52 protein-coding genes and 1 riboswitch (2 of these 53 only partly in view) are annotated in these 56358 nt (G+C 70.6%); of the genes, 29 read left to right on the top strand and 23 right to left on the bottom strand.

Annotated elements, in window-relative coordinates; all coding sequences use genetic code 11:
* Positions 1–709 carry the final stretch of a PrsW family intramembrane metalloprotease gene (locus tag FNH24_RS01855; RefSeq protein WP_152360410.1) on the top strand. Its footprint begins 749 nt before the window's first position, so 709 of the gene's 1458 nt are visible here — the last part of the coding sequence; its start codon lies off the left edge, out of view; it ends in the stop codon at positions 707–709.
* 19 nt (positions 710–728) lie between these two features.
* Here FNH24_RS01855 and FNH24_RS01860 read toward each other — a convergent pair whose 3' ends face one another.
* Positions 729–1862 carry an NAD(P)/FAD-dependent oxidoreductase gene (locus FNH24_RS01860; protein WP_152360411.1) on the bottom strand — a complete coding sequence of 378 codons (1134 nt, stop codon included), beginning with the start codon at positions 1860–1862 and terminating at the stop codon, positions 729–731.
* Between the two features lie 30 nt (positions 1863–1892).
* Positions 1893–2489 (bottom strand): DM13 domain-containing protein, encoded by a 597-nt coding sequence (locus FNH24_RS01865; protein WP_152360412.1) that lies wholly within the window; start codon positions 2487–2489, stop codon positions 1893–1895.
* 216 nt (positions 2490–2705) lie between these two features.
* Here FNH24_RS01865 and FNH24_RS01870 point away from each other — a divergent pair, with 216 nt between their 5' ends.
* The 3 genes from FNH24_RS01870 to FNH24_RS01880 all read left to right on the top strand — a co-directional run bounded on the left by FNH24_RS01870 (position 2706) and on the right by FNH24_RS01880 (position 5521).
* Complete coding sequence (locus FNH24_RS01870; RefSeq protein WP_161605951.1) at positions 2706–3206, top strand: single-stranded DNA-binding protein; 501 nt, start codon at positions 2706–2708, stop codon at positions 3204–3206.
* A gap of 157 nt (positions 3207–3363) precedes the next feature.
* Positions 3364–5046 (top strand): energy-dependent translational throttle protein EttA, encoded by a 1683-nt coding sequence (gene ettA / locus FNH24_RS01875; protein WP_152360414.1) that lies wholly within the window; start codon positions 3364–3366, stop codon positions 5044–5046.
* A gap of 19 nt (positions 5047–5065) precedes the next feature.
* Positions 5066–5521: a hypothetical protein gene (locus tag FNH24_RS01880; RefSeq protein ID WP_152360415.1), complete on the top strand. Its 456-nt coding sequence runs from the start codon at positions 5066–5068 to the stop codon at positions 5519–5521.
* Between the two features lie 930 nt (positions 5522–6451).
* Here FNH24_RS01880 and FNH24_RS01885 read toward each other — a convergent pair.
* The 5 genes from FNH24_RS01885 to FNH24_RS01905 all read right to left on the bottom strand — a co-directional run bounded on the left by FNH24_RS01885 (position 6452) and on the right by FNH24_RS01905 (position 14331).
* The gene (locus tag FNH24_RS01885) at positions 6452–8248 is read right to left on the bottom strand and encodes a vWA domain-containing protein (protein ID WP_152360416.1); all 1797 of its coding nucleotides are present in this window, start codon (positions 8246–8248) and stop codon (positions 6452–6454) included.
* Complete coding sequence (locus FNH24_RS01890) at positions 8245–9684, bottom strand: sigma 54-interacting transcriptional regulator (RefSeq protein WP_152360417.1); 1440 nt, start codon at positions 9682–9684, stop codon at positions 8245–8247. Before FNH24_RS01890 ends, FNH24_RS01885 begins: the two co-directional genes overlap by 4 nt.
* 18 nt (positions 9685–9702) lie before the next feature.
* Positions 9703–10827: an alcohol dehydrogenase catalytic domain-containing protein gene (locus FNH24_RS01895; protein WP_152360418.1), complete on the bottom strand. Its 1125-nt coding sequence runs from the start codon at positions 10825–10827 to the stop codon at positions 9703–9705.
* A gap of 2 nt (positions 10828–10829) precedes the next feature.
* On the bottom strand, positions 10830–13742 hold the full coding sequence (locus FNH24_RS01900) for an FAD-binding and (Fe-S)-binding domain-containing protein (protein WP_425486869.1): 2913 nt from the start codon (positions 13740–13742) through the stop codon (positions 10830–10832).
* A 100-nt stretch (positions 13743–13842) separates the two neighbouring features.
* On the bottom strand, positions 13843–14331 hold the full coding sequence (locus FNH24_RS01905) for a MarR family winged helix-turn-helix transcriptional regulator (protein ID WP_152360419.1): 489 nt from the start codon (positions 14329–14331) through the stop codon (positions 13843–13845).
* 137 nt (positions 14332–14468) lie between these two features.
* Here FNH24_RS01905 and FNH24_RS01910 point away from each other — a divergent pair, with 137 nt between their 5' ends.
* Positions 14469–15020 carry a YceI family protein gene (locus FNH24_RS01910; RefSeq protein WP_152360420.1) on the top strand — a complete coding sequence of 184 codons (552 nt, stop codon included), beginning with the start codon at positions 14469–14471 and terminating at the stop codon, positions 15018–15020.
* Here FNH24_RS01910 and FNH24_RS01915 read toward each other — a convergent pair.
* Together FNH24_RS01915 and FNH24_RS01920 are read right to left on the bottom strand one after the other, a co-directional pair.
* Complete coding sequence (locus FNH24_RS01915) at positions 15010–15720, bottom strand: permease prefix domain 1-containing protein (RefSeq protein WP_152360421.1); 711 nt, start codon at positions 15718–15720, stop codon at positions 15010–15012. The genes FNH24_RS01910 and FNH24_RS01915 overlap by 11 nt on opposite strands.
* Positions 15717–16040 carry a PadR family transcriptional regulator gene (locus tag FNH24_RS01920; protein WP_152360422.1) on the bottom strand — a complete coding sequence of 108 codons (324 nt, stop codon included), beginning with the start codon at positions 16038–16040 and terminating at the stop codon, positions 15717–15719. The genes FNH24_RS01915 and FNH24_RS01920 overlap by 4 nt, the downstream gene beginning before the upstream one ends.
* A 258-nt stretch (positions 16041–16298) precedes the next feature.
* Between FNH24_RS01920 and FNH24_RS01925 the strand changes: the two genes are divergently transcribed.
* The 4 genes from FNH24_RS01925 to FNH24_RS01940 all read left to right on the top strand — a co-directional run bounded on the left by FNH24_RS01925 (position 16299) and on the right by FNH24_RS01940 (position 20899).
* Positions 16299–16793 (top strand): hypothetical protein, encoded by a 495-nt coding sequence (locus FNH24_RS01925; RefSeq protein WP_152360423.1) that lies wholly within the window; start codon positions 16299–16301, stop codon positions 16791–16793.
* On the top strand, positions 16790–18346 hold the full coding sequence (locus FNH24_RS01930; RefSeq protein WP_152360424.1) for a multicopper oxidase family protein: 1557 nt from the start codon (positions 16790–16792) through the stop codon (positions 18344–18346). Before FNH24_RS01925 ends, FNH24_RS01930 begins: the two co-directional genes overlap by 4 nt.
* A 93-nt stretch (positions 18347–18439) precedes the next feature.
* Positions 18440–20251 carry an AMP-dependent synthetase/ligase gene (locus FNH24_RS01935; RefSeq protein ID WP_246186701.1) on the top strand — a complete coding sequence of 604 codons (1812 nt, stop codon included), beginning with the start codon at positions 18440–18442 and terminating at the stop codon, positions 20249–20251.
* Between the two features lie 54 nt (positions 20252–20305).
* Positions 20306–20899: an SET domain-containing protein-lysine N-methyltransferase gene (locus FNH24_RS01940; RefSeq protein WP_343031700.1), complete on the top strand. Its 594-nt coding sequence runs from the start codon at positions 20306–20308 to the stop codon at positions 20897–20899.
* Between the two features lie 68 nt (positions 20900–20967).
* Here FNH24_RS01940 and FNH24_RS01945 read toward each other — a convergent pair whose 3' ends face one another.
* Both FNH24_RS01945 and FNH24_RS01950 read right to left on the bottom strand, forming a co-directional pair.
* Complete coding sequence (locus FNH24_RS01945) at positions 20968–21807, bottom strand: maleylpyruvate isomerase family mycothiol-dependent enzyme (RefSeq protein WP_152360426.1); 840 nt, start codon at positions 21805–21807, stop codon at positions 20968–20970.
* 23 nt (positions 21808–21830) lie between these two features.
* The gene (locus FNH24_RS01950) at positions 21831–22844 is read right to left on the bottom strand and encodes a LacI family DNA-binding transcriptional regulator (protein ID WP_246186702.1); all 1014 of its coding nucleotides are present in this window, start codon (positions 22842–22844) and stop codon (positions 21831–21833) included.
* Positions 22845–23081: 237 nt separating this feature from the next.
* On the opposite strand from FNH24_RS01950, the gene FNH24_RS01955 reads away from it, so the two are divergent.
* The 4 genes from FNH24_RS01955 to FNH24_RS01970 all read left to right on the top strand — a co-directional run bounded on the left by FNH24_RS01955 (position 23082) and on the right by FNH24_RS01970 (position 30442).
* Positions 23082–25670, top strand: a complete 2589-nt coding sequence (locus FNH24_RS01955; RefSeq protein WP_152360428.1) for a family 78 glycoside hydrolase catalytic domain — start codon at positions 23082–23084, stop codon at positions 25668–25670.
* A complete protein-coding gene (gene rhaI / locus FNH24_RS01960) occupies positions 25663–26829 on the top strand; it encodes an L-rhamnose isomerase (protein WP_152360429.1) in 1167 nt (388 codons plus the stop codon). The genes FNH24_RS01955 and rhaI overlap by 8 nt, the downstream gene beginning before the upstream one ends.
* Before the next feature lie 114 nt (positions 26830–26943).
* The gene (locus FNH24_RS01965) at positions 26944–29007 is read left to right on the top strand and encodes a bifunctional aldolase/short-chain dehydrogenase (protein ID WP_152360430.1); all 2064 of its coding nucleotides are present in this window, start codon (positions 26944–26946) and stop codon (positions 29005–29007) included.
* 10 nt (positions 29008–29017) lie between these two features.
* The gene (locus tag FNH24_RS01970; protein ID WP_152360431.1) at positions 29018–30442 is read left to right on the top strand and encodes a rhamnulokinase; all 1425 of its coding nucleotides are present in this window, start codon (positions 29018–29020) and stop codon (positions 30440–30442) included.
* Between the two features lie 88 nt (positions 30443–30530).
* Here the strand turns inward: FNH24_RS01970 and FNH24_RS01975 are convergent, their stop codons facing one another.
* A complete protein-coding gene (locus tag FNH24_RS01975; protein WP_152360432.1) occupies positions 30531–31163 on the bottom strand; it encodes a hypothetical protein in 633 nt (210 codons plus the stop codon).
* A gap of 110 nt (positions 31164–31273) precedes the next feature.
* Here FNH24_RS01975 and FNH24_RS01980 point away from each other — a divergent pair, with 110 nt between their 5' ends.
* The 8 genes from FNH24_RS01980 (at position 31274) to FNH24_RS02015 (ending at position 40026) form a co-directional block, all read left to right on the top strand.
* On the top strand, positions 31274–32020 hold the full coding sequence (locus FNH24_RS01980) for an SDR family NAD(P)-dependent oxidoreductase (protein ID WP_152360433.1): 747 nt from the start codon (positions 31274–31276) through the stop codon (positions 32018–32020).
* A gap of 69 nt (positions 32021–32089) precedes the next feature.
* Positions 32090–33319: a Gfo/Idh/MocA family protein gene (locus FNH24_RS01985; RefSeq protein ID WP_152360434.1), complete on the top strand. Its 1230-nt coding sequence runs from the start codon at positions 32090–32092 to the stop codon at positions 33317–33319.
* 60 nt (positions 33320–33379) lie between these two features.
* Positions 33380–34213 carry an acyl-CoA thioesterase gene (locus FNH24_RS01990; RefSeq protein WP_152360435.1) on the top strand — a complete coding sequence of 278 codons (834 nt, stop codon included), beginning with the start codon at positions 33380–33382 and terminating at the stop codon, positions 34211–34213.
* A gap of 788 nt (positions 34214–35001) precedes the next feature.
* The gene (locus FNH24_RS01995; RefSeq protein ID WP_152360436.1) at positions 35002–36186 is read left to right on the top strand and encodes a sensor histidine kinase; all 1185 of its coding nucleotides are present in this window, start codon (positions 35002–35004) and stop codon (positions 36184–36186) included.
* A complete protein-coding gene (locus tag FNH24_RS02000) occupies positions 36183–36788 on the top strand; it encodes a response regulator transcription factor (protein ID WP_152360437.1) in 606 nt (201 codons plus the stop codon). The genes FNH24_RS01995 and FNH24_RS02000 overlap by 4 nt, the downstream gene beginning before the upstream one ends.
* 55 nt (positions 36789–36843) lie before the next feature.
* The gene (locus FNH24_RS02005) at positions 36844–37881 is read left to right on the top strand and encodes an NAD(P)-dependent alcohol dehydrogenase (RefSeq protein ID WP_152360438.1); all 1038 of its coding nucleotides are present in this window, start codon (positions 36844–36846) and stop codon (positions 37879–37881) included.
* Positions 37882–38260: 379 nt separating this feature from the next.
* Entirely contained in the window at positions 38261–38896 is a 636-nt protein-coding gene (locus FNH24_RS02010) for a TetR/AcrR family transcriptional regulator (RefSeq protein ID WP_152360439.1), read from the top strand.
* Positions 38893–40026, top strand: a complete 1134-nt coding sequence (locus FNH24_RS02015; protein ID WP_152360440.1) for an acyltransferase family protein — start codon at positions 38893–38895, stop codon at positions 40024–40026. Before FNH24_RS02010 ends, FNH24_RS02015 begins: the two co-directional genes overlap by 4 nt.
* Before the next feature lie 7 nt (positions 40027–40033).
* Here the strand turns inward: FNH24_RS02015 and FNH24_RS02020 are convergent, their stop codons facing one another.
* Positions 40034–40474 carry a globin gene (locus FNH24_RS02020; RefSeq protein ID WP_152360441.1) on the bottom strand — a complete coding sequence of 147 codons (441 nt, stop codon included), beginning with the start codon at positions 40472–40474 and terminating at the stop codon, positions 40034–40036.
* A gap of 129 nt (positions 40475–40603) precedes the next feature.
* Between FNH24_RS02020 and FNH24_RS02025 the strand changes: the two genes are divergently transcribed.
* The gene (locus FNH24_RS02025) at positions 40604–41032 is read left to right on the top strand and encodes an OsmC family protein (RefSeq protein WP_152360442.1); all 429 of its coding nucleotides are present in this window, start codon (positions 40604–40606) and stop codon (positions 41030–41032) included.
* A gap of 105 nt (positions 41033–41137) precedes the next feature.
* On the top strand, positions 41138–42052 hold the full coding sequence (locus tag FNH24_RS02030) for an alpha/beta fold hydrolase (protein ID WP_152360443.1): 915 nt from the start codon (positions 41138–41140) through the stop codon (positions 42050–42052).
* Between the two features lie 95 nt (positions 42053–42147).
* On the opposite strand, the gene FNH24_RS02035 is transcribed toward FNH24_RS02030, so the two are convergent.
* A complete protein-coding gene (locus FNH24_RS02035; RefSeq protein WP_152360444.1) occupies positions 42148–42795 on the bottom strand; it encodes a mechanosensitive ion channel family protein in 648 nt (215 codons plus the stop codon).
* Positions 42796–43061: 266 nt separating this feature from the next.
* On the opposite strand from FNH24_RS02035, the gene FNH24_RS02040 reads away from it, so the two are divergent.
* Positions 43062–44024 carry an ABC transporter substrate-binding protein gene (locus FNH24_RS02040; protein ID WP_217427991.1) on the top strand — a complete coding sequence of 321 codons (963 nt, stop codon included), beginning with the start codon at positions 43062–43064 and terminating at the stop codon, positions 44022–44024.
* Here FNH24_RS02040 and FNH24_RS02045 read toward each other — a convergent pair.
* From FNH24_RS02045 to FNH24_RS02065, 5 genes are read right to left on the bottom strand one after another with little or no spacing between them, the layout of a single operon-like run.
* Positions 44021–44944 (bottom strand): ABC transporter substrate-binding protein, encoded by a 924-nt coding sequence (locus FNH24_RS02045; protein ID WP_152360446.1) that lies wholly within the window; start codon positions 44942–44944, stop codon positions 44021–44023. The genes FNH24_RS02040 and FNH24_RS02045 overlap by 4 nt on opposite strands.
* Before the next feature lie 39 nt (positions 44945–44983).
* Positions 44984–45745: a helix-turn-helix domain-containing protein gene (locus FNH24_RS02050; protein WP_152360447.1), complete on the bottom strand. Its 762-nt coding sequence runs from the start codon at positions 45743–45745 to the stop codon at positions 44984–44986.
* Between the two features lie 45 nt (positions 45746–45790).
* Complete coding sequence (locus FNH24_RS02055; protein WP_152360448.1) at positions 45791–46156, bottom strand: VOC family protein; 366 nt, start codon at positions 46154–46156, stop codon at positions 45791–45793.
* 1 nt (position 46157) lies between these two features.
* Complete coding sequence (locus FNH24_RS02060; RefSeq protein ID WP_152360449.1) at positions 46158–47069, bottom strand: LLM class flavin-dependent oxidoreductase; 912 nt, start codon at positions 47067–47069, stop codon at positions 46158–46160.
* Positions 47066–47971, bottom strand: a complete 906-nt coding sequence (locus FNH24_RS02065; protein ID WP_152360450.1) for a prenyltransferase/squalene oxidase repeat-containing protein — start codon at positions 47969–47971, stop codon at positions 47066–47068. The genes FNH24_RS02060 and FNH24_RS02065 overlap by 4 nt, the downstream gene beginning before the upstream one ends.
* 75 nt (positions 47972–48046) lie before the next feature.
* On the opposite strand from FNH24_RS02065, the gene FNH24_RS02070 reads away from it, so the two are divergent.
* Positions 48047–48610 (top strand): GNAT family N-acetyltransferase, encoded by a 564-nt coding sequence (locus FNH24_RS02070; RefSeq protein WP_152360451.1) that lies wholly within the window; start codon positions 48047–48049, stop codon positions 48608–48610.
* A gap of 213 nt (positions 48611–48823) precedes the next feature.
* On the opposite strand, the gene FNH24_RS02075 is transcribed toward FNH24_RS02070, so the two are convergent.
* The 3 genes from FNH24_RS02075 to pyrR are packed head-to-tail and all read right to left on the bottom strand — an operon-like array spanning position 48824 to position 51677.
* Positions 48824–50116 carry a dihydroorotase gene (locus tag FNH24_RS02075; protein WP_246186703.1) on the bottom strand — a complete coding sequence of 431 codons (1293 nt, stop codon included), beginning with the start codon at positions 50114–50116 and terminating at the stop codon, positions 48824–48826.
* The gene (locus tag FNH24_RS02080; protein ID WP_152360452.1) at positions 50113–51108 is read right to left on the bottom strand and encodes an aspartate carbamoyltransferase catalytic subunit; all 996 of its coding nucleotides are present in this window, start codon (positions 51106–51108) and stop codon (positions 50113–50115) included. The genes FNH24_RS02075 and FNH24_RS02080 overlap by 4 nt, the downstream gene beginning before the upstream one ends.
* Positions 51108–51677: a bifunctional pyr operon transcriptional regulator/uracil phosphoribosyltransferase PyrR gene (gene pyrR, locus FNH24_RS02085; protein ID WP_281350981.1), complete on the bottom strand. Its 570-nt coding sequence runs from the start codon at positions 51675–51677 to the stop codon at positions 51108–51110. The genes FNH24_RS02080 and pyrR overlap by 1 nt, the downstream gene beginning before the upstream one ends.
* A 131-nt stretch (positions 51678–51808) precedes the next feature.
* Here pyrR and FNH24_RS02090 point away from each other — a divergent pair, with 131 nt between their 5' ends.
* Both FNH24_RS02090 and FNH24_RS02095 read left to right on the top strand, forming a co-directional pair.
* Entirely contained in the window at positions 51809–52135 is a 327-nt protein-coding gene (locus FNH24_RS02090; RefSeq protein ID WP_152360453.1) for a hypothetical protein, read from the top strand.
* Positions 52122–52508, top strand: a complete 387-nt coding sequence (locus tag FNH24_RS02095) for a DUF5130 family protein (protein WP_152360454.1) — start codon at positions 52122–52124, stop codon at positions 52506–52508. Before FNH24_RS02090 ends, FNH24_RS02095 begins: the two co-directional genes overlap by 14 nt.
* A 694-nt stretch (positions 52509–53202) precedes the next feature.
* Here FNH24_RS02095 and FNH24_RS02100 read toward each other — a convergent pair.
* Positions 53203–54582 (bottom strand): aminotransferase class V-fold PLP-dependent enzyme, encoded by a 1380-nt coding sequence (locus FNH24_RS02100; RefSeq protein WP_152360455.1) that lies wholly within the window; start codon positions 54580–54582, stop codon positions 53203–53205.
* Positions 54583–54627: 45 nt separating this feature from the next.
* Positions 54628–54730: riboswitch (SAM riboswitch) on the bottom strand.
* 112 nt (positions 54731–54842) lie between these two features.
* On the opposite strand from FNH24_RS02100, the gene FNH24_RS02105 reads away from it, so the two are divergent.
* Together FNH24_RS02105 and leuA are read left to right on the top strand one after the other, a co-directional pair.
* Positions 54843–55745 carry a hypothetical protein gene (locus FNH24_RS02105; protein ID WP_152360456.1) on the top strand — a complete coding sequence of 301 codons (903 nt, stop codon included), beginning with the start codon at positions 54843–54845 and terminating at the stop codon, positions 55743–55745.
* Between the two features lie 176 nt (positions 55746–55921).
* Positions 55922–56358, top strand: partial view of a 2-isopropylmalate synthase gene (gene leuA / locus FNH24_RS02110; RefSeq protein ID WP_152360457.1) — the beginning only. The gene runs 1324 nt beyond the window's last position; only the first 437 of its 1761 coding nucleotides appear in the window; its start codon is at positions 55922–55924; the stop codon falls past the right edge of the window.

Consider the following 56358-nt stretch of genomic DNA (forward strand, 5'->3'; position numbering starts at 1 on the left):
GGCGATCGCGATCCGGAGCAAGAGCAAGGTGGTCCGGATCGTCGCGCCGCTGGCCGGCTTCTGCGCCGCGGCCTTCCTGCACATGGCGTTCAACGCGACCGCGACCCTGGTCTCCGGGCCGACCCTGATGTTCATGTACTTCGGCGTCGCGCTGCCGCTGGTGCTGGCCATGATCATCTTCGTGATCCGGCAGATCTTCCGCGAGGGCCGGCTGATCCGGGAGCGGCTGACCGACTACCACCGGCTGGGCTGGCTGCTGGACATCGAACCGATGGCGGCGTCGCGGCTGCGGACCCGGTTGCGCGCGTTGTGGCACGCGCTGTTCCTCGGCCCGTACCAGTTCATCGACACGGTCCGGGCCCAGCGGACCCTGACCGAGCTGGCCTACCTGCGCGATGCGATCACCCGCGGCATCATCGACGACGCCGGGTTGCGCCGGGAGAAGATCCTGCTGGCAAGGATGGGGGAGTTGCGCGGGTCGGCCGTGATCAAACCCGAGGGCCGCGCCGCCTACCCCAAGAATCCGTTCCGGCGGAAGCGGGAGACCGAGGATTACGCCGCGCCGAGCTATCCGGGGCCGGCCGGGATCGGCGGCTACTTCCCAGCGCCGACCGGGGCCCCGAACGGATCGCCCGGCTCCGTCCCGCTGGGGCAGACCGCGACCCAGTATTCCGAGGTCGATCCGAACTGGAAGCCGCCCAGCTCCTGATCTTGATCCCCGGCCGCGGTCACTGACTGCCGGTCTGTCGCGGCGCGGTCGCCGTCGGGCGCTGCTCACGGAAACGATCCGGTCGGTACGGTGCCAGCTCCGGCACCGGCTCGCCGAGGATCTCCCGGGCCGCCAACTCGCCGAGCAGCGGGGCCAGGGTGACGCCGCTGTGGCTGGCGAGCAGATAGAGCCGGTGGTCCGGATCGGCGAACCCGGCGATCGGCAGGCCGTCGGCGGGCAGTGAGCGTTGGCCGACCCGAACGGTGATCGCGACCTCGGCCGCCGGCAGCAGCTCGGCCAGCCGGCGGGCCAGTTCGGGCCGGATCCGGTCCGGGGCCGGCTGCGCGGGGTCGGCCGAGTCGTCCAGCTCGAGCGCCTGGAGCAGCAACCCGCCGCCCCGGGCCGGCCGCACGCTGATCGCCGAGGTCATGATCACTCTGTCCGGCCGCCGGGGCAGTGGTGCGGTCTCGGCCAGATAGCCGACCGCCGCGTTCCCCGCCGCGGGTTCGATCATGGGGATCGGGACGCCTGCGGTGGCGGCCAGCGCTCCGGTCCAGCGTCCGGCGCAGACCGCGACGACGTCGAAATCCTCCGTGCCGGTGTCGAGCCGGAGCCGCGGCCCGTCGATCCCGCGGACCCGCTCGCCGGACCGAAGCCGGGCACCTCGCTCGGCCGCGGCGGCCAGTTGGATCTTGATCAACCGGTCCGGCCAGCAGTGGCCCTCGGTCGGAAACCAGGCGACCGCGTCGATGTCGGCCGGGATCATGATCATCGGCTCCAGCGCCCGGGCCTGCTCCGGGCTGATCCACTCGGCCGGATAGTCGTCCGCGGTGAGCCGGTGCACCCGGGTGTCGAGTCGCTCGGCATGAGCCGGCTCGGTGGCGAACTCCAGCCGTCCGTTCGGTACGAACGCGTCGGCACCACGGGCCAACATCCGGTGGTGTGCGGCCAACCCGGCCGCGTTGAGCGCGTGGTAATCGGCCGGGTGCTTGTTGCTCGAGTTGACCCAGGCGAAGGACAGGCCCGAGGTGCCGCTGCCGGGTTCGCCGGACTCGAAGAGCGTCACGGCCGCGTCGCGGCCGGCCAGCTCGGCCGCGACGGCGGTGCCGATCACGCCGGCGCCGATCACCGCGACCCGTGGTCTCGCGGCCATGGATCCTCCTCGGATTCCGGTCAGTCAGGATCAGAGGTCGACCGGTGCGGTCCCGAACGCGACGTCGAACCGGTCGCACCAGATCACCACCGAGGTCAGCCCGTCCAGCTCCGCGTCCTCGGGGATCACGTAGTTCTGGTTGCCACGGTTGGCCTTGAGCGCGCCCAGCTTCACATACCGGCCGTCGTCGTAGGAACCCCACTCGCCACCGCTGGGCTGGTCGGTGATCCAGACGTGCAGGTCCGGCCCGTCGGAGGTGTCCAGGTCTTCCAGCCGCAGCACCCGCCGCCCGTCGGCCAGCTGCCGCAGCACGGCCGAGCCGGAGGTGCCGTGCTCGGCGTCCTCGAACGTGCCCCGCGCCAGCACCCGGTCCCGCTGCTTCGGGCTCGGGGTCGGCCGCGCCGACGGGCTGCGGTCCGGGTCGGGCTTCGGGGTCGGCGTACGGTCGTCGCCCGGAGTCGGCTCAGGGCTCGCCGGATCGGCCGCCGGCGCTGACGGCACCGTGCCCGGGTCCGCCTCGTCGACGGTGCTCGAAGTGAACAGCCGCCACGGCTGAAACAGCCACAACCCCGCGACCAGGGCCAGCACCACGACCACGGCCGCCACGGGAAGGAGAATGCGTCGCATCGTCCCAGCATGGCTGGCCGCGGCGGCCGCCGGGCCGCTCGCCGGGCCCGGCCGGCCTTACCGATCGGTGACGTTTCTCGGGTTCGGGCGTTGTCCACAGCTAGGCTCGGGCGAATCCGCTTGTCCACAGATTTTCGACGAGGCGAACGATTCCGGGCGGCCTCGCCATCCTCCTTCGTGAGATGTCCGAACGGACCAGGAGAGAGGGAAGAGCAGATGGATACCTATGTCAGCATGACCGGGTGGGTCGGCGGCGCCGTCGAATATCGGTGCCTGACCTCGCCCGATCGCAGCTACACCACGCACCATGCGTCGTTCCGGCTGGCCGCGACCCCGCGGGTCAGGCGGGGCGGCGTCTGGATCGACGGCGTGACCAACTGGATCACCGTGGTCTGCTTCCGCGCACTGGCCCAGAACGTCGGATCGAGCGTCAGCAAGGGCGACCCCGTGCACGTCTGGGGCAAGCTGCGCCGAGAGACCTGGGAGCGGGACGGCGAGACCAACGAGCGCACGGTGATCGAAGCGGTGACGGTCGGCCACGACCTGGCCCGAGGCACCAGCATGTTCAAGAAGACCGAGCGCAACCAGCCGTACGAGGAGGCCGACATGGGCGACCTGATCGAGACGGTGGAGCGATCCGACGGAGCTGAGGACGACCTCGACGGCGCCGAGCCGGCATCGGCCGAGGCGTCGGCGGATCGGCTGGCCATGGCTTGATCGCTTCGGGGCGCGAGGGTCGCGGTGCGGTTTCATCGTGACCCTCGAGCCGATGGTGGCGGGTCCGGGTCGGGCGGGATCACGGTTGTGGCGGCCGCTGGCATACTTGGCGGTTGCACACCCACAGAAGTCCCAATCGTGAAGGCATGCGCATTCCATGGCTGAGTACGTTTACTCGTTGCACAACGTCCGCAAGACCCTCGGTGAGAAGCTCATCCTGGACAACGTCACCCTCGACTTCCTGCCGGCCGCGAAGATCGGCGTCGTCGGCCCGAACGGTGCCGGCAAGTCGACCCTGCTGAAGGTGATGGCGGGGCTGGAGCACACCAACAACGGTGAGGCGCGGCTGGCCAAGGAGGCCACCGTCGGCATCCTGCTGCAGGAGCCGCCGCTGACCGAGGGCAAGACCGTCCTGGAAAACATCGAGGAAGCGGTCGCCGAGACCAAGGCGCTGTCTCGCCGGTACAACGAGGTGGCCGAGGCGATGGCCGACCCGGATGCCGACTACGACGCGCTGCTGGCCGAGATGGGTGAGCTGCAGACGGAGCTGGATCGCCGCGACGCGTGGGAGGTGGACTCGCAGCTCGAGCAGGCGATGGACGCACTGCGCTGCCCGCCCGGTGACGCCGACGTCAGCATCCTGTCCGGTGGCGAGCGGCGCCGGGTGGCGTTGTGCAAGCTGCTGCTGCAACAGCCCGACCTGCTGTTGCTGGACGAGCCGACCAACCACCTGGACGCCGAGTCGGTGCACTGGCTGGAGGGCCACCTGAAGACCTATCCGGGCGCCGTCCTCGCGGTGACCCACGATCGGTACTTCCTGGACAACGTCGCGGAGTGGATCCTCGAGATCGACCGGGGCAAGACGCACCCGTACGAGGGCAACTACTCGACCTACCTGGAGACCAAGCGGTCCCGGCTGCAGTTGGAGGGTCGCAAGGACGCCAAGCGGGCCAAGATCCTGGAGCGCGAGCTGGAGTGGGTCCGGTCCAACCCGAAGGCTCGGCAGGCCAAGAACCGGGCCCGACTGGCCCGTTACGAGGAGCTCGCGTCCGAGGCGGAGCGCACCCGCAAGCTCGACTTCGAGGAGATCAACGTCCCGCCGGGCCCGCGGCTGGGCAACGTGGTGCTCGAGGTCGACAAGCTGGTCAAGGGGTATGGTGACCGGCAGCTCTTCGACGGGTTGTCCTTCTCGCTGCCCCGGGCCGGCATCGTCGGTGTCGTCGGGCCCAACGGCGTCGGCAAGTCGACGCTGTTCCGGATGATCGTCGGCGAGGAGACTCCGGAGGGCGGCTCGCTGAAGCTGGGCGAGACGGTCAAGGTGTCCTACGTCGACCAGAGCCGGTCCGGCCTGGACCCGAAGCGGAACGTCTGGGAGGTCGTCTCCGACGGTCTTGATCACATCAAGGTCGCCAGCTTCGAGATGCCGTCCCGGGCCTATGTCGCCTCGTTCGGCTTCAAGGGCCCGGATCAGCAGAAGCCGTCCGGGGTGTTGTCCGGCGGTGAGCGGAACCGGCTGAACCTGGCGCTGACGCTCAAGATCGGCGGCAACCTGCTGCTGCTCGACGAGCCGACCAACGACCTGGACGTGGAGACCCTGCAGTCGCTGGAGGACGCGCTGCTGGAGTTCCCCGGCTGCGCCGTGGTGATCTCCCACGACCGGTGGTTCCTGGACCGGGTGGCGACGCACATCCTGGCCTGGGAGGGGACCGAGGAGCAGGAGGCCTCCTGGTTCTGGTTCGAGGGCAACTTCGCCGACTACGAGGCCAACAAGATCGAGCGCCTCGGCGCCGAGGCCGCCCGGCCGCACCGGACCACCCACCGGCGACTGACCCGGTCCTGATCCGGGTACGGGGCCGGTCATGGTTGACGCCAAGGACAAGGAGCTGCCGTCGCCGGCCCATCAAGCGCCCGAGGGTGTCGATGATCAGACGGTGACGGCGGTCGGCAAGCTCACCGAGGCCCTGGAGACCTGCGAGCGCGCCCGCGGTCAGCTGTACGCGTTCCACCAGCTCACCGGCTCGGCCGACATCAAGCTCGGCGAGGCCCTGACCGAGTTGCGCGAGGCCGGTCACGCCGACCTGGCGGACCGGATCGAGTCCGACCTGTGGGGCCGCAACGTGCTGCCCGGCCGCTGGACCTTCCAGATCGTCGAGGAGTACGACGACGGCTACTGGTCGGTCTTCCGCGCCTACGAGCAGGAGGCGCGCGATCAGCTGCTGGCCGGCCGGCGCCACGTCTACGAAGCCCGACTGAAGCAGCAGGAGCGGACCATCGGCCGCCCGGGCCACGAGGCGACCCCGGACGAACTCACCTGAGCCCTCGGTCCGCGGAGCGGATCCCGATCTGGCCGGGGATCTGTTTGTTCGTTCCCTGAGCTTGTCGAAGGGCGTGGGGCGGTGATCGGGCCCGGCTCTTCGACAGGCTCCTTCTCAGGTGGGAGCGTCCGTTCCCTGAGCCCGTCGAAGCATGTCCTGAGCTTGTCGAAGGGGGCAAGCCAGGAGATACCTCCCCCCGGGATCGCGGCCTACCGGCCGAAAGACGCACCAAGAGCGGATGGGTTTGGACTGTCGGCGGGGCTTACGGCCGACCGCCGGTTCGGCCCGAGTGTTCGATGCTTTTCGTCGAGCGGTCACTTCGGGCACGGACTTCCCTCGGATCCACCAATCGGCGCGGTCACCCGGCTTCGCGCCCCTTACTCGCGCTTCGCAACCGTTATAGGTGGGGCGAAGCCGCACAAAGTGGCGCGAAGCCGTCTACGAGGCCCGACTGAAGCAGGACGAGCGGCCCATCGGCCGCCCGGGCCACCAGGCCACCCAGACGAACTCACCTGATCCCCTCCGCCCTTCCTCGCCGACGCGACTGTTCTCGGCCGGCGCGAAGGCTGTGGGAGTCGTGGGGACCGATAGCGGTCGCGGCCGCGGTGCGGATGCCGAGCTGGCCGGCGTCTGTTGGTCCGTTCCCTGGGCCTGTCGAAGCATGTCCTGAGCCTGTCGAAGGGGGCAAGCCAGGAGATACCTCCCCCCGGGATTGCGGCCTACCGGCCGAAAGACGCACCAAGAGCGGATGGGTTTGGACTGTCGGCGGGGCTTACGGCCTACCGCCGGTTCGGCCCGAGTGTTCGATGCTTTCGTCGAGTGGTCACTTCGGGCACGGACTTCCCTCGACGCGACTGTTCTCGGCCGGCGCGAAGGCTGTGGGGGTCGCGGGGACCGATAGCGGTCGCGGCGCGGAGCGGATGCCGGATCTCAGTCGCCGGCCAGGTGGTTGATCAGCGCCTCGGCGGTCCGGCGGGTCGCGAGGGTGATCCGATCGCCGGGGCGTGCGCTCGGCGGAGGCGGCGGGATCGCGGCTACGGTCCAGCCCGTTTGTCGGGCCAGGCGGTCCAGCGGGCGTCGGTCCAGGGTGCGGTCACCGGTGAGGATCATGATCGCGGCTCGCTCGGCGCCGGTGCGGGCCACGGCGCGGCGGATCGCGGCGACCCAGGGACCGGGATCGAGCGCAGATCCGGCTGGGGAGTTGGCGGACGCCTCGGGTCGGAGCTCGTCCGGCCTGGGCGACGGGGCGCGGCTACCGGGTCGGCCGGTGGGGGCGACGGATCGCGGGCCCCGGTGGAGGTTCGCCAGGTCGGTGGGGCTCAGGACTCTGGGGCTGCCGTGCTCGTCGATGATCAGGACCTCCGTCCGGATGGTGCGACCCAGCCGGTGCAGGAGACCGTGAACAGTGAGAGCGACAGCCTGCCCGGCGACGCCGGTGATCGGATCGGCCGAGGCGCCGTCGATGATCAGCACGATCGCCTCGGGGTCGTCCTGATCATGCTCGCCGGCCGCCGCGAGTCGCCGCCGGAGCTCCGGGGTGAGGGCCCGGCGGAGGGCGGCGGCGGGGAGCCGGCGGCGGGCGCGCAGCGCGGTGCCGCGGTCGCCGAGGAGGGGACGGGCGATCCGACGGAGGCGCGCGAGGTCGGTCTCGGCCCGGTGGCCGAGGAGGCGGGCGACGGCGTCCTCGTCGAGGTCATCGAGGCCGGCGCCGGGGTAGTCCTGAGCCAGCCCGTGCTCGAGTTGATCAAGGTCGGCGATCTCGGCGATCGGGTCGATCAGATCGGCACCCAGATAGCCGGCCGTTACGTGGCGGTCGGCGAGCCGCTTGTCGGGGTGGTGCGGATCATCGTGGTGGGGCAGGTCGTCGCGGTGGTGCAGGGCGTCGGGGTGGTGCAGGGCGTCGGGGTGGGGCAGGTGGTCCGGGCGGTGCAGGCCGTCGAGTTGCCGGTGGAGCAGGTCGATCAGGCCGGTCAGCCGCGGCTCGGATTCGATCAAGGTCCGCCAGGCGGCCGACAGTCGATCCCGGTCCCGCTCGTCGAGGGTGGACAGCAACCGATGGTGCGCCGATCGCCGCCAGGCGAGCTCGTCGACCATCCGGTCGAAGGTCCGCTCGGCCGGCGGGTGGTTCGTGATCATGGTCAGCAGTGGCCCGAGCAACGGCTCGCCGTCCTCGGACAGCGGCACGTCGGAGTCCGGCCGGTCGCGCCATCCCGGGGCGATCAGCGCGGCACACCGTTCGATCGCGGCGACCATGGCGGTTAACGCGGCCCGACCGAGCCGGCTCCAGCGCGCGATGGCGCGATCGACGAGGACCTGGTGGACGGAGGCGGTGATCACGGCGCGGGCTCCGGCGAAGATCTCCGCCGCCGCGGCCGAACGCCAGCGACGATGGGCCAACAGTTGGTACGCCAGCGCCGCCGAACCGGGCCGGTGACGCAGCTCGGCCTCCTCGAACCGGGCCAGATCATCGGGATCGGCGAACAGCACCCGCTGCTCCAGCCGTGCCGCCTCCTCAACCGTTGCCGCCACGCGCTCCAGCACCGGATCCACCGCCAGCACCTGATCGATCACGGCCCGCCGCCGGGCGGCGACCGGCTGGAGACCGCGCAGGCCGACGACGCCGGCCGGTTCGTGGCCGTCCATGATCAGCGTGGCGACGGCGTCGTCGGCCGGGACGCCGTCCAGGATCAGCTCGGCGACCAGATCGAGCGGGGCCGGCGAGCTCACGGGCCGGCTTCGCTCGCCGACCGGTAGGTGATCGTCGTCTGCTCCCGGTGCCGGGTGACCTGACCCTCCGTGATCAACCCCTCCAGGACGAACTCGACCGCGCCCGCGGCCAGCCCCGGTGTCTCCGCGCCGTCGCCGATGCCGAGTTGCTGCAACAACTGCGAGAACTGCGGCACGGTGCCGAGTTGATCAAGGACCTCGCGGGAGGACCGGTCGGGTCCGGTGGCCAGGCTGACTCCGTGGCCGAACCGGGCCGCGATGATCGAGGTCTCCTGTTCGGTCAGCCGGGTCCGGCAGGTCTGGGCGATCGCCTCGTCGAGCAACCCGGCCAGCAGCCGCCGCTCGTGCTCCGGATCCCCTTCGGCTGAACGGATCCGGGCAAGGCCGGCCGAGATCAGGGTGCTCAGGTCAGCCGGCCGGACGATCGCGTCCTCGCGATGCAGCGAGGCCCGGCGGGCCGCCGAACCGCCCAGCGTCTCCAGCGCGCCGATCCCGTACCGCACGCTCGCCGCGGCCTCGGGTTCGAAGTCCGGCGTCGCCCGGACCGCCCGGGCGAACCGGGCCACGATCTCGATCAGATAGCCGGGCACCTGCGGGATGAACAGGTTGGAGTCGCGCGGGCCGAGCACGGCGCTGCGGCGCAGGATCTCGATCTCGTCGGCGAGGGTCGGCGGATAGTGGGTCGTGATCACCCCGGCGAACCGATCCCGCAACGGCGCGACCACCCGGCCGTACTCCTGATAGTCGCGCCGGTCCGCGGCCGCGACGACGAGGGTGTCCAGCGGCAACAGGGTGGCTCCGCCACGGGCCGTGATCTCGCCGTCGGACAGCACCCGCGCCAGCACCGCCTGCGCCCGGGGCGGCAGGGCCGCCAGATCGTCGAGGACGACGATGCCGCGGTTCATCGCCGGCAGCAGGCCGTGGCCGAGCTGCGGTTCATGATCACCGATCAGATCGGCCGCGGTGATGTCCGCGGTGCAACTGAGCTCGGCCAGCCGGACGTCCCGGTTGATCCAGTCCACCGGGGTCTCGTCGCCGTGCTCGGCGATCAGTGAGTGCGCCCAGGCGCTCTGCGGCCGCATCGGGTGCTCGTGCAGGACGCTGCCGTCGATCACCGGAGTCCAGACATCGAGCAGTTCCCGCAGCCCCCGCAGCAGGGTCGATTTACCCTGGCCCCGATCTCCGAGCGCGACCACGTGGTGCAGCGCGAACAGCGTCCGCTCCAGGTCGGGCAGCACGGTGTCGTCGAAGCCGACCACCGTCGAGACGCTGGGCCGGCCCATGCTCAGCCTGGCGACGAGGTTTTCCCGGATCTCGGTCCGGACACTGTGGTAGCGGTAGCCGGCGCCGCGCAGCGCGCCGAGCGTGGTCCGCCCCGGCGGAACCTCATGACCCCCGGGCGTCCCGTACTCGTCCACCCCATAGGACTCGTCCATGCCCCGAACGCTACTGGGTCAGGCCGGATCGAACATGATCACCTGACGGATGGCGTGGCCGTCGGCGAGCTCGTCCAGGGCCGTGTTGATGTCGGCGAGCTCGATCCGGGAGGAGATCAGCGACTCGACCGGCAGCCGCCCGTCCCGCCAGAGCTGGGCGTAGCGCGGGATGTCGCGGGCCGGGACGGCCGAGCCGAGATAGCTGCCGGTGATGGTCCGGGCCTCGGCGGTGAGCCCGAGCGGGGTGATCGTCGCCTGCGCCGTCGGGGCCGGCAGCCCGACGGTCACGGTGGTGCCGCCGGCGCCGGTCAGCGCGACGGCGGTCTCGAAGGCGCGGGCGTTGCCGGCGGCCTCGATCACCACCGGCGCCTTCAGCCCGAGTTCGAGGGCCTGGTCGGGCGGATGGACGGCGTCGGCGCCGAGCCGGCTCGCGTACTCCAGCTTGTCCGGTACGGCATCGACGCCGATCACCTGGCCCAGTCCGAGCGACTTGGCGGTGATCAAGGCGGCCATCCCGACCCCGCCGAGCCCGACCACGATCACCGAGTCGCCCGCTCGGGGCCGGCCGGCGTTGATCACCGCGCCGCCGCCGGTGATCATGGCGCAGCCGAGCACGGCGGCGACATCCGGCGGGACGTCGTCATCGACCGGCACCATCGAACGCCGGTTGATCACCGCATGGGTGGCGAAGCCGGACACCCCCAGATGGTGGTTGACCGCGGTGCCGGCCCGGCGCAGCCGGAGTCCGCCGCCGAGCAGCGTCCCGGCGTTGTTGGCCGCCGAGCCGGTCGTGCACGGCAGCCGGCCGTCGGTAGCGCAGCCGGCGCAGTCCTCGCAGCGTGGCAGGAACGCCATCACCACGCGTTGCCCCGGCTGGAGATCATCGACCCCGGGCCCGCACTCGACGACCCGGCCAGCAGCCTCGTGGCCGAGGAGCATCGGCGTCGGCCGGGGCCGGTTGCCGTCGACCACGGAGAGATCGGAGTGGCAGAGCCCGGCGGCCTCGATCCGGACCAGGACCTCGCCCGGCCCGGGCGGATCGAGCTCCAGCTCGACGATCGCCAGCGGAGCGGAATCCCGGTACGGCCGGGGTAGGCCGCTCTGCTGCAGCACCGCACCCTGGATGATCAGTGGCTTCGGCATGATCAAGTTCTCCTCGGGACGTCCTCGTGCGGGACCGGTTTGGGGGCGTCGGCGGCCAGCGGGTCGGTCCGGCCGGTGCTGTCCGGGGTGATCGCCGCGCGGCCGACCGGTGCCGGCGGGTTGATCAACAGCTCGGCCAGGGTGATCGCGGTCCGGTCGGCGAGCTCGGCCAGCTGGGTGCGGCAGGAGAAGCCGTCGGCCAGCACCAGGGCGTCCGGGTGGGCGGCGACAGCGGGCAGCAGGTCGTGCTCGGCCACGGCGACCGACACCTCGTAATGCCCTTGTTCGACGCCGAAGTTGCCGGCCAGACCGCAGCAGCCGCCGACCGTGGTGATGCCGGCGCCGGTCGAGGCGAGCAGCGCGGCGTCGGCCTGCCAGCCGATGATCGACGCGTGGTGGCAGTGCGGCTGCGCCACCAACTCGACGCCGGTCAGATCGGGCGGGGTCCAACCATCGGTGCGCCGCAGCAGCTCGGCCAGGGTCAGCACCCCGGCCGCCACCTCCGGCACCCGTGGATCGTCCGGCAGCAACTCCGGCGCGTCGCTGCGCCAGACCGCGAGGCAGGACGGCTCCATCCCGACCACCGGCACCCCGGCGGCGATCTCCGGATGCAGCACGTCGAGGGCCTGCCGGAGTTGGCGGCGCGCGCCGTCGAGCTGACCGGTGCTGATCCAGGTCAACCCGCAACAGGCGTTCCGGGCCAGCAGCCGCGGTGCGTAGCCGGCGGCGCGCAGCACTTCCACCATGGCGTCGGCGCCGCCGCCGGTGAAGCAGTCGGAGAACGAGTCGACCCAGACGATCACCGGCTTGCCGGTGCCGCCGACAGTGCGCCGGATCCGCTTCCGGGCCGACCGGCCGGCGAACCGCGGCAGTTGCCGGCGCTGGTCGACCCCGGCGCTCCACTTGATCACCGAGCGCAGTCCCGGCAGCGACATCGCGGCGTTGATCACGCCGGCCAGCGCGCCGAGCCTGGTGATCAACCGGCCCCAGCGGGGCAGCCAGCCCAGTGCGTAGTGGCTGCGCGGTCGCAGCCGACCGCGGTAGCTGTGATCAAGGACCTGGGCCTTGTACGCCGCCATGTCGATCCCGGTCGGGCAGTCCCGGGCACAGCCCTTGCAGGACAGGCACAGGTCGAGCGCCTCGTGCACCTCCGGCGACCGCCAGCCCCCGTCGACCAGGTCGCCGTTGATCATCTCCTGCAGCACCCGGGCCCGGCCGCGGGTGGAGTCCTTCTCGTCCCGGGTCGCCTGGTAGGACGGGCACATCACGCCGAGCCCGGGGGTGCCGTCGGCCAGGCACTTGCCGACGCCGGTGCAGTGGTGCACCGCTTCGGTGAAGTGATCATTCCGGCCGACGATCGCCAGTGTCCGCAGATCGGCGTCGACCGGCCGCGGATCGACCAGCACGCCCGGGTTGAGCCGGTTGTCCGGGTCGAAGATCGACTTCACCCGGCCGAACAGCTTGATCGCCTGCGGGGAATACATCGCCGGCAGCAAGGCCGACCGGGCCCGGCCGTCGCCGTGCTCGCCGGACATCGACCCGCCATAGCCGGCAACCAGGTCGGCCGCGGCCTCGACGAAGGCCCGGTACGTTGCCGCCCCGCCGGTATCGGTCAGCGGGAAGTCGATGCGGATGTGCACGCAGCCGTCGCCGAAGTGCCCGTACGGCAGACCGTCGAGGTGATGATCACGGAGCAGGGCGTCGAAGTCGCGCAGGTAGCTGCCGAGCTTCTCCGGCGGCACCGCGGCGTCCTCCCAGCCGGCGTAGGCCGGCCGGCTCAGGCTGACCCCGGCCAGCCCGGCGCCGTCCTCGCGGATCTTCCACAGTGTCGTCGCCCGGGCCGGATCGTCGACGACGAAGCCGTCCAAGGCAGCGGCGGCGGCCAGGGCGGCGTCGGCCCGGGACCGCAGCTCGGCCGGGTCATCGCCGACCAGCTCGACCAGCATCCAGCCGTCGCCGCGGGGCAACGGCGGCACTGCGGCGTCGCCCTTGGCCCGGCGGACCACGTCCACGATCCGCCGATCCAGGCCCTCACAGGCCGTCGGCCGATGCTCCAAGATCAGCGGGGTGGCGTCGGCGGCGTCGGCCATGCTCGGATAGCCGAGCGCGATCATGATCTTGTGCGGGGCGTCGGCGACCAGCCGTACGGTCGCGCCGAGGATGATCGCCAACGTGCCCTCGGTGCCGGCCAGGAAGCGCGGCACGTCGAACTTACGTTCCGGCAGCAGGTGCTCCAGGCTGTAGCCCGACACCTGCCGGCCGAACCGGCCGAACTCGGTCCGGATCGCGCCGAGGTGATCACCGACCAGACCGCGCAGCGCGGTCAGCGTGGGGGAGGAACCGGAATCGAGGCCCGGCCCCACCTGAAGCCGCTCGCCGGATCCGGTGATCAGATCCAGCCCGATCACGTTGTCGGCCGTCTTGCCGTAGCCCAGCGCCCGCGGACCGCAGGCGTTGTTGCCGATCATGCCGCCGATCGTGCACCGGGTGTGGGTCGACGGATCAGGCCCGAACCGCAGCCCGTGCGGCGCCGCGGCGGCCTGCAGCGAGGCCTGGACCACCCCCGGCTCGACGGTCGCCGTCCGGGCCTCCGGGTCGATCGCGGTGATCTTGGTGAGATGCCGGGCGGTGTCCATGATCAGGCCCGGGCCGACCGCGTTGCCGGCGCAGGACGTCCCCGCCCCCCGGGTGGTCACCGGCACCCCGGCGGTCCGCGCCGCCGCGACCGCCGCCAGCGCCTCCTCGATCGACCGCGGCCGCGCGACGGCCTGCGGCACGACCCGATAGAGCGAGGCATCGGAGGAGTACAGCGCCCGGGTCAGCGAACTGTCGTCGTAGCTCTCGGCGATGCCGAGCCGGCGGAACTGCTCGGCCAGCTCACGATGCGCTGCCACCAGGTCGGTCGGCGTACTCACCCGTCGATGGTAGTGAGCGCCGCGCCGGCCCCGACCTCCGGGCGGAATCCCGAGACCGGCACCGAGCTTCACCAACCTGTGGCCAGAGTGACCAGTGGGGTCAGGGGGTGGCGGGGGCGGTGTGGCTGGCGACGGCGGCGAAGGCGCGGCCGAGGGCGGCGTAGTCGGCGGGGCCGATGACCTCGACGAAGTTGGCGCGGACGGCTCGGACGTGGTCCTTGGCCGCCTCGTCCAGCAGGGTCAGGCCCGACTCGGTCAGGACGGCCCAGACGCCGCGGCGGTCGGTCGGGCAGGAGGTGCGGCGGACCAGGCCTGCCCGCTCGAGCCGGGCGATGGTGTGGGTCAGCCGGGACTTGGACTGGTGCACGGCCCGGGCCAGGTCGGACATCCGGACATGCTCCTCGTCGGACTCCGACAGGACGACCAGGATCTCGTATTCGGCGAGGTCGAGCCCGAACCGGCGCAGGCCGGCGTCGAGCAACTCGTTCAGCCGGGCGCTGCCGAGCAGGTACGCCCGCCAGGTCCGCTGCTGATCCTCGGTCAGCCAGATCACGTCCTCGGTCCGGGGCTGGTCATCGGTCTGTGTCATGGGGGCTCCTCTCCGAGGTGTCACCAGCACGTTCTCACACGGTAACCCGAGAAAGTTGACCATTCAACTTCCTTGGAGCTATGCTGAAGTGGTTGAAACATCAACCAATCACCCCCCATCCTCTGCGAGGAGAGTTCATGAGCCACGACATTCAGACCGGCAACCTGGCCGCCGGCAACTGGTCCATCGATGCGTCCCACTCCGAGATCGGCTTCACGGTCCGGCACCTGATGTCGAAGGTGCGCGGCACGTTCGCCGACTTCTCCGGCGAGATCATCACCAAGTCCGACGACCCGACCGACGCTTCGGTCAACGTCGCGATCAAGGTCCCGTCGATCGGCACCAACAACGAGCAGCGCGACACCCACCTCAAGTCGACCGACTTCTTCGACGCCGAGCGGGGCCAGGAGATCACCTTCGTCAGCACCGCGATCACGGCCGACGGCGACGACTACACGATCACCGGTGACCTGTCGATCAACGGCGTGACCAAGTCCGTCGACCTGGCGGCCGAGTTCCTCGGTGTCGCCGGCGACGCGTTCGGCGCGGTCCGGCTCGGAGCCGAGGCCCGGACCACGATCAGCCGGGCCGACTACAAGGTCGACTTCAACATCCCGCTGGACGGCGACCGGCTGCTGATCGGCGACAAGGTCGACATCACGCTGACCATCGAGGCCGTCAAGTCCTGATCATCCGGGCGTCGCGCCCGCCGGTCAGCGTGGCGCGACGCAACCGAAGGGCGGCCAGCAAGCAGGCCAGTGCCGCCAGCAGGATGATCACCTGCACGGCGCCGGACAGCGTCTCGGTGTAGTCGAGCAGAGTCCACCGGTGACCCGGGACCCACCGATTCGGGTCGAACGGTGACACCAGGTAGGCCGAGATCAGGGTCACGGCGCAGAAGACCACGTTGGTGCAGATCATGAGCGGAACGGTCGCCAGGGCGGGTCGGTGGCATCGAGCCCCGGCCCGCAGGTGACGAGACAGCAGCACCGCGGAGACCAGGGCCGCCAGCGCCAGGCCGCCGAACCAGAACGTCACCGGCCCCGGCCCGTGGTTCATTCCGGCCGGCCCGCCGGGATCGGCCACGCCGAGCACCAGCCAGCCGATCATGGTGACCAGATAACCAAGGCCCAAGGTGTACGCGGCCGCCCGGCAGAACCCGGCGACCGCCGTATCCCCGGACTCGGCGACGATCTCGTCGATCGGCCCGAAGTCCGCCACCGCCCGGTCGGCGGCCTCGGCCGGCGACAGTCCGGCTCGGCGATAGGCCGCCGCCGCGTCGTCCAGCCCGTCTCGGATCTCGGCCAGCAGTCCCGCAGGCCGCAGCGGTGCCGGCAGGCGGCGGCCGAGCTCGGCCACGGTCGCGCCGATCGGGTCGAGTGTCCTCATCGGACCCCTCCGAGGACCTTCTCGATCGCCCCCGAGAACTCGCTCCATTCGGCCCGCTCGGCACCGAGTGCCCGCCGGCCGGCGGCGGTCAGTCGATAGGTGCGACGGCGTCGACCGTCGACGGTCGACCAGCGACCGCTGATCCATCCCGACTCCTCGAGTCGCCGCAGGGCCGGATACACCGTGCCCGTCGGCAGCGCCAGGGTGCCGCCGGAACGGAGCTGCAGTGCCTCGATCACGGCATACCCGTGCAGTGGTCCGTGCTCGATCACCGCCAGCAGCAGGCCGTCCAGGTGGCCCTTGACCCGATCGCTCGCCATGCCGCCCAGCGTAGTGCCGGATGACCGGCCGGCCGATCCGATCCGGGGTTGCGCGCGTCCGCGGCGGCCGATTGGGGGTGATCACCCAGGGATCAGTAGGTGATCTACCTATCGTCGAGTGTCGACAGTCCCGCGTACCTTGCTGGAAAGCGGTCCCGCCGGATCCGCCAGGGACCCCGGAGGTCACGGGAGGCGCCGGCGCAGATTGGGGGCGATCACCGATGGATATGTAGACAGCCTACTTATATGGTCAGCGTCGTGTCAGCGACCACTCCTCCGCAGCCCACCCCGGCCGCCCCGGCCACGCCGCCACGGCCCCGACGCCGCCGGTTCTTCCGGGTCTGCCTCGCCCTACTCCGGATCCTCACCCTGGTGCACGCCGCGTTGTGCATCGCTCAGCCGATCACGATGGGGCAATATCTGGCCGGCAATCTCGACATCATCACCTGGCACGGCGTGGGCGGCGACGGGATCGTCTTCATCGCCCTGCTGATGATCTTCGTCGCTGTGCTGTACGCGATCGCCGGCGGCCGGGTCTGGATCGCCGTCGTCGTCCCGATCCTGTTCCTGGTCGAGGGATTCCAGGTCGGCATGGGCTGGTCCCGCCAGCTCGGCATCCACGTCCCGCTCGGGGTCGGCGTCGTCGTCGCCTCGATCCTGCTCGCGATCATCGTCTGGTTGCCCCGGGCGAGCCGGGATCGCCGGTCCGCAGTCGCCGCCGGCTCGCCGGCAGACTCCGGGGCCCGATCATGATCGTCAGCCGCCGCACCCTGCTGATCGGAGCCGCCGGCGGGCTCGGTGCCGGACTCGTCGGCTGTGCCGGCACGGCCGGTTCGCCGGAGCAGACCGCCCGGTTGCTGCCCAGCGCGGCGCCGCTGCCCGATCGGTTCACCCGGCCGTTCCAGGCACCGCCGGTCAAGCCGCCGGCGTCCACCTCGGGCGGCACGACGCGCTACGAGATCACCCAGCGAACGGCGCGGCTGGAGATCCTGCCCGGGCTGAGCACCGAGATCATGGGGTACGACGGGCTGCTGCCCGGCCCGACGATCCGGGCCCGGCGCGGTGAGAGGGTCGTCGTCCGGCACACCAACGCGCTGACCGTACCGACGGTGACCCATCTGCACGGCGGACACACCCCCAGCGCCAGCGACGGCTACCCGATCGACCTGGTGCTGCCGCAGGGCGGGATCGTCGGCCCGGGCCACGTCGATCACGGCGGAGCCACCGCCGACATCTCCCGGGGCTCGCGGGACTACGAGTATCCGCATGATCAACGGGCGGCGACGCTGTGGTACCACGATCACCGGATGGACTTCACCGGCGCCCAGGTCTGGCGGGGGCTGGCCGGTCTGCACCTGATCACCGACGACGAGGAGGAGCAGTTGCCGCTGCCCACCGGTGATCGTGATCTGCCCCTGATGATCATGGACCGGTCGTTCGCCGCCGACGGGTCGCTGAGCTATCCGTCGCTGGATCCCAACCTGGCCCGGATCGGCGGCGTGATCGGGGAGTACGCGGCCGGCGTGCTCGGTGATGTGATGCTGGTGAACGGTGTCCCGTGGCCCGAGCTCGAGGTGGACGCGGTGCGATATCGGTTCCGGATCGTCAACGCCTGCAACGCCCGCCGGATCCGGCTGGAGCTGGATCCGCCGCCGCCGAGCGGCGACTCGTTCGTCCAGATCGGCAGCGACGGCGGCCTGCTGGAGCGGCCGGTCGGCCATTCCGCCCTCGTCGCCGCGCCGGCCGAGCGGTTCGACGTGGTGATCGACTTCTCCGGCTATCCGGTCGGCACCGAGGTCACCATGATCAACCCGCTCGGCTCGGGCAGCACCGCCACCGTGATGCGGTTCCGGGTGGCGCGCCGGTCCACCGACGACAGCGCGATCCCGGAGCGGCTGAGCACGATCGAGCCGTTGCGCCCGGCCCCGGACGCGCCGGTCCGGGAGTGGAAGTTCCTGCGCGGCCCGAGCGACGGCCGCAATCACTGGCAGATCAACGGCCAGGACTTCGACCCGGCCCGGATGGATGCCGCGCCGCGGCTCGGCGAGGTCGAGGTGTGGCGGTTCTACTCCGACCTGCATCATCCGGTCCATCTGCATCTGGACCCGTTCCAGGTCCTCACCCGCCAGGGCCGCGGTCCGGGCGACTACGACGGGGGCTGGAAGGACACGATCGACCTGCGGCCCTGGGAGACGGTCGAGGTCGCGGTCCGGTTCACCGACCACGTCGGCCGGTACGTGTTGCACTGCCACAATCTGGAGCACGAGGACATGATGATGATGGCGGCCTTCGAAACGGTCCACTGACACCGGGACGGATAACGAGTAGGGGTCTTCGCCGGTCCGCGCGGCGATCTTTGGTTACCCTCTGCATAAGCCCGAGCAGATGAGGTGGAAAGAGTGTCCGAGACCGCTAAGGCAGAGCTGACCCGACCGGCGTCGGTCGGAGCGATGCTGTTGGAACGGGTCGAGAAGTCGGGTCCGCAGGAGGCCTTCCGCTATCTGGAAGGCGAACGCTGGGTCTCGCTCACCTGGCGGGAGACCAAGGACCGGGCGTACGTGCTGGCCGCCGGCCTGCTGGATCTGGGGATCGAGCCGGAGGACCGGGTCGCGATCGCCTCCGGCACCCGGATCGAGTGGATCCTGGCCGACCTCGGCGTGATGTGCGCGGGCGCGGCGACGACGACGGTCTATCCGACCACCCAGCATGCCGATGTCGCCTACATCCTGTCCGACTCCGAGTCGAAGGTGATCATCGCCGAGAACGCGGATCAGGCGCAGAAGGTGCTCGATCACCTCGCGGAGCTGACCCAGGTCGCCGCGATCGTGCTGATCGACGGCTCCCTGGATCACGAGAAGGTGATCACCTGGTCGGAGCTGGAGCGCCGCGGCCGGGAGTATCTGGCCGCGCATCCGGACTCGATCGATCAGACGATCGACGGGATCCGCCCCGAGCACCTGGCGACGCTGATCTACACCTCGGGCACCACCGGTCGGCCGAAGGGGGTCCGGCTGATCCAGGACTGCTGGACGTACGAGGGCGTGGCCGTCGAGTTGTACGACCTGATCGGGCCCGACGACCTGCAGTACCTGTGGCTGCCCCTGTCGCACGTCTTCGGCAAGGCCTTGATCACGATCCAGCTCCGGGTCGGCTTCGCCACCGCCGTGGAGGGCGCGATCGACAAGATCGTGGACAACCTCGGGGTCGTGCAGCCGACGATGATGGCCGGCGCGCCGCGGATCTTCGAGAAGGTCCGGGCCCGGGTGATGATGGGGGCCTCGCACGGGCTGAAGGGCAAGATCTTCAACTGGGCCTTCGATGTGGGCTACAAGACGGTGCCGATCCGGCTGGCCGGGAAGCAGCCGACCGGTCTGCTCGCCCTGCAGTACCAACTCGCCGACAAGCTCGTCTTCAGCAAGCTCAAGGCGCGGATGGGCGGCAAGATCAGGTTCTTCGTCTCCGGCTCGGCGGCGCTGAGCCGGGAGGTGCAGGAGTGGTTCTACGCCGCCGGCCTGCTGATCCTCGAAGGGTACGGGCTGACCGAGACGAGTGCCGCGTCGTTCGTCAACCATCGCCGGGCGCCGCGCTTCGGCACCGTCGGCCCGCCGATGCCGGGGACCGAGGTCAAGATCGCCGACGACGGCGAGATCCTGATCAAGGGCCCGGGCGTGATGACCGGCTACCACAATCAGCCGGAAGCGACGGCCGAGGTGCTCACCGACGGGTGGTTCGCCACCGGTGACCTGGGCGAGCTCGATGATCATGGTTATCTGCGGATCACCGACCGCAAGAAGGACCTGATCAAGACCTCCGGCGGCAAGTACGTGGCGCCGCAGAAGGTCGAGGGCGTGCTGGTGGCCGCCTGCCCGTACATCAGCCAGATCGTGGTGCACGGCGACGGCCGGAAGTACATCAGCGCGCTGATCACCCTCGACCCGGACGCGATCACCACCTGGGCCAAGGAGAACGACCTTCAGGTCGACGACGTCGCCACCCTGGTCGAGCAGCCGGCGGTCCGGCAGTTGATCGACGGCTACGTCACCGAGGCCAACGGCAAGCTGGAACGTTGGGAGACGATCAAGCGCTTCGTCATCCTGCCGGGCGAGCTGAGTGTGGAGTCCGGTGAGGTGACGCCGAGCCTGAAGGTCCGGCGCAAGGCCGTGGAACGCAAGTATTCCGATCTGCTCGACGGTCTCTACGATCGGGACTGACCCGGCACCGATGGATGGGGTGACCCCGGTGCCGGTGATCTTGCCGGCACCGGGGTGTATGCCGCGCGGGATTTCGCCGCCGGCGAGACGGTGATGAGCTTCCGACTGCGCCCGATCGACGAGCGCGAGTATCGGGAACTGCCGGCCGGGGAGGACCTGTTCGTCCACAGCTACGGCGGCCACCGGTATCTCTATCCGGAGCCGGCCAGGTTCGTGAACCACGCCGACGACCCGTCCTGTGCCCAGGACTTCGACCGGCAGCGGCACCTCGCGCTGCGGCCCATCGCCGCCGGCGAGCCGATCACGATCGACGCCCGGCTGGAGACCGCGCGCGAGCTCGACACGTACCTGGAGGCCTTCCGACGGGCCGCGGCCGACCGTTCCGCGACCTCGCTGCTGGCCCTGGTCGACAGCGACGCGACCCTCTGGCGAGCCGGCCGGCCGCACCGCGGCCGGGAGTCGATCGTCGAGGCCCTGCTGGCGGGAGAACCGCTGCAGCCGACCGCCCTCGACTGGCAGGTCGGCACCGGACGCTGGGAAGCCCTCTGCTCCGCCGCGATCGAAACGCCGACCGGCCCCGGCCACCTCACCCTGCTGCTCAAGATCATCGCCGGCAACTGGCAACTCCGCTACCTCCACCACGACTGACCCCAACCCCCGAGTTGTCAGACTCTCACCACACCCTGGCGTGGTGAGAGTCTGACAACTCGGGGGGTTCAGCGGATGATGGAGAGGATGTGGGTGGCGGCGGTGGCCAGCGGCTCGTCACCGGTGACGGTGATCAACTCGCGGGCCTGGTCGGGCTCGAGCATCCGGACGCAGAGTCGCCACCAGGTGTCCGGGTCGGTGTCGATCACCGCGGCTCCCGTCAGGGCGGGGTCGGCCGGGGTGTCGTCCGGGTCCCAGCCGGCGGGCGTACGGCGCCAGGTCCAGCTGCCGAGCTCGCCGACCCGGACCGTCACGGCGGCGCCCTCGGCCACGGGCCCGGCGTGCTGCCGCAGGGTGAGCGGCATGGCGTGCAGGAAGGTGTCGATCACCGCGTGCAGGGCCTCGGCGTCCTCGAGCCCGGGCCGGCCGACGGCGTCGCGGATCTGCTGCTGGTGCACCCAGTCCTCGGTGAAGTCGCGCGCGCAGTCGAGCCAGACCGGCGCCGGGTCCGGCCCGGCCCAGCTGACCGGCTCGCCCAGGGCGGCCAGGTCGCAGGCCTGCCAGTAGGCGTGGACCAGGTCCGAGGTGGTGCCGAGCAGGTCCCGCAGCACCGCCGGGCTGACCGCGGCGACGGCCCGGACCCACTCGTCGTTGATGCGGGCCAGGAAGACCGGCAGCGTCTCGCCGGCGGCCGGACCGGGGCCGTCATGATCATCACGGGACCGGGACAACCGGCTGACGTCATCGCCGAGCAGATGGGCGACGAGATCGCGGACCAGCCACGGCGCTGCGACGGTCGGCGCCTGCCAGTCGGCGGGGGACAGGTCCGCGAGCAACTCCAGCAGCGCGGCCCGGGTCCGCCGGAACAGCGGCCGGGCATCGAGTCGCACCCCGACATCGGCGTCCATGGCGATCTCCTCGAGGGGCCGGGTCAGCGGCGTTGGCTGGATTCGCGGACGACCAGCTCCGGCGGGAAGACGATCTGCTGCCGTTCGAACGTACGGCCCGCCGCCAGCGCCTCGGTCTCGGCCAGCAGCAGCTCGACGGCCGTCTTGCCGATCAACGCCGACGGCTGCCGGATCGAGGTGAGCGGCACCACCGTCGAGCCGGCGAAGTCGATGTCGTCGTAGCCGACCAACGCGACGTCCTTCGGTACGGCCAGCGGCCCGAGCAGCGCGAACGCCTGCAGCACCCCGACGGCGATCAGGTCGTTGGCGGCGAACACGCCGGTCGGCCGGTCTGCCGGATCGCGCTCGACGATCTCCTGCCCGGCGTCCCGGCCGGCCCGTACCGTCAACTCCGGTTGGGACAGCACCTCGAGCTGAACCCCGCGGTGCTCCGCCGCCGCCTTGGTCGCCCCCTGCAGCCGGTCGGCGACCTGGAGGATGTTCAACGGGCCGCCGACGAACGCGATCCGCCGGCAGCCCTGCTCGATCAGATGTTGCACGGCCAGGTAACCGCCGCCGACGTCGTCGACCGAGACCGAGGAGAAGTGCCGGCCCAATGACAGCCGGTCCACCAGCACCGTCGGCATCCCGCGATCGCGCAGCCGGCCCAGCCGCTCGTCGACGTCGCCGACAGGGGAGATCAGCACGCCCTGCACCCGCTGTTGCTCGAACAGGTCGATGAACGCGGACTCCCGGTCGGTCCGCTGATCACTGCTGCCGAGCAGCACCGACAGCGACGCCTCGGCTGCGCGGTCGCCGGCACCGCGGGCGACGTCGGTGAAGAACGGGTTTCCGACGTCGAGGACGATCAGCCCGATGGTGCGGCTCTTGCCGGCCCGGAGCTGCCGGGCGGCGTCGTTCCGGACGAACCCGAGGTCCTCGATCGCCTGCAACACCCGTTCTCGGGTCGCCTCAGCGACCTTGTCGGGACGATTCAACACGTTGGACACGGTGCCCAGCGCCACCCCGGCCCGTTCCGCGACGTCGCGGATGCTCACCTGCGGCTTAGGGCCACGCCGCCCCGCACGATCCTCACCTGGCATGCGAGCAACCTAGTGTCCATGGGAGAACCCCGCCACCCACCGACTTGAACCGGCTCTCCTCGGACCAGATAGCGCCCAGCCGCTACAAGTCGGCGAGAGTGTGTTGACAGGGGTGTCACACGGCGAATAGATTCTGTGTCTGAAACGATTCAAGCCCGCGCGTCCCACCCCACAATGACGAAGGATGGCTCCATGACGGTGACGGCTCCGACGGAACTCCGGATCTCCCGGGTGCTGCTGGAACACAACGACGACTCGAGCACCCTCGGTACGCCGACGCCGCGGCTGACCTGGTCGATCGAGACCGACGATCCGGACTGGCGCCAGCAGGCGTACGAGATCGGCTACACCCCGGCAGGCGGTGCGGAGCAGCGGATCCGGGTCGAGTCGGCCGAGCAGGTGCTGGTCGCCTGGCCGCACCCGCCGCTGAACTCTCGGGCCCACGGCTCGGTGACCGTCCGCGCGTTCGGAGCCGACGGGGCGGTGGCGGAGAGCGAGCCGGTGGCGATCGGGGTCGGGCTGCTGGAGCCGGGTGACTGGCAGGCGCGCTTCATCGCCGCCGCCGGGCACGGACTGGACGATCCGGCACCGATCCTGTTCAGCACGGCCGACGTCGCCGGCGAGGTCGTCTCGGCCCGGCTCTACGTGACCGCGCTCGGTTGGTATCGGTTTTCGATCAACGGCCGCCGGGTCGGCGACGAGGAACTGGCGCCGGGCTGGACGTCCTACAGCAACCGGCTGCGCTACCAGAGCTTCGACGTCACCGGGCTGCTGACCGGTGGCGAGAACCGGCTGCAGGCGGTGCTCGGCAACGGCTGGTATCGCGGCCAGATGACCTGGGACCTGCATCGTGATCACTACGGCGACCGGCTCGCCCTGCTGGCTCAGCTGGAGATCACCAAGGCCGACGGCTCGACCCAGGTGATCAAGACCGACGAGTCCTGGCAGTCGGCCGCCAGCGGGATCCTCGCCGACGACTTCTACGACGGCCAGCGGACCGACCTGCGGATCTCGCTCGATCCCGGGGGCAAGGAGGCCGGTGGCGTCGCACTCGTCGAGCGTGACCTGTCCACCCTGATCGCCCCGTACGGACCGCCGATCCGGATCGTGGAAACCCTGCCGGCGTTGGAGATCATCACCTCCCCGTCGGGCAAGACGATCATCGACTTCGGCCAGAACCTGGTCGGCTGGGTCCGGCTGAAGACCCGCGGCGCGGCCGGGGCGGAGGTGATCATCCGGCACGCGGAGGTGTTGGAGCACGGCGAGCTCGGGGTGCGGCCGCTGCGCAAGGCCAAGGCGACCGACGGCTATCTACTCACCGGAGGCGACGACGTCTGCGAGCCGATCTTCACCTTCCACGGCTTCCGCTACGCCGAGGTGACCGGCGTCGATGATCTCCAGCTGAGCCAGCTCGAGGGGGTCGCGATCAGTTCTGACCTGCGCCGCACCGGCACCTGGGCCAGCTCTCATGATCAGCTCAACCAGCTGCACGAGAACGTGGTCTGGGGGATGCGCGGCAACTTCCTCGACGTGCCGACCGACTGCCCGCAGCGCGACGAGCGGCTGGGCTGGACCGGTGACATCCAGGTGTTCTCGCCGACCGCGAGTTTCCTCTTCCACACCGGGGGATTCCTGTCCAACTGGCTGGCCGACCTCGCCGCCGATCAACTGCCGGACGGTTCGGTGCCGAGCGTCATTCCCGACGTGCTGAGCGGCGGCCACAACGGCTCGGCCGCGGCGGCCTGGGGCGACGCGGCGACCGTGGTGCCGACGGTGCTGTGGCAGCGGTTCGCCGACCGGGAGCTGGTGGCCCGGCAGTTCGCCAGCATGAAGGCCTGGGTGGACAAGTTGATCAGCCTGGCGACCGACAACGGTCTCTGGCTCGGCGGCTTCCAGTACGGCGACTGGCTGGATCCGACCGCGCCACCGGAGAACGCGTTCAAGGCGCAGGTCGACCCGGACGTGGTCGCCACGGCGCATCTGATCACGTCGGCGAAACGGGTCGCCGACGCGGCCGAGCTGCTCGGCCGGGACGACGAGGCCAAGCACTACCGCGAGGTGTCGGAGCGCAGCCTGGCGGCGTTCAACGCCGAGTTCGTCACCGGCTCCGGCCGGGTGCTCGGTGACTGTCAGACTGCGTACGCGATGGCGCTGGTCTGGTCGCTGCTGCCGGACGACGAGCGCCGGGTGAACGCCGGGAAGCGGCTGGCCGAGCTGGTCGAGAAGGCCGAGTTCAAGGTGAGCACCGGCTTCGTCGGCACGCCGTTGATCTTGGACGCACTGGAGCTGGCCGGCCGGCCCGACCTGGCCTGGAAGATGATCACCGAGACCGGGAATCCGTCCTGGCTCTATCCGGTCAGCATGGGCGCGACGACAATCTGGGAACGCTGGGACTCGATGCTGCCGGACGGCACGATCAACCCGGGCCAGATGACCTCGTTCAACCACTACGCGTTCGGCTCGGTGGCGGACTGGATGCATCGCCGACTGGCCGGGCTGGCACCGGCCGAGCCGGGTTATCGTCGGGTGACGATCGCGCCGCTGGTGGTGGACGGGCTGGACTGGTGTGAGGCGAGCTACGACAGTGCGTACGGGCCGATCTCGGTGCGCTGGGAGCGGTCCGGGGCGGAGGTCATCGTCCGGGCCACGGTGCCGCCGGGCGTGACGGCCGACGTCCGGTTGCCCGGTGACGAGGCCGGGACCGAGGCGGTGGCCGTCGGTCACGGTGATCATGAATGGCGGCGCACCGTTGAGCAGAGAGAAGGGAAAGCTGATGCGTAACTTTGCGGACATCACCGCATCACTGGCCGATCAGGCGATCGAGCTCCCGTCCTGGGCGTTCGGCAACTCGGGCACCCGGTTTCGGGTGTTCGGGCAGCCCGGGGTGCCGCGGACGCCGGAGGAGAAGATCGCCGACGCCGCCAAGGTGCACGAATACACCGGGCTGGCGCCGACGGTCGCGCTGCACATCCCGTGGGACAAGGTCGACGACTACGGGAAGCTGGCCGCCTACGCCGGTGATCATGGAGTCGCGTTGGGCACGATCAACTCCAACACGTTTCAGGATGACGACTACAAGTTCGGCAGCCTGACCCACGTCGATCCCCGGGTGCGCCAAAAGGCGATCGCGCACATGCACGAGTGCATCGAGATCATGACCGCCACCGGCTCCCGGGACCTGAAGATCTGGCTCGCGGACGGCACCAACTATCCCGGCCAGGGTGATCTTCGCGGCCGGCAGGACAGGTTGGCCGAGTCGCTGGCCGAGGTCTATGCCCAGCTCGGTGATGATCAACGACTGGTGCTGGAATACAAGTTCTTCGAGCCGGCGTTCTATGCCACCGACGTGCCGGACTGGGGCACCTCCTATGCGCACTGCGTCGCGCTGGGGGAGAAGGCCTTCGTCTGCCTGGACACCGGGCATCACGCGCCGGGCACCAACATCGAGTTCATCGTCGCCCAGCTGCTCCGGCTCGGCCGGCTCGGCTCGTTCGACTTCAACTCGCGGTTCTACGCCGACGACGACCTGATCGTCGGCGCGGCCGACCCGTTCCAACTGTTCCGGATCCTGTACGAGGTCGTTCGCGGCGGCGGCTACGGTCAGGCCAGCGGGGTGGCCTTCATGCTCGACCAGTGCCACAACGTCGAGGCCAAGATCCCCGGCCAGATCCGCTCCGTGCTGAATGTGCAGGAGATGACCGCCCGGGCCCTGCTGGTCGACAGCGACGAACTGCTGGCGGCCGAGCAGGCCGGCGACGTCCTCGGCGCGAACCAGCTCATGATGGACGCGTTCTACACCGACGTCCGGCCCGACCTGGCCGAATGGCGCAGCGGCCGCGGCCTGCCCGCCGACCCGATGAAGGAATTCCTGGCCAGCGGCTACCTTGATCAGATCGCCGTCGACCGTGTCGGCGGCGACCAGGCCGGCTGGGGCGCCTGATTCCGTACGCGCGCTGAGCCTGTCGAAGCGCTGGCATCAGGCTTGCCCCCTTCGACAGGCTTCGACAGGCTCAGGGAACGAACAGAACCTTCGACACCGAGGAAGTAGTAGGACGTGACGCAGCAGAACGAGAACAGCACCGTGGCCGAGTTGATCAACCGGTCCAACCGACTGGGGGGCGATCCGCGGAACACCAACTACGCCGGCGGCAACACCTCGGCCAAGGGGACGGCGACCGATCCGGTGACCGGCGGCGACGTGGAGTTGCTGTGGGTCAAGGGCAGCGGTGGTGATCTCGGCACGTTGCAGGCGTCGGGGCTGGCGGTGTTGCGGCTGGACCGGATGCGGTCGCTGGTCGACGTGTACGGGTCCTGGGGCGACGGGGCGATCGAGCGCGAGGACGAGCTGGTCGCCGCGTTCGACTACTGCCTGCATGGCAAGGGCGGGGCGGCGCCGTCGATCGACACGGCGATGCACGGCCTGGTCGACGCGCCGCATGTCGATCACCTGCACCCCGACTCGGGGATCGCGATCGCGACCGCCGTGGACGGGGAGAGGCTGACCGGCGAGATCTTCGGTGACAAGGTGGTCTGGGTGCCGTGGCGGCGGCCGGGATTCCAACTGGGGTTGGACATCGCCAAGATCAAGTCCGACAACCCGCAGGCGATCGGCACGGTCCTGGGCGGCCACGGGATCACGGCCTGGGGTGCGACCAGCGACGAGGCCGAGGCCAACTCGCTGTGGATCATCAAGACGGCGCAGGACTATCTTGATCAACACGGGAGGCCCGATCCGTTCGGCGCCGAGCTGGATGGGTACGGAGCGTTGCCGGAGGCGGAGCGCCGGGCCAGGGCGGCCGCGCTGGCGCCGCATATCCGGGGCCTGGCCTCGACCGACAAGCCGATGGTCGGCCACTTCACCGACAGCCCCGAGGTGCTCGAGTTCCTGGCCCGGGCCGAGCATCCCCGGCTGGGAGAGCTGGGCACCTCGTGCCCCGATCACTTCCTCCGGACCAAGGTGAAGCCGCTGATCCTCGACCTGCCCGCCGCGGCGAGCCTCGAGGATTCGATCAGCCGGCTGCAGCAGCTCCATGATCAATACCGGGCCGACTACCGGGCCTACTACGAGCGGCACGCCGACGCCGATTCGCCGGCGATGCGCGGCGCCGACCCGGCGATCGTGCTGGTGCCGGGCGTCGGCATGTTTTCCTTCGGGGCCAACAAGCAGACCGCCCGGGTGGCCGGCGAGTTCTACGTCAACGCGATCAACGTGATGCGCGGTGCAGAGTCGATCTCGACCTACGCGCCGATCGACGAGTCGGAGAAGTTCCGGATCGAGTACTGGGCGCTGGAGGAGGCCAAGCTGCAGCGGCTGCCGAAGCCGCGGTCGCACGCCGGCCGGATCGCCCTGGTCACCGGCGCCGCCAGCGGCATCGGCAGGGCGATCGCCACCCGGTTGGCGGCCGAGGGTGCCTGCGTCGTGATCGCCGATCTTGATCAGGCAGGAGCCGAGGAGGCCGCGGCCGAGCTCGGCAACGCCGATGTGGCGATCGGGATCCGGGCCGACGTCACCGACGCCGCGCAGGTGCAGGCGGCGATCGACGCCGCGGTGCTCGCGTACGGCGGACTTGATCTTGTGGTCAACAACGCCGGCCTGTCGATCTCCAAGCCGCTGACCGAGACCACCGAGGCGGACTGGGACCTGCAGCACAACGTGATGGCGCGGGGCTCGTTCCTGATCTCCCGGGCCGCCGCCAAGGCCCTGATCGCGCAGCGGATGGGCGGCGACATCGTCTACATCTCCAGCAAGAACTCGGTCTTCGCCGGCCCGAGCAACATCGCCTACTCCGCGGCCAAGGCCGACCAGGCGCACCAGGTCCGGCTGCTCGCTGCCGAGCTGGGTGAGCACGGGGTCAAGGTGAACGGGATCAACCCGGACGGCGTGGTCCGCGGCAGCGGGATCTTCGCCGGCGGCTGGGGTGCCAAGCGGGCCGCGGTCTACGGGGTGAAGGAGGAGGAGCTCGGCGCCTACTATGCCGGCCGGACCCTGCTCAAGCGGGAGGTGTTGCCCGACCACGTGGCCAACGCGGTCGCGGTGATCACCTCCGACGAGCTGAGCCACACCACCGGACTGCACATCCCGGTCGACTCGGGCGTCGCGGCGGCGTTCCTGCGCTGAGTAGCTGATCATGGGAAACCAAGCGGTCTTCGGTGCGGTCGACATCGGTGCGTCCGGCGGGCGGGTGATGGCCGGCTGGATCGCCGACGGCCGGATCGAGCTCGAGCTGGTGCACCGGTTCGGCAACCAGATGGACCAGCGGGATGGCCGGCTGTACTGGGACTTCGGGCGGCTCTGCAGCGACGTGATCGACGGGCTGACCCGGCTCGCGGCCCGCTTCGACCACGTGATCAGCATCGGCATCGACACCTGGGCGGTCGACTACGGTCTGCTCGATCGCACCGGTGAGTTGATCGGCGACCCGGTGGCCTACCGGGACGACCGGACCGCGGCGGTGATCGGTGACGTGCACGCCAAGATCGACTTCGCCGAGCTGTACGCCATCGCCGGGCTGCAGTTCCTGCCGTTCAACACGATCTATCAGGTGGCGGCGGAGCAGCGGGAGGACCGCTGGTCGCGGGCCGAGACGCTGCTGATGCTGCCCGACCTGCTGGCGTACGGGCTGACCGGGCAGCGGCAGACCGAGGCGACCAACGCCTCGACCACCGGGTTGTTCGATGCGACCGCCCGGGAGTGGTCGCCGGTGATCATGGACCGGCTCGGCGTGCCGGCCTCGTTGCTGCCGCCGGTGCGGCCCTCCGGCACGGTGATCGGAAAGCTGCTGCCGGACCTGGCCCGCAAGACCGGCCTGCCGGCGACCACGGTGATCACCTCGGTCGGCTCGCACGACACCGCGTCGGCGATCGTCGGCACCCCGCTGGAGTCCCCGGCGGCCGCCTACATCTCCTCCGGCACCTGGTCCCTGGTCGGCGTCGAACTCGATCAGCCGATCCTCTCCGCGGAGAGCCGGCTGGCCAACTTCACCAACGAGGGCGGCGTCGACGGCACCGTCCGCTATCTGCGCAACGCCGGTGGACTGTGGCTGCTGTCGGAGTGCGTCCGGAGTTGGGAGTCCGACGGCCAGCCGGTTGATCTTGATCGGCTGCTGGCCGAGGCGGCCGCGGTGACCGGGCCGGTCGGCATCATCGACGCCGACGCCGAGGAGTTCATCGCGCCGGACCACATGCCGGAGCGGATCGCCGTCGCCTGCGAGCGGACCGGCCAGCCGGTGCCGCGGACCCGGGCCGAGTTCACCCGGACGATCTGTGAGTCACTGGCCGCCGCGTACGCCTCGATCGTGCGCACCGCCGGCGAACTGTCCGGCCGGACGATCGACTCGGTGCACGTGGTCGGCGGCGGCTCGCAGAACGAATTGCTCTGCCGGCTCACCGCCGACCGCTGCGGTCTGCCGGTGATCGCCGGCCCGACCGAGGCGACCGCGATCGGCAACGTGCTGGTCCAGGCCCGCGCCCACGGCGCCCTCTCCGGCACCCTCGCCGACCTCCGCCAGGTGGTCCGCGCCAGCACCAACCCCCGCCGCTACACCCCCTCCTGACCCCTGCCGACCCGTCACTTCCGCTGCGACAGGCCGCAAAAACGGCCGCGGATGTGACGGCTCACCGGGTTTTTGGGGGGCCTTCAAGTCAGCTCCAGACGACGTAGTCGAAGATCACCGACGGCTGGCCGGGGCCGGCCGGCTGGGCGAGCTCCATCCCGGCGAGATGGCCTTCCTTGGTCTGGATGCAGACCCATTGGTCGTCGCCGACCTTGGACAGGTAGACCTTGTGGTCGATCCGGTCGGTCAGCGCGGCCTGGCACGTCGCCTTGCTGATCGGGCCGGTCGCCACCGTGATCCCGTACGGACCGAGCAACTCCTCGGTGCCGCCCAGATAGAGATCGTCGTTGGGTGGGGGACTGCCCAGCCGCCCGGTCTCCAGGTCGGCGAAGTCGGCGTTTCTCAGTTCCAGCCGATCCCGATGCAGCACGCCGGGCTCGGCCGGTGGGCCGCTCGTGGCGGCTGGCGGTGCCGTGCTGGCGGGGGCGGGCGACGCCGCGTCGGTGGGGGCGGGCGCCGGATCCTCGGCGGTCGCCGCCACGGATGTTTCGGCCGTGACGCCGGGCGGGGGCGACGCCGACACCGGGCCCGGCCCGCCGAAGACCTGGACCAGGACGACCAGGAAGCCGCCGACCGCCGTCAGCAGACCCGCGACTGCGGTGAGGACCCCGGGCAAGGTCTTCCAGAACGACGTCGAGCCGTCCTTTTCCGCATCTGACATGCAGAAATGGTAAATCCGGCGGCGGCTTCCGGGGTCGGTTCCGGCCGAGTCGACTTCCCGCCGTCCGGGGCCGCGTGCGATGGGCGGAACGGGCACGGGAGGCTGTCAGCATGACCCTCTTCACCGGCCGGACCGCGGTCGTCACCGGAGCCAGTCGAGGCCTGGGCCGGGCCGTGGCCGGTGCGCTCGCCGCGGCGGGCGCCGACCTGGTGCTGGTGGCCCGAGATGCCGAGGCGTTGCTCCGGGTGGCCGCCGAGTTGCAAGATCACGGTGTCGGAGTCCGTACGGTGCCGGCCGATCTCTCGCTCCCCGGCGCCCCGGACGCGGTCGCCGATGCCGTCGGCGCGGCCGATCTCTTGATCAACAATGCCGCGGTCGTGACGCCGATCGACGCCAGCCGCCGGCTCCCGTCGGCGGCGGTGGCCGAGGCCGTCGCGATCAACCTCACGGCACCGATGATCCTCGGCTTCCGGATGCTCGGCTCCATGATCGACAACGGCTGGGGCCGGATCGTCGGCATCTCCAGCGGCGTCGCCGCGCGTCCCGACGCCATGATCGGCGGCAACGTGTACGGCACCGGCAAGGCCGCGCTCGAGGCCCACCTGGCCAACCTTGCCGCGGAGCTGGCCGGCACCGGCGTGACGGCCAACACCTATCGGCCCGGCATGATCGACACCGGCATGCAGGCCTGGATCCGTGACCAGGGCGGCACCGCGGTGCAGCGCTCGCTGCGGGAGCGCTTCGTCGCCGCCCACCGCGACGGCCGACTGCGCCCACCGGAGGAGGTGGCGGCCGTCCTGGTCCGGCGGCTGGCGACGGCGGACAACGGCGCCGTCTGGGACGTCGCCGACGGCTGAGCCTTCCCGCCGTCCAATTGTGGACAAGCATTATTGCCTATTAGTGCGCGTAACTTTTAGGATGAATGAGTGGCTCGCGCGACGATGATCAACGTGCCGTTCGAGGGTCGGGACCGGGTCCGGATCGGGCTGGTCGGGGCCGGCAACCGCGGCAGTTCGCTGCTCGGCAACCTGCTGGCCATCGACGGCGCCCAGGTGGTCGCGGTCGCCGACGCGTCCTCGGGGCGGGCGGGGGAGGCGGCCGATCGGATCGCCGCCGCGGGGTGGCCCCGGGCCGCGGCCGGCACCGACGCGACCGCGTTGATCGAGCGCGACGACGTCGACCTGGTGATCATCGCCAGCCCGTGGGAGCTGCATACGCCGCTGGCGGTGGCCGCGATGCGGGCCGGCAAACACGCCGCCGTCGAGGTGCCGGCGGCACTCACGCTGGACGACTGCTGGGCGCTGGTCGACGCCAGCGAGCAGACCCGGCGGCACTGCGTGATGTTGGAGAACTGCAACTACGGCTACAACGAGCTGCTGGTGCTGAACCTGGTCCGCGACGGTGTGCTCGGCGAGTTGCTGCACGCAGAAGCGGCCTATCTGCATGATCTTCGGCGACCACTGATGACCGACAAGGCGTGGCGGCGCAAGGCGCATGTCGACTACGACGCCAACCTCTATCCGACCCACGGGCTGGGCCCGGTGGCCGCCTACCTCGACGTCAATCGCGGCGACCGGTTCGTCCGGATGACCTCGATGAGCTCGGCCTCCCGCGGCCTCGATGCCTGGCGGAATGATCATCCCGACGAGCTCGACCCGAGCACGGCCGGCGAGGTCTATCGCTGCGGCGACATCAACACCTCGATCGTCGCCACCCAACGGGGCCGGACGATCTTGCTGCAGCACCAGGTGGTGGGGCCGCGACCGTACAGCCGGCGGAACGAGATCGTCGGCACCAAAGGGATCTTCACCGACTTCCCGCCGCGGATCTTCGTCGAGGATCCCGACGATCCCGAGCAGCCGGAGGAGTACGCCGAGCTCGACGCGTTCCGGCAGTACGAGCACGCGTTATGGACCGAGGAGGGCGCGCGGGCGCGGGAGTCGGGTGGGCACGGCGGGATGGACTACCTGATGCTGTTGCGGCTGATCACCGCGATGCGATCCGGTGCCGTGCCCGAGATGGATGTCTACGACGCCGCGGCCTGGAGCGCGCCGGCGCCGCTGAGTGTCGCGTCGGTCGCGGCCGGCGGCGCTCCGGTCGACTTCCCGGATTTCACCTGCGGCCGCTGGGCCGAGTCCCGTCCCGGCATCCGCTGATTCCGGCCGGCCGGGGACCCGGTCGTCGCCGGATGATCGACGGCTTGGCAGGATGCTGCGGTGACGCATTCGTACCGCTGCCCGGTCCGGTGGGGCGACATGGACGCCCAGGGCCACGTCAACAACGCCGCGTTCGTCGACTATCTGCAGGAGGCCCGGGTCGACTTCCTGCACGCCGGCCCGCCGGTGATGCGGGAGCTGCTGGACAGCGGCGTGATCGTCGCCGGCCACCAGGTCGAATACCTGGCGCCGGTGGTCTACACCGGCCGGCCGCTGACGATCGATCTCTGGCTGGAAGCGGTCGGCGGCAGCCGGTTCAAGATCGGCTACGAGATCAGGGACGGAGCAGAGGTAGCGGTCCGGGCCCGGACGACGGCGACCCCGTTCGACCTGACGAACAACGCGTTGCGCCGGCTCACCGCGGCCGAACGGGAGTATCTGACCGCGCATCTCGAGCCGGCCGAGCCGCTGCGGCCGGTGGACTCGACCAAGATCAAGTTCGACGGCTCCGGCCGGCTCCATCGGGTCCGGGTGCGCTGGTCCGATCTCGACTCCTACGGCCACGTCAACAACGTCCGCTACTACGACTACGTCCAGGAGGCGCGGGTCGAGTTCGTGGCCGACCTGATCGGCGGCGATGACGGCGGTCAGTGGGTCGTCGTCCGGCAGGACCTGGACTATCTGAAGCCGGTCGACTTCGCCATCGAGCCCTATCTGGTGGAGACCGTCGTGACCAAGATCGGCACCCGCTCGGTCTCGCTGGCGGCCGAGCTCCGGGACGATGCCGGTACGCGCTACGCGACCGCGCGGACCGTCCTGGTCGGCGATCGGCCGATCACCGAGGACTGGCGCGCCTTCTTCGAGCGGCGCTCGGGCAGGGTGATCGTTCCCTGAGACGCCTGGATCCACCGATGATCTTGGATCGGGCGGCGTCGGACGGGCCCAGTCGGCCAGAGTGTTCGTTCCCTGAGCCGTGGCGTGTTCGTTCCCTGAGCCTGTCGAAGGGCAAGCCAGGGCAAGCGCTGTCGCGGGACCTGAGCACCCATCGAGTTGACCCGGGAACGACAGACTTCGCCCGCTCGAGGTCGACCGGACAAGACCGCTCGGTGCACGCCGAGGCTTGAAGACGCGCCAGGGACGGGCGGGTTACGGCGTTCCCTGGGGAACTTCCGGCCGGGGCGCCGGTTGCGCGGCCGCCGGGATTATCCACTGTGACGTTTCCCGGCTTGATCGGCGCCGGAGGGCCGGGAAACGTCACAGTCGATGCCCGGCCGGCGACTTTCGCCGCAAACACCGGCGCCCGGCCGCCTTACGTGGCGGACCGCCGTGACCTGCCCGCTTCTTGGCGCGTCTTTTCCGGCCGTCAGGCCGAAACCGAAAGGGCACGGCGTCTGGCCTGCCCTTCGACAGGCTCAGGGAACGAACAAGCGGCGGCAGGGCTCAGGGAACGAACAAGCCGCGACAGGCTCAGGGAACGAACCCCCTCGGTCGTACCTGCGGGGCTCGGCTTCGGGCCGCGTAGGCCGACCTGGATCGCAACCCCACGGATCCACGAACATCGGTGGATCCAGGCTTCAAGGACCGGACTTCGCACCGACCTCGACAAGTCGGTCAACAGCCTCCCTTGCATACCCAGGCGGGGTATGGTGGGCGGGTTCCGGACGCGAGGAGGTGACCGACGGATGGGGCTGGACGAGGCCGACCGGCCGGTTCGCCGGGCTCGCACGGTCGCGCTGCTGGCCATGACCCCGGCGCCCTTGACCACCGCGATCATGCCGGGGATCGGGCTCGGCCGGGAGAGTGACCCGACGCGGATGATCTTGGCCGCGGTCGGGATCGCCGCGGTCGTGATCATGCAGTGCCTGGCGCACTATCGGAGCGTGTCCGGCCCGTTCGCGCGGGACGGCGACGCGGTCCGGACGGGGCATCGTCCACCCTGGATCGACCTCGCCTTCGGGCTGACCGTGATCATCTCGATCCCGCTGGTCGCGCCGCTCGCCGGCGACCGCTGGGACAGCTGGGCCTGGCTCGGCGGCTCGGTCGCCGGCGCGCTGCCGCTGCTGTTTCGCCGCGCCCCGGTGTTGATCGCCGGCTGGATCGGGCTGCTGGTGGCGGTGCTGGTGATCGGCAACCGGGTCGGCGATCCACTCGGGTACGGCCTGACCGCGATCTCGATCGGGCTGACGGTCGCGTTCATGTGCGGGCTGCCGCTCGCCTTGTGGCGGGTGGTCGGTGATCTCCGCGCCGGCCGCGAGGCCAGGGCCCGGCTCGCGGTGGCCGAGGAGCGGTTGCGGTTCGCCCGCGACATCCACGACGTGGTCGGCCACACCCTCTCGGTGATCGCGCTGAAGGCCGAGCTGGTGGAGCGACTGCAGCCGGTCGATCCGGAACGATCGAGCACCGAGGCCGGCGAACTCCGCCGGCTCACCGCCGACGCGCTGGTGCAGCTCCGGTCGACCGTCGACGGCTATCGCGGGATGGACCTGGAACAACAACTCGCCGCGGTCCGGGACGCCCTGGACACCGCCGGCATCGGCTGCCGGGTCGAACTCGCCGCCCGACCACCGAACCCGGCCGTCTCCCGGCTGTTGGCGATCGCGCTGCGCGAGGCGACCACCAACGTGCTCCGGCACGGCGGCGCCACGGACTGTTCGATCGCCCTGGAACGGGCCGGCGACGCACTTCACCTCCGGGTGATCAACGACGTGACGCCGCGGCCCGAGCCGAGCGCCCGGGCGGGCACCGGGCTGGCCGGTCTGCGGGAGCGGTTCGCGGAGCTCGGCGGCGAGATCCGGGCCGGTCGGGAAGAAGGTCGCTTCGTGTTCGAGGCGCGGCTGCCGGCTCCCGTAGGCTCGGCGGGATCATGATCAAGGTGCTGCTGGCCGACGACGAGGCGCTGATCCGGGACGCCGTCGCCACCCTGCTCGACCTGGAGCCGGACCTGACCGTCGTCGCCCGCGCCGGTGGCGGCCGGGCGGCGATCCAGGCCGCGCTCGATCATCGGCCGGACGTCGCCGTCGTCGATCTCGACATGCCCGATCTGGACGGCATGGCGGTCAGCGCCGAACTGGTCCGCGCCCTGCCGTCCTGCCGGGTGATCATCCTGACCGGTCGCGGCCGGCCGGCCCATCTCCGCCGGGCCCTGCGGGCCGGTGCCGCCGGGTTCGTCACCAAGGGCGCTCCGGCCGGCGCGCTGGCGCAGGCGATCCGGCGGGTGCACGAGGGGGCCCGGTACGTCGACCCGGAGCTGGCCGCCGAGCTGCTGATCGCCCCGGACTGCCCGTTGACCGAGCGCGAGCTGGAGGTGCTCGCCGCCCTGGCCCAGGGTGGCACCCCGGCCGCAATCGCCCGGCGGGTCGGCTTGTCCGCCGGCACGGTCCGCAACTACGCCGCCGCGATCATGACCAAGCTGGAGGTGTCCGAGCGGGCCGAGGCGATCCGGCTGGCCCAGCACCAGGGCTGGATCTGAGCCCAGGAACGGGATCCCCGGCCGACCCCGTACCGCCGGTCGTATCGTTGCGATCATGAACACCGACGTCGCGACCGATCAGCCCAGATCCCTGCTGGTACGCCCCGGGGAGGTGGTGATCGAACGATCACCGATCCCGGCTCCCGGCCCCGGACAGGTCTTGGTCGAGATCGCCGCGGTCGGAGTCTGCGGCTCCGACGTGCACTACTTTGATCATGGCCGGATCGCCGACTTCGTGGTCGAGCAACCGCTGGTGCTGGGTCACGAGGCATCCGGCGTGATCCGTGCCCTCGGCCCCGGCGTCACCGACCGTACGGTCGGCCAGCGGGTCGCGCTGGAGCCGCAGGAAACCTGCGGCCGGTGCAAGGAGTGCCAGTCGGGCCGCTACAACCTCTGCCCGGACGTCGAATTCTTCGCCACGCCGCCGATCCACGGCGCCTTCGCCGGGCAGGTGGTGCTCGCGTCCCACCGGGCGCACCCGGTGCCGGACACGCTGTCTGACGAGGCCGCCGCGCTGATCGAGCCGCTGTCGGTCGGCATCTGGGCGTCCCGCAAGGCCGGCGTCGAGCCCGGCGACCGGGTCCTGATCACCGGCGCCGGCCCGGTCGGCCTGCTCTGCGCCGACGTGGCCCGGGCCCGGGGCGCGGCCTCGGTCGCGGTGAGCGACACCAACGACTACCGACTCGGCGTGGCCCGTGATCGCGGCGCGAGCCAGGTGATCAACGCGGCCGCCGGTCCGCTGGCCGAGCAACTCGAGCCGGTCGACGTGATCATCGAATGCAGCGGCGCCGAGCCGGCGGTTCGGGCGGCGTTCACGGTCGCCGCTCCGGCCGCCCGGATCGTCCTGGTGGGGATGGGATCGCCGACGATGGAGCTGCCGGTCGCCGACATCCAGATCAAGGAACTGATGATCACCGGCACCTTCCGCTACGCCAACTGCTATCCGGCCGCGATTGCCCTCGCGGCCTCCGGCGCCGTTGACCTGGACTCGCTGGTGACCGGCCGGTTCGGTCTGGACCAGGTGGCCGACGCGTTGCGTGCCTCCAAGACCGACCCGCACTGCCTCAAGCCGGTGGTCTATCCCTCCCGCTGACGCAGACCGCATGTTTGGGCCGCCCAGGAGTCGGGTACGAACGCGCCGCTGCAGCGGGGATGCAAGGCGAAGCTCCTAAGTCCACCCATCGATCCAGCACGTGGCCGAGCTACCCGTCCGTCCATCCCCGCCCCGACGTCGCCGGGCGGAGTCGTGGTCTCCGCCCGGCGGCCCGGTTCCCCCACCCCTTACCGAGTTGTCAGAACTGAGTTGTGCCATAGGGCAACTCAGTTCTGACAACTCGGTCGGGGTGCCGCGATGTCTGTGGACAACGTCGACCACCTCCGCCGACTTGTCAGAACTGAGTTGCCCCAGGGCACAACTCACTTCTGACAACTCGGCGTTTGGGGTGGCTAGACGATCGTACTAATATTTGGTCATGCGTACTAATAGGGACTCGGCAGAGACCTTCACGGAGACGGCCCGGCGGGCTCAGATCGTGGACTGTGCGATCCGGGTGGTCAGCCGGCACGGGTATGCGGGCGCGTCGCTGAGCCGGGTGGCCGAGTTGGCGGGGATCAGCAAGGGGGTGATCACGTACCACTTCGCGAGCAAGGCGGAGATCCTCGAGGCGGCCGTGGCCGAGGTGTTCGCCCGCGGTGCCGAGTATGCGCGGACCCATTGGGCGGATGTTCTCGCCGATGAGGCGGAGCCGCGGCAGTTGCTGCGGGGCTATCTGGAGAGCAACCTCGGCTACATCGCCGCACATCCGGAGCAGATCAACGCCGTGGTGGAGATCATCCGCGGCCACCGGAGCGCCGACGGCAGCCCGGTCTTCGGTTCCGATTGGGAGGAGCGGGAGACGTTCGGGCTGCTGGAGCAGATCTTCCGGGCCGGGCAGGAGGCCGGGCAGTTCCGCGAGTTCTCGCCGCGGGTGATGGCGATCGCGGTCCGCCGGGTGATCGACGGCTTCAGCTTCCAGGTGCTCGCGCATCCGCAGCTCGACGTCGCCGCCTTCACCGCGGAAGTGGTCGAGCTGTTCGACCGGGCGACCCGGCGGGAGGGGTCGGCATGACCAGCGCGACCGAGGAGGTCCGGGCGCGGCCGGCCACGCGGCTGGCCTTCGTCGACAACCTGCGGGTCTGGCTGACCGTCCTGGTGGTGGCCCACCATGTCGCCCTGGTCTACGGAAACCTGCCGGTCTGGCCCAACTGGGAGCCGCCGCCGTCCCCGCCGGAGGGGCTGCCGCTGGACGGCCTGGTGCTGCTGAACCAGGCCTACTTCATGGGCTTCTTCTTCCTGTTGTCCGGCTTCGTCACCCCCGGATCCCTTGACCGCAAGGGATCGACCGCCTTCGCCGTCGACCGGCTGCGGCGGCTCGGCATCCCGTTCCTGATCTTCGTCGTGGCCCTGCGGCCGCTCTACACGCTGCCGACCTACCTGGCGCTGCCGGCCGCCGACCGGCCGCCGTACTGGAGTTTCTATCTCACCGAGGCCGACCTCGGGCCGATGTGGTTCCTCGAGGTGTTGTTGATCTTCGCGCTCGGGTACGTGCTGCTGCGGCGGATCCGACCGGCCCGGCCGCGGCCGGTGATCAAGCTCCGGGCGTGGCACGTGATCATGTTCGCGCTGGCTCTCGGAGTCGTCTCCTGGGTCTGGCGGATGGTGGTGCCGGTGGGCACGTACGTCCCGATCGTCGGGTTGCCGAGCGCGGCCTATCTGCCGCAATACCTGTCGCTCTATGTCGTCGGCGTGCTCGCGTACCGCAACGACTGGCTGCGGAACCTGCCGCGACGGGCCGGGCTGCTCGGGCTGGGCCTGATCATCGCCTCAGTGCTGCCGATGATCATGCTCGGCGGCTATCTGACCCTCGACCTGGTCGACCCGCCGCCGCCGAGCTCCGTGGCACACCTGGGCTTCGCGCTCTGGGACTCGTTGTTCGCGCTCGGAATGATCACCGTGCTGCTCGTCCTCTTTCAGCGCTTCGTGACCGGCCAGGGCCCGGCGGCCCGGTGGCTCGCCGGCAACGCGTACGCGGTCTATCTGGTGCACGCACCGATCATCGTCGGCGTTGCCGCCGCGCTGCACCCGGTCGCGCTGACGCCGGTGCTGAAGTTCCTGATCGCCCTACCGGTGGCGCTGCTGCTCAGCTGGCTGGCCGGCTCGCTGCTGCGACGCCTGCCCGGGCTCCGCTCCGTCCTCTGACGAGGAATCACTGCGGCCGGGGCTGGATGATCAACCCCGGCGTGGTCGGGGCCGCGTCGTCGCCGGCGTTGACCATGAAGTGCGCCGCCCGTTCCAGGTACGACCACAGGGTGACGTCCTGGTCCGGGGTCAGGGCGAGCGAGTCGACCGCGTCCCGCATGTGCTTCAGCCAACGGTCCCGGGCGTCCGGGGTGACCTGGAACGGGGCGTGCCGCATCCGCAGCCGCGGGTGGCCGCGCTGCTCGCCGTAGGTGGTCGGGCCGCCCCAGTACTGCTCCAGGAACAGCCGCAGCCGGTCCTCGGCCGGACCGAGGTCCGCCTCGGGATACATCTCGCGCAGCGGCGGGTCGTTCGCCACTCCCTCGTAGAACCGTTTCACCAGGGCGACGAAGGTCTCGTGTCCGCCGATCTCGTCATAGAACGACTGGCGGTCGGCTGTGTGCGTCATCGGCTCCCATTGTTCCTCATCGCCCGCGGCGATCCCCAGCGCCACCACCGGGCGGGGCCGCGGCCGGTGCCTGGCAGGATGTGCGGCGTACCACCACGACCGCAGACCCGCGCCGACAAGGAGATCGCCATGGCAACCGTACGCACGGCCAACGCCCACTGGGAGGGCTCGCTGATGGAGGGGTCCGGGACCGTCGAGCTCGCCTCGTCGGGGATCGGCACCTACGACGTCAGCTGGCCTTCGCGGGCCGAGCAGGCCAACGGCAAGACCAGCCCCGAGGAGCTCATCGCCGCGGCGCACTCGACCTGCTTCTCGATGGCGCTGTCGCACGGCCTGGCCGGCGCCGGCACGCCGCCCACGACCGTCGACACCTCGGCGGACGTCACCTTCGTCCCGGGCACCGGGATCACCGGCATCAAGCTCACGGTGAAGGCGGCCGTCCCCGGCCTCACCGCCGAGCAGTTCCAGGAGGCGGCCGAGGGCGCCAAGGCGAACTGCCCGGTGTCGCAGGCGCTGAAGGGCACCGAGATCACCCTCGAGGCCACGCTCGTCGAGTGACGCCGGGGTAGCGGGCGTGGGGGCCGCCCTTACGCCCGCTGCCGTAGCACGATTTACGCCCGGCGGCGGATGTGCCGGCCGGGTTGCGCGGGCAGGATCACGCTCATGGACCTGCCGCACTCGACGAGTTGGCCGGCGCTGCGCGGACGTGCCGGCCGGGACGACCCGTACCGCCGTTTCCTCTACCACTACCAGCTGATGCTGGCCCGCTGGCCGCGGCCGGTGACCACCGACCACGTGATCACCCGGCACGGCCGGACCGCCGTCACCGTCGCCGGCCGGCCGGATTCGCCGCCGCTGGTGCTGCTCTGCGGCGGCGGCGCCACCTCCACCGTCTGGTACGCGACCGCCGCCCGGCTCGCCGAGCACTACCGGATCCTTGCCGTCGACCGGCCCGGCGATGCCGGGCTCAGCGCCGCCGAGGTGCCGCTGCGCACCACCGACGACCTGGTCGACTGGCTGGCCGCGGTGCTGACCGAGCTCGGTGTGCACCGCGCCGCCCTGGCCGGGCATTCCAACGGTGCCTGGCTGGCGCTGCGGTACGCGCTCGCGGCGCCGGACCGGGTGGCGTCGCTGACCCTGCTCGACCCGACCGACTGCTTCGGCCGGCCGCGCACCGGCTACGTCGCCCGGGCCGTGCCGCTGCTGGCCGCGCCGACCCCGGAGCGGGCCCGGGCCCTGATCCGGTGGGAGTCGACCGGGGTGCCGCTGGACGGCGACTGGGTCGATCTGTATGCCGCCGGCAGCCGGGTCACCCGCGAGCTGCCGCCCCGGCCGGCTCGGCCCGGACCGGTCGCGCTGCGCCGGCTGGACGTGCCGACGATGATCATGTTGGCCGGCATGTCCCGGGTCAACGACGCCCGGCGGACCAGGCTGGCGGTGCTGGACCGGATGCCGCAGGCCGAGATCACCGTGATCGGCCACGCGACGCACCACTCGATGCCGTACCAGCCGGCGGGCCAGATCAACGCGGTGCTGGCCGACTTCCTGTCCCGTTCCGCCGGCAGCTTCGGGCCTTGATCAGCTGGGCGGAGCCCGGATCAGACCAAGATCACCGACGGGCGCTCAGGCGTTCCCACCTCAGCTGGGCCCGGAGTCGGCGACCCCGTGCAGACCTACTTGCCGCTGTCGACCTGATCGGGGTCCGGCTCGGGCTCCGGTTCCGGTTCTGGCGGGCGGCCCGGGCCGCCTTGGGAGAAGTTGCCGACCCGGAGCACCTCACCGTTGCGGACATACCAGACCGTGCCGTTGTCGTCGCGGAGCTGGGTCACCCGCAACCCGATCTCCTCCACGGTGCCGGACGCCTTCTCCATGTCGACGTAGTCGCCGACCCCGAGTTGATCTTCGATCAGCATGAAGACGCCGGCCAGGAAGTCCTTGACGATGTTCTGCAACCCGAACGCCAGCGTGACGCCGATCAGCGACGTGCCGGCGATGATCGTGGTCACGTTGAAGCCGAGCTCGCTCAGGATCATGATCACCGTGATCACCAGGATCACCACCGTGATCACGCTCTTGGCCAACGACCCGAGGGCCTGGATCCGTTGCGCCCGGCGCTCGGCGGGCAACCGGGTGGCCAGCGTCAGCGCCTCGACCGCCCGAGACCGCTGCTTCGGCGGCTGACTGATCGCGCGCCGCACCGAACGGTTGATCAATCGGTGCGCGACGTAGCGGATGACGAACGCGACGATGATCAAGAACACGATCCGCAACGGCGGAAACACCGTGATCTGGGCAAGGCTCCAGCTCAACCATTCGGGCATCGGACCAGACTAATGCGGCCCTGTGTCGACCTCCGCCGCCCCTCCTCCTGCCCGTTTCTCGACCCTGGTCGACTTCTGTACGGGATCTGGCTCTCCTGCTGCACGTTTCTCGACCAGGGTCGACTTTCGCAACGGGATCTGGCTGTTCTGCCGTACGTTTCTCGACCAGGGTCGACTTTCGTACCCATCCGGCCGTTGTTCTAAGGTTAGGAGTACCTAACCGAGGGGGATCCGTGGGAACCAGCCGCCGGGCTTTGTTGTCGGGAGTGTCATTGGCCGTCGCGGGCGCGCTGGTCGGTTGCCGGTCGTCGGACGGGGGACAGCCGAATGCCGATGTGGTCGGCCCGACCGAAGCGGCCGCCGGACCGACCACGATCACGCACAAGTTCGGCGAAACGGTGGTGCCGGCCGGTGTCGAGCGGGTGGTGACGCTGGGCTGGAACGACCAGGACTTCGTGCTCGCTCTCGGCGTGCTGCCGGTGGGCGTCCGCGCCTGGTTCGACAGCTACAACGGACTGCCCTGGGTGACCGAGGTGACCGGGGGCAAGGAACTGCCGGTGGTGGCGTCGGACGAGATCGACTTCGAGGCGGTCGCCGCCGCAGATCCCGACGTGATCCTGGCGATCTACGAGTCGATCGACCGGGCGACCTATGACCGGCTGTCGACGATCGCGCCGACGGTGGTCCAGACCGGTGACTACCCGGATGAGGAGACTCCGTGGGACGTCCAGTTGATCACCACCGGCCGGGCGCTCGGCCTGGAGGCTCAGGCAACCGCGGCCCGGGACGAGGTCCGGACGGCGATCGACCGGGCGAAGGCCGAGCACCCGGAGTTCGCCGGCAAGGTGCTGGTCGAGGACTTCGGGCCGGAGAACGGCGGTCACTACCTGATCGGCCAGGGTGATCCGCGGCGGGCGTTGCTGGACTCGCTCGGCTTCGCCACCCAGGCCGAGGAGGGCGACCTCAGCGAGGAGAAGCTGACGGTCCTGGACCGCGACCTGCTGTTCGTCGTCGGCGCCACCAAGGCACAGTTGATCAAGTCGGAGCTGTTCGCTCGGCTGGAGGTGGTGCGCGAGGACCGGACGCTCTACACCACCTTCGAATCCAACCTCGCCGCCGCGCTGTCGTACTCCGGGCCGAAGGCGCTCACGTACGCGCTGGACAAGCTGGTCCCGCAGCTGGCGAACGCCCTGGCCGGGCGCCCGGTCGCCGATCTGTCCAACGCCTAGCTCGCGCCGAGGAAGGCATCCAGCTCGTCGGCGAGTGCGGTGGCGTTGCGGTAGGAGCCCGGCGTGATGTGTTTGAAGATCGCGATCCGGCCGTCCCGGACCGCCGGCAGGGCGCGGAACGACGGCTGGGCCAGCGCGAGCTCCGTGGCCGGATCGGTCCCGCCGTCCGTGCGGCCCGGCAGGCAGATGACGCCGGCGTCGGCGATCCGGTCGGCCTCCTCCCAGGAAAGTTTGACGTCCTTACCGGTCGGGTTGGCGGCGGTGACCGCGTCGAACCGGACGCCGGACAGGGCCAGCACCTGGGCCCCGTTGCTGTCGGCCGGCCGGACCGAGAACCCGTCCGCCGTGGCCAGCCAGACCACCGACCACGAGTCCCGGCCCAGCACCGCGGCACGGCGGGATCGGATGTCGGCACAACGCGCAAGGTAGGCGTCCCGGAGCCGGTCGTGCTCGGCCATCCGATCGGTCGCGGCCGCGATCTCCCGGGCGGCCTGGGGCCAGGTCGCGGACGACTCCGCGGTGATCAAGGTCGTCGGGGCGATCGCCTCGAGCTTGGCGGCGAACTCGCGTTGGCCGGTGCTGGCCAAGATCAACTCCGGTGCCAGCGCGGCGATCGCCTCGAAGTCGGGTTCGAAGTATTCGCCGACCTTCGGCAGCGCCGCGTACAACTCCCGGTGCTCCGGGAACACCCCCCGGTCCAGGCCGGCCTGGGCACCGACCGGCGGCAGGCCGAAGTCCAGCAGGTTGTGGGTGGAGAACGGATCCAGGGCGACGACCCGTTGGGTCTGCGTCGCCGGAGCGGACGGCGGCGGCGCCTCCGGTTGCGACGCCTGGCAGGCGGTCAGGGCCGTCGCTCCGGCCAGTCCGGCCAAGCCCCCGAGCACTGCGCGCCGGGTCGGGCGCGAGGAAACCATGATCATGAAGAGTTAGGTTACCCTAAGCACAAGTGCTTGGTGACCCTAGGCAGCGGTGAGTGCCGCGTCCTTGAGGAACTGGCGCGGCGTTGCTCCGGTCAGCCGGCGGACCTCCTCGTTCATGTGGGCCTGGCTGGCGTATCCGGCGGCCAGGGCCCGGAGGGAGAGCGAGGGGTCGGTGGTCGCGATCAGCCGACGCAGCCGGGCGACCCGGGCCAGCGTCTTGGGACCGTAGCCGATCGCCTCCAACAGCCGGCGGTTCAGTTGCCGGGCACTGAGCCCGAGCTCGGCGGCGGTCGCCGACACCCGGGCGTCCGGCGCGGAGAGCAGCCGGGCCGCGGCGACCACGACGGGATCGGGCGGGCCGTGGCGCAACAGCACCGCTTCGGTCAGGATCGCGAGCCGACGTTCGGTGTCGGCCTCGGCCATGGTCTCCGCCAGCGCCCGGCCGGAGCGGTGCCACACGTGCTCGACCGGCACCAGTTGATCCCGGATCTCCGCCGCCGGGATGCCGAGGATGACCCCGGCCGCCCCGGGCCTGAGCCGGATGCCGCAGACCGCCCCCGGCGTGGGACCGGACTGCCGCGGGCCGGTGTCGGCTCCGGCGACCACGAGCCCGTGGTCGCCCAACCAGATCAGATCGACGCAGCCGTCCGGGATCACGGTCTGCGGCCGGACCCGGACCGCGGCGTTCTCCCAGAGACAGGAGACCAGGCTCTGCAAGCCGCGAACCGCCGGATACTCCCGATACAGCGCCGGCCCGGCCGGACGCGCCGGCGCGTCTGGCGGGTGCGGTTGTGAAGTCATCGGCGCGACCTCGATCAACTGGAGCGAACGAGGCGATTTTACGTGCTACTCCGCCGCGGAAGTGTAGACGCCGAGCTCGTTCCCGCTCGGATCGGCGAAGTGCATCCGGCGGCCGCCGGGGAAGGCGTACGGCTCCTGCAGGATCGTGCCGCCGGCCACCCGCACCGCCGCCACGGTGGCGTCGAGGTCGTCGGAGTAGAGCAGGACCAGCAGGCTGCCGCTGGTGACCTCGTCCTCGGTCGCGGCGAGGCCTCCGATCTCGCCGTCGCCGCCGGGGCGCTGGATGCCGGCATAGGCCGGGCCGTAGTCGTTGTACGTCCAGCCGAAGGCCGCCGCGTAGAAGTTGCGGGAGGCCGCCAGGTCGCGGGCCGGGATCTCGATGTAGTCGATCAGGTGGTGGGTCTGAGACATGTCAGCTGCTTCTTTCCGTGAGGTGTTGGTGGTCGATCACCGGTTGGAGCCGGTGCCGCGACGCCGCCAGGGCATCGACGAGTCGTTGGAGTTGATCATGGTCGGCGGTGCAGGGAAAGAACACCAGGTCGTCGCAGCCGGTGGCTTCGATCCGATCGATCTGCTCGATCAACCGGGCCGGAGTGATCATCGTGTCGGCCAGCACCTCCGATCGGTACGCGGCTCCGTAGTAGTGATCAAGGTAGCCGCCGGCGACCTCATCCGCCCTGGGGCCGAGGCAGAAGTAGCGCTGGGTGATCACCCGGGGGCGGCCGTCGCGGCCGGCCCGCTGCCAGGCCCGGTTGGCCGACTCGATGCCGTCCCGGAGCAGCTGCAATCCGAAGAACGGGCCGATCCACCCGTCCGCGAAGGCCGCCACGCGGTCGACGCCGGCCGGGGACAGCGCGCCGAGCAAGATCGGCGGACCGGAGCCGGGATGCGGTGCCATCGCTCCGGCGGCGCCGGCGAGCTTGCCGGCCCAGACACTCCGCAGGGAATCGATCATGGTCGCGAAGCGGGTGCCGCGGCCTCGCAGCGGGACGTCCGAAGCCGCATAGTCCTCCGGCCAGCCGCCGAGGGCCAGCCCGGCGACGAAGCGCCCGCCGGCCACCAGATCGAGCGAGGCGAGCTGCTTGGCGAGCACGACGGCGTTCTGCCGGTACGGGACGCCGAGGATCGTGGTGATCAACTCGACCCGGCTGGTCCGGGCCGCCGCCGCGGTGAGCGCGATGATCGGATCCAGGCTGTCGTACACCAGCCGGTCCAGGGCGGCGAGCTGGTGGAAGCCGTACGCCTCGGCGGCGGCCGCCCAGTCGCCGAGCCGGTCGAACGGGGCGCCGGGCACGGCAGCCGGCAGGCCGACGCCGATCCTCATCCCGCGCTCCCGATGGAGTCGAGCAGCCGCCGGTCGGCGCCGGGAAGCTCGAGTCGTCCGTTGCGCGCCAGCGCGGCGACGGCGTTGACGGTGTAGACGCCGCGCCACTCCACCGACTGCGCCGGCGACCAGTGCAGGAACTCGAAGTCCCAGCCGCCGTCGGCGCCCTGGGCGCGTTCCAGCCGGTCGAGGTCGGTCTCCAGTTGGCGCTCGGTGAGGAGGGCTCGACTCGGTGAATCCGGCCGGCCGGACAGCTCGATCGGGCGTACCCGCTCACCATCGACGCCGTCCGGGACGGGCAGCGAGCCGTCGGCCGCGAGGGCCGGCCGCAGCCGCTCGACCGCCGCCGCGGCCCGCCGTGGATCCGGTACGGAATCAAGGAAGTCGAGCGCGAACTTCACCGTGTAGCCGGCCGGATCGGGATCGTCGTCGAGCCGCTGCCAGCACCAGTCGGTGGCCGACCGCAGCCACGGATGATCGATCCCGGACTGCCACAGCCGGCCGGCCAGCGCGAAGGTCAGGAACCCGCTCTCGGTGACCGGCTGCATCCACGGCGCGCGCGGCTGGCCGGTCGCGCTGGGCAGCACCGTCGGCACGCCGCCGTCGGGACCGGAGATCGTGAGCAGCCAGTCCGCCGCCCGACCGGTGATCGGGTCGTCCAGCGCGTCGAGCTCCGCCAGGATGGACAGCGCCTGGAGGACTGCGGCCGGCTGGCTGTCCGGCCCGCGGACGTCGGGCTCCAGGGCATGACCGAAGCCGCCGTCGGCATTCTGATAGGGGCGCAGCGCCGCGCGGACCCGATCGATCGGGCCGCCGTGCACGAGTGCGGTGAAGATGTGCCGCTCCAGCAGCCGGGCCGTGTGGTGCACGAACCGCTCCGCGGCGATGAGATCGATGGACATGACTCGACGCTAGGGCCCGATCGCGGTCCCGGTCTTTCACAGATCGGACATCTTCGGTCCGGCTACCGTGGCGCCATGACCAGCCTCAGTTACCCGGATCTCGGCGACCCGGAGATCGCGCTGCGCGCCTGGCGGACCGAGGACGCGGAGGTCCAGCTGGCCGGGCTCAACGACCCGCTCTTCCTCCGCTATTCCGACGCGGCCGCGGTCAGCCGGGACCAGGTGGTCCGCCGGATCGCGGCGGTCGACCGGCTGCGCGAGGCCGGCACCGCGGTCTATCTTGCGATCGTGGCCGCGGCCGACCGGGACGAGGTCCTGGGCGAGGCCTCGCTCAGCGGCATCGACCCGACCCAGCGACGCGCCTCCGTCGGCTACTGGCTGGTCCCCGCCGCCCGCGGCCGCGGTGCCGCCACCCGGGCCGTCCGGCTGCTGGCCGGCTGGGCCTTCGGCGAGCTGGCCCTGGCGCGGCTCGAGCTGACCTGCGGGCCGGACAACCTCGGCTCGCAGCAGGTGGCCCGGCGGGCCGGGTTCCAGCAGGAGGGTCTGCTCCGGTCCCATCTGGCCTTCAAGGGCGGCCGCCGGGACAGCCTGATCTTCGGTCTGCTGCCCTCTGATCTGGCCGGTCCCGCGACCTCGTGATTCCTGCCCCGGCGCTCCGGGCGGTCGGTCAACGAGAGCCGGGTTGGGGGCTGCGTTTCTCTACCTGGGTAGAGAAATGATCGGGTCACGAGCGTGGGCGGGTGTGCGGAAGTCGCCACAGGTAGAGAAATGATCATCGTTCGGGGCGGCTTTGGGCCGGGCCCGCATGAATCCCGCGACCCGGCGGCGGTCGAGGGGGAGGGGCAGGCGGGTTCAGTCGCCGTACGTCTGGCGGCCGGCCCAGAATGTCGCGACGACCGGGTCCGGCAGTTCGCGGCCGTGCCACGGGTTGTTGCGGGACAGCGACGCCGTGTCGGCCGCGTCGACCACCCGCCGGGCCGATGGATCGACCAGCACCAGGTTGGCCGGCTCGCCCACGCGCAAGGGCCGGCCCTGGCCGGTCAGCCGGGCGATCCGGGCGGGGGCGAACGACATCCGGTCGGCGATGCCGGCCCAGCCGAGGGCGTCCAGCATCGTCTCCTGCACGACGCCGAGGGCCGTCTCCAGCCCGACCATGCCGAACGCCGCTTCGGCGAACGCGTGCTCCTTGTCGTGCCGGGCATGCGGGGCGTGGTCGGTGCCGACCGCGTCGATGGTGCCGTCGGCCAGCGCCTGCCGGAGTGCGGTGACGTGCTCGGCCGGGCGCAGCGGGGGATTGACCTTGTACGTGGGGTCGTAGCCGAGCACCTCGTCGGTCGTCAGCAACAGGTGGTGCGGCGTGACCTCGGCCGTCACCGGCACCCCGCGCCGCTTGGCCCAGCGCAGCACCTCGACCGATTCCGCGGTGGACACGTGGCAGACGTGCACCCGGGATCGGGTCAGCTCGGCCAGCTCGACATCGCGGGCGACGATGGTCGACTCCGCCGCCGCCGGCCAGCCGGGCAGGCCGAGCTTGCCGGAGACCTCACCCTCGTGGCAGCAGGCGTCCGGGCCGGCCAGCCGCGGATCCTGGGCGTGCTGGGCGATCACCCCGTCGAACGCGCGGACGTATTCCAGGGCGCGGCGCATCAGCCGGGCGTCGGCGATGCAGTGACCGTCGTCGGAGAACACCCGGACCGCGGCCGCCGACCGGGCCATCAGGCCCAGCTCGGCCAGTTCGGTGCCGGCCAGTCCCTTGGTCACCGCGCCGACCGGGACCACCTGGGTGTGCCCGGACCGGGTGCCGAGGGCCGCGATGTGGGCAGCGGCCTCCGCGGTGTCGGTGACCGGGTCGGTGTTGGCCATCGCCAGCACCGCGGTGTAGCCGCCCCGGGCCGCAGCCGCGGTGCCGGTCTCCACCGTCTCGGCGTCCTCCCGGCCCGGCTCGCGGAGATGCGTGTGCGGGTCGACCAGGCCGGGCAGGGCGACCAGGCCGGCAGCGTCGATCCGTCGGGCGTCGGCCGGCGCGTCCGCCGGGTCGGCGAACACCCCGTCCATGATCAACAGATCACCGCGCCCGGCGCCGGCCAGCTCGGCCCCGGTGATCATGATCGAGCTTGTCCTGGGTCCCGTGGGGTGTGCCGTCATCGTACGGGCTCCTTGGTGGTGGTCGCTTCCGCCGGAGCGGGCACTGCATGATCGGCAACCTCGTCGGCGCCACCCAGCAGTTGGTAGAGCACACTCATCCGGATCGCGACGCCACCGGCCACCTGATCCAAGATCAACGAGTTGGCCGCGTCGGCCGCGTCGGCGGAGATCTCCAGGCCCCGGTTCATCGGCCCGGGGTGGCAGATCGCGGCCTCCGGCTTGAGCAGCCGGAGCCGGTCCCGGGTGAGGCCGTACGACACCGTGTATTCCCGGGGTGTGGGGAAGTAGCCGCCGGACATGCGTTCCCGTTGCACCCGGAGCATCATCACGATGTCGGCCCGGCCCAGCACCGCATCCAGGTCGGTGTCGACCTCCACCGGCCAGGTCTCGATCCCGGACGGCAGCAGGGTCGGCGGGGCGACCATGATCACGTCCGCGCCGAGCGTCCGCAGCAGCGCGACGTTGCTCCGGGCCACCCGGGAGTGGGTGATGTCGCCGACGATCGCCACCGTCTTGCCGGCGAAGTCCTCGACGGTCGGATCGTGCCGGCGGAGGTGCCGGCGGATGGTGAACGCGTCCAGCAGCGCCTGGGTCGGATGCTCGTGCGTGCCGTCGCCGGCGTTGATCACGTGCGCGTCGATCCACTGCGAGGCCTGCAGCGGCGCGCCCGAGGCCTGGTGCCGGATGACCAGGGCATCGACGCCCATCGCGGCCACCGTGAGCACCGTGTCCCGCAGCGATTCACCCTTGGAGACCGACGATCCCTTGGCGCTGATGTTGATCACATCCGCGGACAGCCACTTGCCGGCGATCTCGAACGACGACCGGGTCCGGGTCGAATCCTCGAAGAAGAGGTTGACCACGGTCCGGCCGCGCAGGGCGGGCAGTTTCTTGATCGGCCGGTGCAGCACCTGGGCCATTTCCTCGGACAGATCGAGGATCTCGATGATCTCCTGCCGATCAAGATCGGCGGCGGACAACAGATGTCGCATCAGCCGGCTTCCCCCTCTGCGTCCCGATCCCGGGTGATCGTCACTTCGTTGACTCCGTCCAGCTCGGCCAGCCGGACCTGGACCCGTTCGCTGGCCGCGGTCGGCAGGTTCTTGCCGACATGATCAGCCCGGATCGGCAGTTGCCGATGTCCCCGATCGACCAGTACGGCGAGCCGGACCGCCCGCGGTCGACCAAGATCACCGAGTGCGTCCAGCGCGGCCCGCACCGTCCGGCCGGAGTAGAGGACGTCGTCGACCAGCACGACCACCGTGTCGTCCAGATCGACCGGCAGCCGGGTCTGCGCCGGGGCCCGGGTCGGGTTGCGGCGCAGGTCGTCGCGGTAGAGCGTGATGTCCAGCGCCCCGACCGGGACGGCGACCCCTTCGACTGCGGCGATCGCCTCGGCCAGCCGCTCGGCCAGCGGGACGCCCCGGGTCGGGATGCCGAGCAGCACCAACCCGTCGGCGCCGCGGTTGGCCTCGAGCAGCTGATGCGCCATCCGGGCACACGCCCGGGCGATCTGTTCGGCATCCATCACCACCCGGGAACCCGGCGCGAGACTCGGAATCGCGCGATCTGGCTCCGTCGACGCGTCGGCTGGGCGGTCGGACACGATGCCTCCTGGCTCGGCTCGTCGGGACGGGCGGCACGCACCCCGCGGCGTGATCGATCAGGGCTTGATCGACTACGGTAGGGCGCGTGAGTGAACTGCTGAGCATGGTAGTGCCCCTCGAAACGCTATCGGGCTGGCCCGAGGTCGCGAACCCGACCGCCCTGCAGACGTTGGGGCTGCTGGTCGGCTTCCCGGCGTTGGCCTTCCTGGTGATCTTCGCGCTGGGCAAGGCCCCCGCGTTGGTCGGTGCCAACAAGCGGCAGTCGCTCGCGATCACCGAGCCGGTGTGGCTCGGCCGCGGCGGGACGGATGCCGGCACCCTGGAGGCCGGATCGGCCGTCGCCGAGCTGCCGGCCGGACCGACCGGCACCGCCGTCCCCGCCGAGGTCGGAGGCGCAAGTGCCCGCTGGTAACGACCTGACCCCGCAACAGCTGGACCGGATCCAGCGCGCGGTGGACAACGCGGAATCCGTCTCGGGCCTCACCTTCTCCGTCTTCATCGGCATCGCCGAAGAGGATTCGCGGACCTACGCGACGCGCCTGCACGCCGGGCTCGCCGATCCCGATCACTCGGTGCTGGTGCTGTGCGACCCCGAGTTCCGGGCGCTGGAGATCATCACCGGGGCCGAGACCCGGCGCGACCTCGACGACGTCGAGTGCCGACTGGCCGCGGCCAGCATGCAGTCCTCCTTCGCCGGCGGCGACATCGTCGGCGGCCTGGTCCTGGGCGTCCAGCAGCTCGGCGAATCCGCCCGCAAGCCCCGCACCCTGCACGTCAACCCCTGACCCGGTCCAGTACCCGTTCCCTCGTTCCCCGAAGGGCAGGCCAGATCGCGCTGTTCTCCGGATTTCGCCTGACGGCCGGCAAAGATGCAACAAAGGGCGGTGGGGTTCGCGGTTGGTCGAGAATCGTGGCCGGGTGTCGGTTGGGCTGTTGCCGGGTGGGGGTGATGGGGACGTTTGGGTCTTCTTTCCCTGAGCCTGTCGAAGGGCAATTTAAAAGACGAACGACGCGCCGAGGACGGGTGGGTTGATGCGGCTCAAGCCTCGCGGCCGGCTGCCGGGTGGTCGCCGCACTCAGCTTCTGCCGCTCGGAGCCGATTCACTCACTGAGTGGACGCTTTGGCCACGCTGCAAGGCCCGGAGCGTGGCCAACGCGTCCACTCGCGCATCCCACCGATTTTCGCCGCTGGGTTTGGTCGGGGTCATCGAGTGTGACGGTTCCCGGCTCGATCGTCGCTGTGGAGCCGGGAAACGTCACAGTGGATGAACAAACCCCGGTGATCGGCGCCCGGCCGTGATGCGGGACCGACTGCAAGAACCCGCCCGCCCTTTGATGCGTATTTCACCGGCCGTCAGGCCGAAACCCGGGAGAGATCGGCGTGGTCTGGCCTGCCCCCTTCGACAGGCTCAGGACATGCTTCGACAGGCTCAGGGAACGAACCCCACCCTGCCGCTCAGGGAACAGGCTCTGGCTCGGTCAGCCCTGGCAGGGTGCGGGGGGCGCGGTGAGCTCGGGCAGCCAGGCCGGGGCCGGGCGCGGGTCCGGGGTCGGTTGGATCCGGCCGTCGACGTCGCCATACGTCCAGCTCGGACCATGATCAAGAAGCCGGCGCAGGCCAGTCAGCAGGGCGTCGACGTCGGCCGAGGACGAGCCGAGGCCGACGCTGACCCGGACCGCGCCGGCGGCGCAGCCGAGCCGGGTCAGCAGGGGATGGGCGCAGAACTTGCCGTCGCGGACGCCGATCCCGTGCTCGGCGGAGAGGTAGGCGGCGATCAGGCCGGGTTCGTAACCCTCCAGGGTGAAGGCGACGATGCCGACCGAGTCCGTACTGTCGTCGAAGATCCGCAGCCGGCGCACACCAGGCAGCTGATCCAGCCCGTCCTGGAGCCGGGTCAGCAGGGCCCGTTCGTGCCGGTCCCGGCGCAACCGGCCGAGCCCCGACAGGGCGCGGCAGGCGGCAGCGAGGGTGACGGCGCCGAGGACGTTCGGCGTGCCGCCCTCGTGTCGCGCCGGCCCGGAGGTCCAGTCGGTCCGTTCGGCCTCGACCTTGCGGACCGCGCCACCGCCGGCGAGGTAGGCGGGCGCGGCATCCAGCCAGTCGGACCGGCCGACCAGCACCCCGGCGCCGAACGGCGCATAGGTCTTGTGGCCGGAGAAGGCGAGGTAGTCGATCCCGAGTGCGGCCAGGTCGACATCACGGTGCGGCACCAGCTGCGCCCCGTCCACCGCCAGCCGAACCCCGGTCTCGGCACACAGCGTGGCGATCCGCTCCAGCGGCAGCACCTCGCCAGTCACGTTCGAGGCTCCGGTGATCGCCAGCAGCCCGACCTCGGGCCGGGCCAGCTCGGCGGCCAGCAGCCGCAACGTCTCCGCGAAGGTGGGCCGGGCGGTCAGCACGGTGGCGCCGATTCGCTGCCAGGGCAGCAGATTCGCGTGATGTTCGATGTCCAGACAGACCACCTCGACGCCGGCCGGCACGGCCTGGGCCAGCAGATTCAGCGCGTCGGTCGTGTTCCGGGTGAAGATCACCTGGTGCTCGGCGGTCGCCCCGGTCACCTCGGCGATCGTCTGCCGGGCCCGCTCGTAGGCGGTGGTGCTGACCGCCGAGGCGTAGCCGGCGCCGCGATGCACCGAGGCGTAGTACGGCAGCACCCGGCCGAGCTCGTCCAGCACCTCGGTCAGGGCCGGGGCGCTGGCCGCGTAGTCGAGGTTGACGTAGCGACGGGTGCCGCCGTCGACGACCGGGACCTCGAGGTCGGCGCCGCTGACCGACCGCAACGGCGGCACGGTCGCTCGGTCGGCGGCTGCGGCGATCGGGTGGGATCCGGTCGGGCGGGAATCGGTGACGACGGTCATCGCCGGGCTCCTTCATTCCAAGGGCCACGGATGATCATCCGGTACGGCCCGCGCTTGCCAGTGGTGGCCGTGTGTTCACCCGGGGCACCCCGCCGCGGAGGAGGGTTGCCGACCAGCAAGCCGGGGCTGAACGCTGGTACTCGTCACACGTGATGCTGGATCGATTGCACCCGACCGATCCCGCCGGATCAAGTCAGATACCGAATAATGAGATCTGCTTCCGATATTTGAGACGGCCGGGTTCGCTACGGTAGGCGACCATGGAAGAAGGCGTTGCCCCGTTGATCATCGTCTGCGGCTTCATCGTGGGCTTCATCGGGATCGGAGTGGCCAGTTGGCGGAAGCGCAAACGGCAGCGGAAGGAAGCCGACGATCTTGGTCGGCAGCTCGGGGCTCGGTGGTTCACCTCTGACACCGGCCTGCCGTTCGGCCGGGTCGAGGACCCGCTGACAGGCGCGCCGTACTCCGGCACGGGGCAGCAGTTCGATTACGCCTTCGCGGTGGAGTATCGCGGCCGGCGGGTGGTCGCGCTGGAGTATTCGACGGTGTCCGTCTCGGCGAGCTCGCGGAGCCGGACCAGGTATCACGCGGTCCAGGTGCTCGGCCCGCAGACGCCGTTGATGATCATCCTGCCGCGGAACCCGGCACTGGCCGGCCTGTGGAAGGAGCTGACCGAGGTGCCGGCCGGCGATGCCGCCTTCGACGAGCGTTTCATGATGCTGGTCAAGGATCCGGCGACGTTCCCCGGCCTGCCGGCCGCCGCGGTGGCCTGGTTCCTCGCCGGGCCGGAGCGCCAGCTGATGATGATCAAGTTCGCCGGTGACGGGTTCGAGGTGTCCGCTCCCGGACCGCTGCCGGGCTGGGACACGACCAAGGTGATCAACGATCTGGTCGACCTGTGCGACCTCGTCGAGACCGGGCAGGTGCGGCCGTCGCCGCGGCTGGAACTGGCGACCCAACCCCCGCCGCACAACGGGGTGCTGAACGCCCTCAGCGGCTGCCTGCTCGGCGCGACGGTGATCTTCTGGCTGGCGGCGTTCACGATCAGCAACCCCAGCAGCGGGCTGGTGGTGATCGGGGTCCTGGTCGGACTGGTCGTCGTCGGGGTCGGGCTCAACGTCCTGCTGCAGCGCCGTCGCCGGACCCGGACCCGGAGCCGGTGACGGCCGGCCAGCGGCGGGTCAGGAGTGGCCAAATCCGGCTCGGTGTGGCTAAGGTGGGCGCCATGACCCACTGGTCGCTTCTCCTTCGTTGCCGCAGCGAGGTCCGCTAAGGGCTGGCACCCTCGCTGCGGAGTTCGCGCGTTCAGCCGACTCAATCCTTAGCAGCGAGGAATCTCATGACCAGCAGTGCGTCCAAGCCGGCGTCCGTGACTCGACCGCAGTCCGTGCCGGTGCAGCAGCCCAGCCCGATGCCGTTCCACCGTTACCGCGCCTACACCCCGATCGAGCTGCCGGACCGCACCTGGCCCGAGCAGCGGATCACCGAGGCGCCGCGATGGCTGTCCACCGACCTGCGGGACGGCAACCAGGCCCTGATCGATCCGATGACCCCGGCCCGGAAGCTCCGGATGTTCGAGCTGCTGGTGCGGATGGGCTACAAGGAGATCGAGGTCGGCTTCCCGTCCGCCAGCCAGACCGACTTCGACTTCGTCCGCCAGTTGATCACCGAGGGCCGGGTGCCCGCGGACGTGACGATCTCCGTGCTGACCCAGGCGCGGGAGGACCTGATCGAGCGGACGGCCGAGTCCCTGGTCGGCGCCAAGGCCGCCACGAT

The organism is Microlunatus speluncae, assembly GCF_009299835.1.
GTDB classification, from domain to species: domain Bacteria; phylum Actinomycetota; class Actinomycetes; order Propionibacteriales; family Propionibacteriaceae; genus Microlunatus; species Microlunatus speluncae.

Excerpts from the sequence above, each read along its gene's own strand:
- FNH24_RS01860 (WP_152360411.1), bottom strand. The coding sequence starts at position 1,862 with ATGGCCGCGAGACCACGGGTCGCGGTGATCGGCGCCGGCGTGATCGGC.
- FNH24_RS01865 (WP_152360412.1), bottom strand. The coding sequence starts at position 2,489 with ATGCGACGCATTCTCCTTCCCGTGGCGGCCGTGGTCGTGGTGCTGGCC.
- FNH24_RS01870 (WP_161605951.1), top strand. The coding sequence starts at position 2,706 with ATGGATACCTATGTCAGCATGACCGGGTGGGTCGGCGGCGCCGTCGAA.
- ettA (WP_152360414.1), top strand. The coding sequence starts at position 3,364 with ATGGCTGAGTACGTTTACTCGTTGCACAACGTCCGCAAGACCCTCGGT.
- FNH24_RS01880 (WP_152360415.1), top strand. The coding sequence starts at position 5,066 with ATGGTTGACGCCAAGGACAAGGAGCTGCCGTCGCCGGCCCATCAAGCG.
- FNH24_RS01890 (WP_152360417.1), bottom strand. The coding sequence starts at position 9,684 with ATGGACGAGTCCTATGGGGTGGACGAGTACGGGACGCCCGGGGGTCAT.
- FNH24_RS01895 (WP_152360418.1), bottom strand. The coding sequence starts at position 10,827 with ATGCCGAAGCCACTGATCATCCAGGGTGCGGTGCTGCAGCAGAGCGGC.
- FNH24_RS01905 (WP_152360419.1), bottom strand. The coding sequence starts at position 14,331 with ATGACACAGACCGATGACCAGCCCCGGACCGAGGACGTGATCTGGCTG.
- FNH24_RS01910 (WP_152360420.1), top strand. The coding sequence starts at position 14,469 with ATGAGCCACGACATTCAGACCGGCAACCTGGCCGCCGGCAACTGGTCC.
- FNH24_RS01915 (WP_152360421.1), bottom strand. The coding sequence starts at position 15,720 with ATGAGGACACTCGACCCGATCGGCGCGACCGTGGCCGAGCTCGGCCGC.
- FNH24_RS01920 (WP_152360422.1), bottom strand. The coding sequence starts at position 16,040 with ATGGCGAGCGATCGGGTCAAGGGCCACCTGGACGGCCTGCTGCTGGCG.
- FNH24_RS01930 (WP_152360424.1), top strand. The coding sequence starts at position 16,790 with ATGATCGTCAGCCGCCGCACCCTGCTGATCGGAGCCGCCGGCGGGCTC.
- FNH24_RS01945 (WP_152360426.1), bottom strand. The coding sequence starts at position 21,807 with ATGGACGCCGATGTCGGGGTGCGACTCGATGCCCGGCCGCTGTTCCGG.
- FNH24_RS01955 (WP_152360428.1), top strand. The coding sequence starts at position 23,082 with ATGACGGTGACGGCTCCGACGGAACTCCGGATCTCCCGGGTGCTGCTG.
- rhaI (WP_152360429.1), top strand. The coding sequence starts at position 25,663 with ATGCGTAACTTTGCGGACATCACCGCATCACTGGCCGATCAGGCGATC.
- FNH24_RS01970 (WP_152360431.1), top strand. The coding sequence starts at position 29,018 with ATGGGAAACCAAGCGGTCTTCGGTGCGGTCGACATCGGTGCGTCCGGC.
- FNH24_RS01975 (WP_152360432.1), bottom strand. The coding sequence starts at position 31,163 with ATGTCAGATGCGGAAAAGGACGGCTCGACGTCGTTCTGGAAGACCTTG.
- FNH24_RS01980 (WP_152360433.1), top strand. The coding sequence starts at position 31,274 with ATGACCCTCTTCACCGGCCGGACCGCGGTCGTCACCGGAGCCAGTCGA.
- FNH24_RS01995 (WP_152360436.1), top strand. The coding sequence starts at position 35,002 with ATGGGGCTGGACGAGGCCGACCGGCCGGTTCGCCGGGCTCGCACGGTC.
- FNH24_RS02000 (WP_152360437.1), top strand. The coding sequence starts at position 36,183 with ATGATCAAGGTGCTGCTGGCCGACGACGAGGCGCTGATCCGGGACGCC.
- FNH24_RS02005 (WP_152360438.1), top strand. The coding sequence starts at position 36,844 with ATGAACACCGACGTCGCGACCGATCAGCCCAGATCCCTGCTGGTACGC.
- FNH24_RS02010 (WP_152360439.1), top strand. The coding sequence starts at position 38,261 with ATGCGTACTAATAGGGACTCGGCAGAGACCTTCACGGAGACGGCCCGG.
- FNH24_RS02015 (WP_152360440.1), top strand. The coding sequence starts at position 38,893 with ATGACCAGCGCGACCGAGGAGGTCCGGGCGCGGCCGGCCACGCGGCTG.
- FNH24_RS02020 (WP_152360441.1), bottom strand. The coding sequence starts at position 40,474 with ATGACGCACACAGCCGACCGCCAGTCGTTCTATGACGAGATCGGCGGA.
- FNH24_RS02025 (WP_152360442.1), top strand. The coding sequence starts at position 40,604 with ATGGCAACCGTACGCACGGCCAACGCCCACTGGGAGGGCTCGCTGATG.
- FNH24_RS02030 (WP_152360443.1), top strand. The coding sequence starts at position 41,138 with ATGGACCTGCCGCACTCGACGAGTTGGCCGGCGCTGCGCGGACGTGCC.
- FNH24_RS02035 (WP_152360444.1), bottom strand. The coding sequence starts at position 42,795 with ATGCCCGAATGGTTGAGCTGGAGCCTTGCCCAGATCACGGTGTTTCCG.
- FNH24_RS02045 (WP_152360446.1), bottom strand. The coding sequence starts at position 44,944 with ATGATCATGGTTTCCTCGCGCCCGACCCGGCGCGCAGTGCTCGGGGGC.
- FNH24_RS02050 (WP_152360447.1), bottom strand. The coding sequence starts at position 45,745 with ATGACTTCACAACCGCACCCGCCAGACGCGCCGGCGCGTCCGGCCGGG.
- FNH24_RS02055 (WP_152360448.1), bottom strand. The coding sequence starts at position 46,156 with ATGTCTCAGACCCACCACCTGATCGACTACATCGAGATCCCGGCCCGC.
- FNH24_RS02060 (WP_152360449.1), bottom strand. The coding sequence starts at position 47,069 with ATGAGGATCGGCGTCGGCCTGCCGGCTGCCGTGCCCGGCGCCCCGTTC.
- FNH24_RS02065 (WP_152360450.1), bottom strand. The coding sequence starts at position 47,971 with ATGTCCATCGATCTCATCGCCGCGGAGCGGTTCGTGCACCACACGGCC.
- FNH24_RS02070 (WP_152360451.1), top strand. The coding sequence starts at position 48,047 with ATGACCAGCCTCAGTTACCCGGATCTCGGCGACCCGGAGATCGCGCTG.
- FNH24_RS02075 (WP_246186703.1), bottom strand. The coding sequence starts at position 50,116 with ATGACGGCACACCCCACGGGACCCAGGACAAGCTCGATCATGATCACC.
- FNH24_RS02080 (WP_152360452.1), bottom strand. The coding sequence starts at position 51,108 with ATGCGACATCTGTTGTCCGCCGCCGATCTTGATCGGCAGGAGATCATC.
- FNH24_RS02100 (WP_152360455.1), bottom strand. The coding sequence starts at position 54,582 with ATGACCGTCGTCACCGATTCCCGCCCGACCGGATCCCACCCGATCGCC.
- FNH24_RS02105 (WP_152360456.1), top strand. The coding sequence starts at position 54,843 with ATGGAAGAAGGCGTTGCCCCGTTGATCATCGTCTGCGGCTTCATCGTG.